This is a genomic window from Streptomyces sp. NPDC050423 (assembly GCF_040655445.1).
Taxonomy (GTDB): Bacteria; Actinomycetota; Actinomycetes; order Streptomycetales; family Streptomycetaceae; genus Streptomyces.
Genome location: NZ_JBFAJY010000029.1, coordinates 1 through 57,251, shown reverse-complemented (window position 1 = coordinate 57,251; position 57,251 = coordinate 1). Strand labels below are relative to the sequence as shown.

The 57,251-nt window shown below is 71.3% G+C and carries 52 protein-coding genes (1 of these 52 running past the window's edge); 16 read left to right on the top strand and 36 right to left on the bottom strand.

Annotation, left to right across the window (positions count from 1 at the left end):
• Positions 1–75, top strand: partial view of a hypothetical protein gene (locus AB0I52_RS21605; protein ID WP_363074892.1) — the final stretch only. It extends 327 nt beyond the left edge of the window; 75 of the gene's 402 nt are visible here — the last part of the coding sequence; its start codon lies off the left edge, out of view; the stop codon is at positions 73–75.
• Here the strand turns inward: AB0I52_RS21605 and AB0I52_RS21600 are convergent, their stop codons facing one another.
• The 4 genes from AB0I52_RS21600 to AB0I52_RS21585 all read right to left on the bottom strand — a co-directional run bounded on the left by AB0I52_RS21600 (position 76) and on the right by AB0I52_RS21585 (position 2,165).
• Positions 76–249 carry a helix-turn-helix transcriptional regulator gene (locus AB0I52_RS21600; protein ID WP_363074890.1) on the bottom strand — a complete coding sequence of 58 codons (174 nt, stop codon included), beginning with the start codon at positions 247–249 and terminating at the stop codon, positions 76–78.
• Between the two features lie 63 nt (positions 250–312).
• Positions 313–972, bottom strand: a complete 660-nt coding sequence (locus tag AB0I52_RS21595) for a DUF5063 domain-containing protein (RefSeq protein WP_362961248.1) — start codon at positions 970–972, stop codon at positions 313–315.
• 137 nt (positions 973–1,109) lie between these two features.
• Positions 1,110–1,709 (bottom strand): recombination mediator RecR, encoded by a 600-nt coding sequence (gene recR / locus AB0I52_RS21590; RefSeq protein ID WP_362961245.1) that lies wholly within the window; start codon positions 1,707–1,709, stop codon positions 1,110–1,112.
• A gap of 120 nt (positions 1,710–1,829) precedes the next feature.
• A complete protein-coding gene (locus AB0I52_RS21585; protein WP_363074963.1) occupies positions 1,830–2,165 on the bottom strand; it encodes a YbaB/EbfC family nucleoid-associated protein in 336 nt (111 codons plus the stop codon).
• A 370-nt stretch (positions 2,166–2,535) separates the two neighbouring features.
• Between AB0I52_RS21585 and AB0I52_RS21580 the strand changes: the two genes are divergently transcribed.
• Positions 2,536–3,324, top strand: a complete 789-nt coding sequence (locus tag AB0I52_RS21580) for an SLATT domain-containing protein (RefSeq protein WP_363074888.1) — start codon at positions 2,536–2,538, stop codon at positions 3,322–3,324.
• Between the two features lie 134 nt (positions 3,325–3,458).
• Here AB0I52_RS21580 and AB0I52_RS21575 read toward each other — a convergent pair whose 3' ends face one another.
• From AB0I52_RS21575 to AB0I52_RS21565, 3 genes are all read right to left on the bottom strand, one after another.
• On the bottom strand, positions 3,459–4,109 hold the full coding sequence (locus tag AB0I52_RS21575; protein WP_363074886.1) for a hypothetical protein: 651 nt from the start codon (positions 4,107–4,109) through the stop codon (positions 3,459–3,461).
• A 121-nt stretch (positions 4,110–4,230) separates the two neighbouring features.
• Entirely contained in the window at positions 4,231–4,995 is a 765-nt protein-coding gene (locus AB0I52_RS21570; RefSeq protein WP_363074884.1) for a GntR family transcriptional regulator, read from the bottom strand.
• 105 nt (positions 4,996–5,100) lie between these two features.
• Positions 5,101–6,474 (bottom strand): aspartate aminotransferase family protein, encoded by a 1,374-nt coding sequence (locus AB0I52_RS21565; RefSeq protein WP_363074882.1) that lies wholly within the window; start codon positions 6,472–6,474, stop codon positions 5,101–5,103.
• Positions 6,475–6,787: 313 nt separating this feature from the next.
• On the opposite strand from AB0I52_RS21565, the gene AB0I52_RS21560 reads away from it, so the two are divergent.
• Positions 6,788–8,773 (top strand): serine/threonine-protein kinase, encoded by a 1,986-nt coding sequence (locus AB0I52_RS21560; RefSeq protein WP_363074880.1) that lies wholly within the window; start codon positions 6,788–6,790, stop codon positions 8,771–8,773.
• Positions 8,774–8,884: 111 nt separating this feature from the next.
• Here AB0I52_RS21560 and AB0I52_RS21555 read toward each other — a convergent pair whose 3' ends face one another.
• Both AB0I52_RS21555 and dnaN read right to left on the bottom strand, forming a co-directional pair.
• Entirely contained in the window at positions 8,885–9,112 is a 228-nt protein-coding gene (locus tag AB0I52_RS21555; RefSeq protein WP_363074878.1) for a hypothetical protein, read from the bottom strand.
• A 164-nt stretch (positions 9,113–9,276) separates the two neighbouring features.
• Complete coding sequence (dnaN, locus tag AB0I52_RS21550) at positions 9,277–10,422, bottom strand: DNA polymerase III subunit beta (protein WP_363074876.1); 1,146 nt, start codon at positions 10,420–10,422, stop codon at positions 9,277–9,279.
• A gap of 342 nt (positions 10,423–10,764) precedes the next feature.
• On the opposite strand from dnaN, the gene AB0I52_RS21545 reads away from it, so the two are divergent.
• Positions 10,765–12,261: a helix-turn-helix domain-containing protein gene (locus AB0I52_RS21545; protein WP_363074961.1), complete on the top strand. Its 1,497-nt coding sequence runs from the start codon at positions 10,765–10,767 to the stop codon at positions 12,259–12,261.
• Between the two features lie 36 nt (positions 12,262–12,297).
• Here AB0I52_RS21545 and AB0I52_RS21540 read toward each other — a convergent pair whose 3' ends face one another.
• The 3 genes from AB0I52_RS21540 to AB0I52_RS21530 all read right to left on the bottom strand — a co-directional run bounded on the left by AB0I52_RS21540 (position 12,298) and on the right by AB0I52_RS21530 (position 15,867).
• Positions 12,298–13,194, bottom strand: a complete 897-nt coding sequence (locus AB0I52_RS21540) for a glycoside hydrolase family 19 protein (RefSeq protein ID WP_363074874.1) — start codon at positions 13,192–13,194, stop codon at positions 12,298–12,300.
• Between the two features lie 329 nt (positions 13,195–13,523).
• Positions 13,524–14,408 (bottom strand): glycoside hydrolase family 19 protein, encoded by an 885-nt coding sequence (locus AB0I52_RS21535; protein WP_363074959.1) that lies wholly within the window; start codon positions 14,406–14,408, stop codon positions 13,524–13,526.
• Positions 14,409–14,583: 175 nt separating this feature from the next.
• Positions 14,584–15,867, bottom strand: coding sequence for an adenylosuccinate synthase (locus tag AB0I52_RS21530; RefSeq protein ID WP_363074872.1), 1,284 nt, complete (start codon positions 15,865–15,867; stop codon positions 14,584–14,586).
• A gap of 186 nt (positions 15,868–16,053) precedes the next feature.
• Here AB0I52_RS21530 and AB0I52_RS21525 point away from each other — a divergent pair, with 186 nt between their 5' ends.
• Entirely contained in the window at positions 16,054–16,911 is an 858-nt protein-coding gene (locus AB0I52_RS21525; RefSeq protein ID WP_363074870.1) for a diacylglycerol kinase, read from the top strand.
• A 66-nt stretch (positions 16,912–16,977) separates the two neighbouring features.
• On the opposite strand, the gene AB0I52_RS21520 is transcribed toward AB0I52_RS21525, so the two are convergent.
• A complete protein-coding gene (locus AB0I52_RS21520) occupies positions 16,978–17,535 on the bottom strand; it encodes a MarR family transcriptional regulator (protein ID WP_363074868.1) in 558 nt (185 codons plus the stop codon).
• A 111-nt stretch (positions 17,536–17,646) separates the two neighbouring features.
• Here AB0I52_RS21520 and AB0I52_RS21515 point away from each other — a divergent pair, with 111 nt between their 5' ends.
• From AB0I52_RS21515 to AB0I52_RS21505, 3 genes are read left to right on the top strand one after another with little or no spacing between them, the layout of a single operon-like run.
• A complete protein-coding gene (locus AB0I52_RS21515; protein WP_363074866.1) occupies positions 17,647–18,561 on the top strand; it encodes an ABC transporter ATP-binding protein in 915 nt (304 codons plus the stop codon).
• Positions 18,562–18,572: 11 nt separating this feature from the next.
• Positions 18,573–20,195, top strand: coding sequence for an ABC transporter permease (locus AB0I52_RS21510; protein ID WP_363074957.1), 1,623 nt, complete (start codon positions 18,573–18,575; stop codon positions 20,193–20,195).
• Positions 20,196–20,244: 49 nt separating this feature from the next.
• Positions 20,245–20,634 carry a hypothetical protein gene (locus AB0I52_RS21505; protein WP_363074864.1) on the top strand — a complete coding sequence of 130 codons (390 nt, stop codon included), beginning with the start codon at positions 20,245–20,247 and terminating at the stop codon, positions 20,632–20,634.
• 57 nt (positions 20,635–20,691) lie between these two features.
• Here the strand turns inward: AB0I52_RS21505 and AB0I52_RS21500 are convergent, their stop codons facing one another.
• The 16 genes from AB0I52_RS21500 to AB0I52_RS21425 form a co-directional block, all read right to left on the bottom strand.
• A complete protein-coding gene (locus AB0I52_RS21500; protein WP_363074862.1) occupies positions 20,692–21,927 on the bottom strand; it encodes a cytochrome P450 in 1,236 nt (411 codons plus the stop codon).
• A 40-nt stretch (positions 21,928–21,967) separates the two neighbouring features.
• The gene (locus tag AB0I52_RS21495) at positions 21,968–22,648 is read right to left on the bottom strand and encodes a response regulator transcription factor (RefSeq protein WP_363074860.1); all 681 of its coding nucleotides are present in this window, start codon (positions 22,646–22,648) and stop codon (positions 21,968–21,970) included.
• Entirely contained in the window at positions 22,645–23,946 is a 1,302-nt protein-coding gene (locus AB0I52_RS21490) for a histidine kinase (protein ID WP_363074858.1), read from the bottom strand. The genes AB0I52_RS21495 and AB0I52_RS21490 overlap by 4 nt, the downstream gene beginning before the upstream one ends.
• A gap of 109 nt (positions 23,947–24,055) precedes the next feature.
• Complete coding sequence (locus AB0I52_RS21485) at positions 24,056–24,931, bottom strand: alpha/beta hydrolase (RefSeq protein ID WP_363074856.1); 876 nt, start codon at positions 24,929–24,931, stop codon at positions 24,056–24,058.
• Positions 24,932–25,224: 293 nt separating this feature from the next.
• Positions 25,225–25,872, bottom strand: a complete 648-nt coding sequence (locus tag AB0I52_RS21480) for an SUKH-4 family immunity protein (protein ID WP_363074854.1) — start codon at positions 25,870–25,872, stop codon at positions 25,225–25,227.
• Between the two features lie 75 nt (positions 25,873–25,947).
• Positions 25,948–27,144 (bottom strand): kynureninase, encoded by a 1,197-nt coding sequence (kynU, locus tag AB0I52_RS21475; RefSeq protein ID WP_363074852.1) that lies wholly within the window; start codon positions 27,142–27,144, stop codon positions 25,948–25,950.
• On the bottom strand, positions 27,137–27,985 hold the full coding sequence (locus AB0I52_RS21470; protein WP_363074850.1) for a tryptophan 2,3-dioxygenase family protein: 849 nt from the start codon (positions 27,983–27,985) through the stop codon (positions 27,137–27,139). The genes kynU and AB0I52_RS21470 overlap by 8 nt, the downstream gene beginning before the upstream one ends.
• Before the next feature lie 162 nt (positions 27,986–28,147).
• Positions 28,148–28,561: a DUF3151 domain-containing protein gene (locus AB0I52_RS21465; RefSeq protein ID WP_363074848.1), complete on the bottom strand. Its 414-nt coding sequence runs from the start codon at positions 28,559–28,561 to the stop codon at positions 28,148–28,150.
• A gap of 66 nt (positions 28,562–28,627) precedes the next feature.
• The gene (locus AB0I52_RS21460) at positions 28,628–30,151 is read right to left on the bottom strand and encodes an MFS transporter (protein WP_363074846.1); all 1,524 of its coding nucleotides are present in this window, start codon (positions 30,149–30,151) and stop codon (positions 28,628–28,630) included.
• Between the two features lie 120 nt (positions 30,152–30,271).
• Positions 30,272–31,438: a MalY/PatB family protein gene (locus AB0I52_RS21455; protein WP_363074844.1), complete on the bottom strand. Its 1,167-nt coding sequence runs from the start codon at positions 31,436–31,438 to the stop codon at positions 30,272–30,274.
• 110 nt (positions 31,439–31,548) lie between these two features.
• The gene (gene fbaA, locus AB0I52_RS21450) at positions 31,549–32,580 is read right to left on the bottom strand and encodes a class II fructose-bisphosphate aldolase (protein ID WP_362961162.1); all 1,032 of its coding nucleotides are present in this window, start codon (positions 32,578–32,580) and stop codon (positions 31,549–31,551) included.
• Positions 32,581–32,781: 201 nt separating this feature from the next.
• Positions 32,782–33,321 carry an orotate phosphoribosyltransferase gene (pyrE, locus tag AB0I52_RS21445; RefSeq protein WP_363074842.1) on the bottom strand — a complete coding sequence of 180 codons (540 nt, stop codon included), beginning with the start codon at positions 33,319–33,321 and terminating at the stop codon, positions 32,782–32,784.
• 109 nt (positions 33,322–33,430) lie between these two features.
• Positions 33,431–34,225, bottom strand: coding sequence for an aldose 1-epimerase (locus AB0I52_RS21440; RefSeq protein WP_363074840.1), 795 nt, complete (start codon positions 34,223–34,225; stop codon positions 33,431–33,433).
• 22 nt (positions 34,226–34,247) lie between these two features.
• Positions 34,248–35,288: an SRPBCC domain-containing protein gene (locus AB0I52_RS21435; RefSeq protein WP_363074838.1), complete on the bottom strand. Its 1,041-nt coding sequence runs from the start codon at positions 35,286–35,288 to the stop codon at positions 34,248–34,250.
• Positions 35,289–35,406: 118 nt separating this feature from the next.
• Positions 35,407–37,005, bottom strand: coding sequence for a polyamine aminopropyltransferase (locus tag AB0I52_RS21430; protein ID WP_363074836.1), 1,599 nt, complete (start codon positions 37,003–37,005; stop codon positions 35,407–35,409).
• Between the two features lie 84 nt (positions 37,006–37,089).
• On the bottom strand, positions 37,090–37,611 hold the full coding sequence (locus AB0I52_RS21425; RefSeq protein WP_362961153.1) for a DUF2617 family protein: 522 nt from the start codon (positions 37,609–37,611) through the stop codon (positions 37,090–37,092).
• 822 nt (positions 37,612–38,433) lie between these two features.
• Between AB0I52_RS21425 and AB0I52_RS21420 the strand changes: the two genes are divergently transcribed.
• Positions 38,434–39,612 (top strand): pyridoxal phosphate-dependent aminotransferase, encoded by a 1,179-nt coding sequence (locus AB0I52_RS21420; protein ID WP_363074834.1) that lies wholly within the window; start codon positions 38,434–38,436, stop codon positions 39,610–39,612.
• 72 nt (positions 39,613–39,684) lie between these two features.
• Here AB0I52_RS21420 and AB0I52_RS21415 read toward each other — a convergent pair whose 3' ends face one another.
• Together AB0I52_RS21415 and clpB are read right to left on the bottom strand one after the other, a co-directional pair.
• A complete protein-coding gene (locus tag AB0I52_RS21415; protein ID WP_362961142.1) occupies positions 39,685–40,245 on the bottom strand; it encodes a YbjN domain-containing protein in 561 nt (186 codons plus the stop codon).
• A 149-nt stretch (positions 40,246–40,394) separates the two neighbouring features.
• Positions 40,395–42,989, bottom strand: a complete 2,595-nt coding sequence (gene clpB, locus AB0I52_RS21410) for an ATP-dependent chaperone ClpB (RefSeq protein ID WP_363074831.1) — start codon at positions 42,987–42,989, stop codon at positions 40,395–40,397.
• 222 nt (positions 42,990–43,211) lie between these two features.
• Between clpB and AB0I52_RS21405 the strand changes: the two genes are divergently transcribed.
• Entirely contained in the window at positions 43,212–43,616 is a 405-nt protein-coding gene (locus AB0I52_RS21405; protein WP_363074829.1) for a TIGR03618 family F420-dependent PPOX class oxidoreductase, read from the top strand.
• A 97-nt stretch (positions 43,617–43,713) separates the two neighbouring features.
• Here AB0I52_RS21405 and AB0I52_RS21400 read toward each other — a convergent pair whose 3' ends face one another.
• Positions 43,714–44,034 (bottom strand): hypothetical protein, encoded by a 321-nt coding sequence (locus AB0I52_RS21400; RefSeq protein WP_018522262.1) that lies wholly within the window; start codon positions 44,032–44,034, stop codon positions 43,714–43,716.
• Between the two features lie 527 nt (positions 44,035–44,561).
• Between AB0I52_RS21400 and AB0I52_RS21395 the strand changes: the two genes are divergently transcribed.
• Positions 44,562–45,410, top strand: coding sequence for a helix-turn-helix transcriptional regulator (locus AB0I52_RS21395; protein ID WP_363074827.1), 849 nt, complete (start codon positions 44,562–44,564; stop codon positions 45,408–45,410).
• Between the two features lie 182 nt (positions 45,411–45,592).
• Positions 45,593–46,624 carry a helix-turn-helix transcriptional regulator gene (locus AB0I52_RS21390; protein WP_363074825.1) on the top strand — a complete coding sequence of 344 codons (1,032 nt, stop codon included), beginning with the start codon at positions 45,593–45,595 and terminating at the stop codon, positions 46,622–46,624.
• 9 nt (positions 46,625–46,633) lie between these two features.
• Here the strand turns inward: AB0I52_RS21390 and AB0I52_RS21385 are convergent, their stop codons facing one another.
• The 4 genes from AB0I52_RS21385 to dnaK form a co-directional block, all read right to left on the bottom strand.
• Complete coding sequence (locus AB0I52_RS21385) at positions 46,634–47,080, bottom strand: helix-turn-helix domain-containing protein (RefSeq protein ID WP_363074823.1); 447 nt, start codon at positions 47,078–47,080, stop codon at positions 46,634–46,636.
• A 1-nt stretch (position 47,081) separates the two neighbouring features.
• Complete coding sequence (gene dnaJ, locus AB0I52_RS21380) at positions 47,082–48,275, bottom strand: molecular chaperone DnaJ (protein ID WP_363074821.1); 1,194 nt, start codon at positions 48,273–48,275, stop codon at positions 47,082–47,084.
• Between the two features lie 132 nt (positions 48,276–48,407).
• Positions 48,408–49,067, bottom strand: coding sequence for a nucleotide exchange factor GrpE (grpE, locus tag AB0I52_RS21375; RefSeq protein WP_363074819.1), 660 nt, complete (start codon positions 49,065–49,067; stop codon positions 48,408–48,410).
• Positions 49,064–50,923, bottom strand: coding sequence for a molecular chaperone DnaK (gene dnaK / locus AB0I52_RS21370; RefSeq protein WP_363074817.1), 1,860 nt, complete (start codon positions 50,921–50,923; stop codon positions 49,064–49,066). The genes grpE and dnaK overlap by 4 nt, the downstream gene beginning before the upstream one ends.
• A 390-nt stretch (positions 50,924–51,313) precedes the next feature.
• On the opposite strand from dnaK, the gene AB0I52_RS21365 reads away from it, so the two are divergent.
• The 4 genes from AB0I52_RS21365 to AB0I52_RS21350 all read left to right on the top strand — a co-directional run bounded on the left by AB0I52_RS21365 (position 51,314) and on the right by AB0I52_RS21350 (position 56,878).
• Positions 51,314–52,039 (top strand): sugar transferase, encoded by a 726-nt coding sequence (locus AB0I52_RS21365; protein ID WP_363074815.1) that lies wholly within the window; start codon positions 51,314–51,316, stop codon positions 52,037–52,039.
• Between the two features lie 102 nt (positions 52,040–52,141).
• Positions 52,142–54,409, top strand: a complete 2,268-nt coding sequence (locus AB0I52_RS21360; protein ID WP_363074813.1) for a (Fe-S)-binding protein — start codon at positions 52,142–52,144, stop codon at positions 54,407–54,409.
• Between the two features lie 164 nt (positions 54,410–54,573).
• Positions 54,574–55,758: a VCBS repeat-containing protein gene (locus AB0I52_RS21355; protein ID WP_363074811.1), complete on the top strand. Its 1,185-nt coding sequence runs from the start codon at positions 54,574–54,576 to the stop codon at positions 55,756–55,758.
• Between the two features lie 163 nt (positions 55,759–55,921).
• Complete coding sequence (locus AB0I52_RS21350) at positions 55,922–56,878, top strand: Yip1 family protein (protein WP_363074809.1); 957 nt, start codon at positions 55,922–55,924, stop codon at positions 56,876–56,878.
• The last annotated feature ends 373 nt before the right edge of the window (positions 56,879–57,251 follow it).

The window sequence follows — 57,251 nt, the reverse complement described above, 5'->3', positions numbered from 1 at the left end:
TGGCCCACGCCGACGGCGCCCTTCGTGGACGCGGACCGGCTCTGGTCGGCCCTCGGCCGGGTCGATCGCCTGTGATCAGGCCGCGCCCACGATCCGATCGCCGTACTCGATGGAGACCGTGATCTTGGCTCCCAGCGCCGACGCGTAGGTGCGCATGGTCTCCAGATTGTGGATCTCACCGCGTTCGATCTGGGAGACCCGCGCCTGGGAAATCCCGACCGCATCGGCCCAGTTGTCGTACTGAGTCATCGAACGCCTCCGTCTTCCCGTGCCCCGTCGCACTGGCGCCGCACTCCGCTGCCGACCGGTCCGCTACGTGACCGGGCGCAGGCCCAGCGGGGCCGCGATCTCCTCGACCATCACGCGGCCGGCCTCCTCGGCCAGGTCGTCGTCGCCGGCGTCCTGGTCGGTGTCCAGGCCGTCGAGCGCCTGGAGGGGCTGGTTGAGGCGGATGTGGGCGATGAGCGACTGGAGGGCGCGCAGGGCGGCGGAGGCGGTGGAGCCCCAGTTGGAGAAGTAGGAGAACTGCCACCACCACAGCGCCTCGGTGGTGCGGTCCTCCTCGTAGTGGGCCAGGCCGTGGCGCAGGTCCGTGACGAGGTCGGCCAGGTCGTCGGAGATGCGGGCCGGGACCGGGGCCTTGCGGGGCTCGTACGGGTCGAAGACCTCGGAGTAGACGTCGATCGGCTCCAGGAGGGCGGCGAAGCGCTCGCGCAGGCCGTCCGCGTCCGGTTCGGCGCCGAGGTCCGGCTCGTAGCGCTCGTCCGGGAGGATGTCCTCGTACGCGCCCAGCCGGCCGCCCGCCAGCAGGAGCTGGGAGACCTGGAGCAGCAGCACCGGAACGGCTTCTTCCGGCTCCTCGACCCGCGACACCTCCGTGACCGCGACGATGAACGTCTTGATCTGGTCGGCGATCTGGACCGCGAAGTCGTCGGGGTCCTGGGTGACAGTGTTCAGCGTGGCGTCAGACATCGCAGAGACCTCCCGTGGGCACTGTCGGAGACGGTGAGTAGAAGATAACTGCGCCGAACCTAAAGCCGCCGTGAGGCCCCGGGCAAGAGGCCGGAGCCTGAGCCGGGAGGTTGGCCGGAAGGCGGGCCGGGAGCGGGTCAGACATCGAGCAGACGCCTCCCCTCGAAGGCGCGGCCGAGCGTGACCTCGTCCGCGTACTCGAGGTCGCCGCCCACCGGCAGACCGCTGGCCAGCCGGGTGACCCGCAGCCCCATCGGCTTGACCATCCGCGCCAGGTACGTCGCGGTGGCCTCGCCCTCCAGGTTGGGGTCGGTCGCCAGGATCAGTTCCGTGATGGAGCCGTCCGCCAGCCGGGCCAGCAGCTCGCGGATGCGCAGATCGTCCGGACCGACGCCCTCGATGGGGCTGATCGCCCCGCCCAGTACGTGGTAACGGCCCCGGAACTCGCGGGTCCGCTCGATCGCGACGACGTCCTTCGGCTCCTCGACGACACAGATGACCGTCAGATCGCGGCGCGGGTCGCGGCAGATCCCGCAGTGCTCCTGCTGTGCCACGTTGCCGCAGATCGCGCAGAAGCGGACCTTGTCCTTGACCTCAAGGAGGGCATGGGCGAGGCGGCGCACATCCGTGGGCTCCGCCTGGAGGATGTGGAAGGCGATCCGCTGCGCGCTCTTGGGACCGACGCCGGGCAGCCTGCCCAACTCGTCGATGAGGTCCTGAACCACGCCTTCGTACAACGGAAAGCCTTTCCTGGCGCCTGGTCGGCCGCGTAGTGGTACGTACCGTAGGGGGTGCGTACCGTCCTGGGTGTGTCCTCGGAGGCAGGACCTCGGTCAGGTCCTCGGACGGGTTCTTCGTCAGAAGGGGAGGCCGGGCATGCCGCCCAGGCCCTGGGCCAGCGGGCCCAGCTTCTGCTGCTGGAGCGCCTGGGCGTTCTCGTTCGCCGCCTGGACCGCCGCGACGACGAGGTCCGCGAGCGTCTCGGTGTCCTCCGGGTCCACCGCCTTCGGGTCGATCACCAGGGCGCGCAGCTCGCCGGAGCCGGTGACGGTGGCCTTGACGAGACCGCCGCCCGCCTGACCGTCGACCTCGGTCCTGGCCAGTTCCTCCTGGGCCTCCGCGAGGTCCTGCTGCATCTTCTGGGCCTGCTGCAGCAGCTGTTGCATATTGGGCTGACCACCACCGGGAATCACGGTCACTCCAGGCATTTCGACGACAAATGTTTCGGTACGCCGAGCCTACGTTGTCCCCGGGCGGCGCGCCCCACCCACTGACGAGCAACTCTTTCGGGTGAGATCGAGTCAGCGAAGGCAGGACTCCTATACCTGATCACAGGCTCCGCGCACCCGGGAATACCGCGATTTCGACCCCGCGGCCCACCATTCGGCGGTAGGAAGGGCATGCGTCCCGGTACGCGCACATGCACCAACCGTCACGCAAGGTTACGCATGGGGCACTGCCGGTCGCAGCGAGCGCCAGTGAGCAGAGGGCAGAGATCCCGCCCATCGTCGAGGACGCGGTCGACACCACGCGTCGCAATGCAGCATGCAGAGGAGTACCCCGGTGAGTCAGCCGGAGATGCAGCCCGAAGGGCCGCCCCGCAACGATTCCGGTGTGCCCGGTCCGGCCGGTTCCGCCGCTCCTTCCGGTCCGGGCTCCGGTGCGCCGGACCGGGATCTGACCGGAACGCCCTTCCCGCTCGGCGACTGGGGGGAACCGGCCCAGCGGCTCGACGAGCTCTACCGCTGGGTCGAGGCCGACGCGCTGCGCACCGCCGACTGGTATCTGGCCGACCGGGTGTGGAAGCGGCGCGGGGCCAGGGTCCTGCGGATGGGGACCGCGGCCGGGGCGGTGGCGGGCGCCGCGCTGCCGCTGCTCGATCTGACGGGGGCGCTGCACGGCGCGGCGGGCTGGGGCTATCTGTCGCTGCTGCTGGGTGCCGCGTGCATGGCGTGCGACCGGTACTTCGGCCTGACCTCGGGCTGGATAAGGAATCTCGCGACGGCACAGGCCGTACAGCGGCGGCTCCAGGTGCTCCAGTTCGACTGGGCCTCGGAGTGCGTGCGGGAGGTGCTCGGCCCGACCGAGGGGACGGCGAGCGAGGCGGCCGAGCGGTGCCTCGGTGTGCTGCGGCGGTTCTCGGAGGACATCACGGAGCTCGTGCGGTCGGAGACCGCGGACTGGATGGTGGAGTTCCGGGCCGGTCCCGCGCCGATGGGGATGCAGGCGCTGGTGTCCGGCGGCACGGGCGGCGGGCGGGCGGAGCAGGGTGCGCAGCCGGGGCGGTTCCCGCTGCAGTCGATGGGCCGGCCGAACATGCCGCGGCAGCGGCCGCCGGAGTCCCCGCGATGACCGTCGATGACCGGTTGCGATGACCGGTGATGGCTGCGGGGTTCCGGCGGGAGCTTTGGCCGACGGCTCGTTCGTCAGCTCGTTCGTCAGCTCGTTCGTCAGCTCGTTCGTCAGCTCGTTCGTCAGCTCGTTCGTCAGCTGAAAATGATCATTGAGCCCTGGGCGAGGCTGCGGGTGACCGCCGCGTGCAGACCGAGCCAGACGTGCCGCTCCCGGGCGAACGGGCTGTCGTCGTACGGAATCGGGACCGCCGGTTCCTCCAGGTCGGTGGGCGCGGCGGGCGGCAGCGGGGCGGCCGGCGGGTTGGCCGGATCGATACCGATGGACGGGGCGACGAACGCCAGCTCCCTCAGCAGCCCGTGCGCCGAGCCGAGCGGGCCGCCGCCCTCCAGCAGGTCGTCGGTGGAGATCGGGTACGCGAAGTCCAGCGGGACGTACGCCCCGGCGTGGTCGTAGTGCCACACCAGGTGCGACTGCTGGGCCGTCGACTCGAACATCTCCAGCAACTGCTCGTAGTCGCCGCCCAGTTCGTCCACGGGCGTGACGGCGAGGCCGCTGATCTGGAGCAGATAGGCGCGGCGCAGGAAGTGCAGGGCGTCGTAGTCGAAGCCCGCGACCGGGGCCACGTCTCCGGTCAGACCCGGCATGTAGGCGTAGACGGGTACGGGCGGCAGCCCTGCCTCACCCAGCGCCTTGTCGAAGACCGCTATCTCCTCGGCGAAGGGGTTGTCGGGGCTGTGGCACAGCACATCGACGAGGGGGACCAGCCACAGGTCACAGGCCACGAAGTCTCGCTCTCCAACTGGTGCGTGCGATGGTCAGGACAGCGTAATTCGGGACAGCGTAATGCGGTCGGCACGTCGCGGACAGTGGTCCCCCATGACCGAGTTCGGGGACCGGTGCCGGTCAGGCCTCCGGCCGCGCCGCCTGCGCGGATTCGTCCGCACCGGGCGGCTGCGGTGCGTGACCGAGGTGGTCCGGGTCTCCGGCCGCCAGCCGGTCCGCCCAGCTCAGCGCGTGGCCGTTGTACTCCTCGATCACCACGCGCAGCGCCTCGCGGTCCCGGAGCGTGACCGCGGCGACGAGGTCGGCGTGGCCCTGCCAGAGCCAGTCCCGTGCGTCCCCGTCGCCGCGCAGGTACGGCACGGCGAACACCCAGGCCTGGACGCGCAGCCGGTGCAGGAAGTCGCTGATGTACGTGTTGCCGGCGAGCGCGCCCAGCTCGCGCCAGAAGCGCAGGTCGTAGCCGATGAGGATGTCCAGGTCACCGCCGCGCGCCGCGCGGGTGGCCTCCTCGGCCCGGCGGCGTACGGAGACGAGCGCGTCCCGGTTCCTCAGCTGCCGTGCCGGGGACGGGCGAGGGTGGCGGAAGACGTCCCGGATCACCCCGTCCATGACCAGGGTGCGGGCCTCCACCAACGCCCGGTAGTCCGCGACGGTGAACTGGTGCACCCGGAATCCGCGGTGCTGATCGGATTCGAGCAGGCCCTGCGCGGAGAGATCGAACAGCGCTTCCCGGACAGGCGTCGCGGAGACGCCGTACTGCTCGGCGATCTGCTTGACGGTGAACTCCCGTCCCGGCTGGAGACGCCCCGCAAGCACCTCGTCACGCAGCGCGTCCGCGATCTGCTGCCGCAGCGTACTGCGCGTGACAGCCCCGCTCGCGCGCATGGGCGCCCCTCCCCTGTTTCGGTTTCGGCCACCTTAGACCGAGCCGGACCGCCGGGCCGGACGAGACGTCGGCCGGGAGGGGAGGGGCGCTGTGCGCGGACGGTGCTACACGGTGTGCTCGTCGGCCACCGACAGCGCGATGTCCAGTGCCGCCAGGCCTTCCTTGGCCTCGGCCTCGGTGACGTTGCAGGCCGGTACGGCGTGGGTGCGGTTCATGTTGATGAACGGCCACAGGCCGTTCTTCTTCGCCGCCGCTCCGAAGGCCGCCATCGGGGCGTTGGCCGCGCCCGTCGCGTTGTACGGGACCAGCGGCTCGCGGGTCTCCTTGTTCCGGACCAGCTCCAGCGCCCAGAACGCGCCGAGGCCGCGGACCTCGCCGACCGACGGGTGATTCTCGGCCAGCTCGCGCAGGCCGGGGCCGAGGACCGTCTCACCGATGTGGGCGGCGTTCTCGATGACCTTCTCGTCCTCCATCACGTGGATGGTGGCGACGGCCGCGGCGCAGGCCAGCGGGTGGCCGGAGTAGGTCAGCCCGCCCGGGTAGGGGCGGGTGTCGAAGGTGGCGGCGATCTCGGCGGAGATCGCGACGCCGCCGAGCGGTACGTAACCGGAGTTGACGCCCTTGGCGAAGGTCATCAGGTCGGGGGTGACGTCGAAGTGGTCGGCGGCGAACCACTTGCCGGTACGGCCGAATCCGGCCATCACCTCGTCGAGGACGAAGACGATCCCGTACCGGTCGCAGATCTCGCGGACACCGGCGAGGTAGCCGGGCGGCGGCGTCATGATGCCGGCCGTGCCCGGGATGGTCTCCAGGATGATCGCGGCGATGGTCGAGGGGCCCTCGTAGGCGAGGGTGTCCTCCAGGTGCTGGAGCGCGCGGGCGCACTCCTGCGCCTCGGTCTCGGCGTGGAACGGCGAGCGGTAGAGGAACGGGGCCCAGAACCGGACGACGCCCGCCGAGCCGTTGTCCGACGCCCAGCGGCGCGGGTCACCGGTCAGGTTGATCGCGGTGGAGGTGGCGCCGTGGTACGAGCGGTAGGCGGAGAGCACCTTCGTACGGCCGGTGTGCAGCCGGGCCATCCGGACGGCGTTCTCGACGGCCTCGGCGCCGCCGTTGGTGAAGAAGATCTTGTCCAGGTCGCCGGGGGTGCGCTCGGCGATGAGGCGGGCCGCCTCGGAGCGCGACTCGATCGCGAAGGCGGGCGCGAAGGTCGTCATCTTCCCCGCCTGCTCCTGGATCGCGGCGACGACGGTGGGGTGCTGATAGCCGATGTTGGTGTAGACGAGACCGCTGGTGAAGTCCAGGTAGCGGTTGCCGTCGTAGTCCCAGAAGTACGCCCCCTCGGCGCCGGCGACGGCGAGCGGGTCGATCAGGCCCTGGGCGGACCAGGAGTGGAACACGTGCGCACGGTCGGCGGCCTTCACGGCCGCGCCGGCGGCGGGGTCTGCGGCGTCGGCATGACGGGGATGAGGGGTCATACGGCGAGCGTAGGCCGCGGCGGGCTCGGCTCGGTATGGCCACCTTGTATGGAGTGGGGCGTGTGGTTCGGCAGGGTGTCGGGTCGGCGCGAGAGCCCGCCGCGTTGACAGCGTGTCGTCATCGGCATGACCCGGCAGGCAGCGCAGCGCAGCGGATCGCCGGACGCCCCGCATGCCTCCGACGCCCCGGCACGTCCGGCGGTCGAGGGCAAGCCCCGGCCACGGACCACGCACCGCACCCCGCCGGGGCACAACGGCGCCGCTATTCTCGACCCCGTCCGGCGTGTCGCCGTACGGGGGAGGACTGCACACGATGGAAAAGCTCGGCTCCGCAGATCCGCAACGCATCGGCGCCTACCGACTGCTGGGCAGACTCGGCGCGGGCGGCATGGGCCAGGTGTACCTGGCCCGCTCGGACCGCGGCCGCACCGTCGCGATCAAGCTCGTGCGCGAGGAGCTCGCCGAGCAGCAGGAGTTCCGCGACCGGTTCAGGCGGGAGGTGATGGCCGCACGCCGTCTCGGTTCCACCTGGACCGCCCCCGTACTGGACGCCGACACCGACGCCACCGTGCCCTGGGTCGCCACCGGTTACGTCGCGGGCCCGTCCCTCCAGGCGACCGTCTCGGGCCGCGCGTTCGCCTCGGCGGGACCCGCCCCCGGCGCGTACGGACCGCTGCCCGAGCGCTCGGTCCACATCCTGGGCAACGGTCTCGCGCACGCCCTGCGGGCCATCCACACCGCCGGGCTCATCCACCGCGACCTCAAGCCGTCCAACATCCTGCTGACGATCGACGGCCCCCGCGTCATCGACTTCGGTATCGCCCGCGCGTTCGACACCGTCACCGACGGGGGTCTCACCCGCACCGGGGCGCTGGTCGGCTCCCCCGGCTTCATGTCGCCCGAGCAGGTGCGGGGCGAGCGGGTGACCACGGCGTGCGACGTGTTCTGTCTGGGCTCGGTGCTGGCATACGCCTCGACCGGACGGCTCCCGTTCGGCGGGACGGTCAGCGGGGTGCACGCGCTGATGTTCCGGATCGCGCAGGAGGACCCGGACCTGACCGGGGTGCCGGTGGACCTCGTGGAGCTGGTCCAGCACTGCCTCCGCAAGGACCCGGGGGCCAGGCCGACGACCGAGGAGATCCTGGACCGGCTGGCCGAGGACCACACCTCGGAGCCCTGGCTCCCGGGGGCGCTCATCGCCCAACTCGGCCGCCACGCGGTGGAACTGCTCGACTCGGAGGACCCGGAGGACCCGGAGGACCCGAAAGACCCGAAGGACCCGAAGGACTCCAGGGAGAGGGCGGAGCCGAGGGACGCGGTGCCCCCTGAGCACGCGGCGGGCCCTGCGGACACGGTCCCGCAGCACACACCGTCCCCGCCCTCCGCCGGCCCGTCCCCCACTGTTCCGTCCCCCGCAGGCCCGCCGCCCGCCGAACCGTCCACGCCGCCGGAGCACCCCGCGCCGGGCAGCACCCTCCCCCTCCGCACCGTGGTCGGCCCCCAGCAGCAGCCCGGCGCCCCGGCGGCCGGATATCCGGCCGCGTACCCGGCCGCGGCCCCGGCCCCGGCCCCGGGGTACGGCTATCCGCAGCAGCAGAGCCCCAACCAGGGCTACGCGTACGGCTATCCGCAGCAGCCCGGTTTCGGCTCCGCGCCCGCGTACGACCCGCTGTATCCGACCGGAACGCAGCCGCCCGCCCCCGAGCCCGCCCGCCGGAGGACCGGCTCGACCGTCGCTCTCGTCGTGATCGCCGTGCTCGTCGCGATAGGCGCCGGCGGCTCCGTCTACGCGCTGATGAACGACAACGGCTCCCGCACCGCCTCCCCGACGCACTCCACCACCTCGTCGACGGACAGCGCCGGCGGCTCCGGCTCCCCGTCCCCCGACGGCGGCCAGGACCCGTCCCCGAGCGACGACGGGCAGGACGGCGACGAAGAGGGCGGCGTCCCCGCGTCCTACCTGGGCAACTGGTCAGGCAGCATCGACAACGCCATCGGCCACTCCACCCGCGAACTCGTCATCCGGCAGGGCCGGGCCGGCGAGGCCGTCCTCACCCTCACCGCACAGGGACCGACCGACAACGGCGGCACCTACCGCTGCGTCTTCGAGGCGGATCTGACGGACGACGTCACGGGCGACGACCCGCTCCGGGTCGGCCCCTCCACGGTGACGGTCGGCGAGCCCATGTCGTCCTGTACGCCGGGCAGCCCCACCACACTCACCCTGCTCCCGGACGGCACCCTGAGCCGCGAGAACACGGACACCGGCGAGAAGCTCACGTACACGAAGTCCGGATGAGCGGGACGGGTCCCGTCCCCGTCCCGTCCGCCTCATCGACTCGGTGACCCGGTCCCCCTCGGGTTCAGCAGCCGCCTGGCCAACGGGGCGTGGAAGGGGAGAAGTCCGGGTTCAGGGCGAGCGCCTCGCGCAGGTGCCGGTCGTCCCGGGCAGCCCGGGAGCGTGCTCGATCGCTCCCCGGTGGTACCGGAAGAGCGCATTGCCCCAGCCCGTCCTGGCGGCCTCGCGGGCGTATCCGACGGCGTCCGCGTCGTGCCCCGCGCGGTGCAGGGACCAGCCCGGCGCGTCCGCGACGATGACGCTCCGGGCACGCTTCCACTCGCCCCGCATGAGCTCCACCGCGACGTCCGGGTCCCCGTGGTCGGCGGACCTCGCCCACCGGCTTCCCGGGCTTCTGACCCTCCCCGGACACACCCCGAGGGCTGTCCCGCACCCTCCTTGCGGGACAGCCCTCACGACCTGGTGCGTGATGGTGAGCAGGCTCCCTGTCGCGCACCAGGTCGTCAGACCAGCGGCTTGACCGACATCAGCAGATGCTGGTGAGCCGGCTGCCCGGCCCCTTCCGCCGCGGTCGCCCGGCCCGTCGCCTCCTCGTGCGACGCATGCCCGGTGACCATGGCGCGCTGCCCCGGGCCCATCAGCCTGAACCGGAGGACCGGTGCGTCGAACGAGGCCAGCGCGTCCATCAGGTAGGAGGGCTTGAAGGCGACCGTCAGCTCCTCGGCGCCTGCCAGGGCGGCGGGCAGCCGCTGGGACGCCACGTCGTCCTCGTAGCCTGCCTGGAGCAGCACCGAGTCGGCACGGAAGGCGAGTTGCAGCGGGCTGTCGTTGTCCGCCACCACCGAGACCCGCTTCACCGCCTCCACCAGGGGCTCCCGGTCGGTGACCGCCGTGGCCGGGTCCGCCATCGTGAACAGCTTGTCGTGGCGCGGCAGTCGGCCGTCCAGGAGCCGGACCGTGGTGCGCATCCCGGCCAGTTCGAACCCGGCCGACCCGCTGTCCAGTGCGAGGCTGACCACGCCCGCGCGGCCGAAGGAGCGGGCGATCTCGGTGAGCCGGCGGGCCGAGACCACGACATCCGCCGAGACGTCCGCCGCCGCGGGCTTCCAGCCGAGCGTGCGGACCGCGAAGCGGTACCGGTCCGTCGCCGCCAGGGTCATCCGGTCGCCGTCGAGCCCCAGCCGGATGCCGGTGAGCGTCGGCAGCGTGTCGTCCCGGCCGGCCGCCACCGCCACATCCGCGACGGCCGCCGCGAACTCCTCGCAGTCCACCGCCCCGAGGACCTCCGGCAGCGGCGGCAGCGACGGATAGTCGTCGAGCGGCAGCACCGAGAGACCGAATCCGGCGCCGCTGCCCGTCACCGTGAAGCGGGAGCCCTCCACCGCGCACTCCACCACGCACTCGGGCAGCACCCGGCACACGTCGAGCAGCCGGCGGCCCATGACCAGCGCCTTGCCTGGCCGCAGGATCTCGGCGTCCACCTCGATACGGGCGGACGCCTCGTAGTCGAGGCCGGAGATGCACAGCCGGCCGTCCGCGGCTTCCAGCAGCAGACCGCCCAGTACGGGAACGGGTGACCTGGTGGGCAGCACCCGGGCCGCCCAGGTGACGGCGTCGGCCAGTGCGTCGCGCTCGATCCGGAACTCCATGGTGGTGATCTCTCCTCGTGCGAAGGCGACCGTCTCTCTGGTCTCCGACGCTACGGGTCACCACTGACAACGAAGCGAGAGCGCGGTTGCGCCGACGACAGCGGCCACCCCCGTGAGCCGCTGCCGTCGTCCCCCGTGCCTCTCCCCCGAAAGGCCCGCAACCGCGTTCGGACTTTAGGCCGCAGGGTAGGAGCCGGTAAAGATTCAGTTCGCACTGTGTGGCCGGTGAGGGGTATCAGTCCGCACAACCAGACCGGTAGCCTTCGCTCCGGTTTCTGGCGGGAGCAGGGCAGGAGCGTGGGAAGTGTGCACGCGCGCAGTCGCGCCGACGATGTCGTACGGATGCACGGGCTCGCCCGGTCCGGCGGCTCGCGCGAGCTGCTGCGCTGGGTGTCGGGCCGTGCCGAGGGCTGGGCGGGGCTGCTCGGCGGCGACGGCACCGTCCTGCACGGCGTCGCCCGGGACCCGGATGCCGCGAGCGCCGGATCGGCCGCACTCGCGGCCGAGGGCGCGCGGGAGTTGACGGCGCTCGGGGCCCGTTCCCTGTCGTTCGACAACGGGCCGCACACCGCGCTGCTGTTCGCCCTGGAGGGCCCGCCGGACACCGCCGCGCCGGTTCTCGCCGTGGTCGGCCGGCGCCCGCTGCCGGACCGGCTGGCCGTGCTCCTCGCCGACGTGGCCCTGCCGCTCGCCATGTGCTGGGCGGCCGAGACCGTCGAGCGCAAGCGCCGCCGCGTCGATCTGGCGGAGTCCCGCGGCCGCGAGGCGGTGCTGCACCTGCTCATGACCGGGCAGCTGTCGATCGCGCACCAGGTGGCCGGCGCGCTGAAGCCCGCGCTGCCCGACCCCGTCCGCGTCTGCGTCGTCGAGTGCTCGGGCGGCAGCAGGGACGAGGTGGCCCGGATCTGCACGGACCTCTCCGGCGGCCGGTCCTGGATCGTGCGGTGCCCGGTGTACGCGCGCCATCTGATCCTCGTCGTGCCGGCGGGACCGGAACCGGCGGACGGACGGCTCGGCCCGGAGGTCGCCGCGGTGGTGGACGACTGCGTCGTGGGCATCAGCGAGGACGTACCGCTGTCCGACACGGCGACCGCGTACCGCCAGGCCTTCCACGCGCTGGCCGTCGCCCGCGGGCTGCCCGGCCGGCACGCCGGCTTCGGCTCGGCGCCCGAGCCCGCGCTGATGGTCGGCGCCGAGGGGGCGCGGTGGGCCGACGCCCTGCTGGCCCCGCTGCTCGGGCACGTACCGCGGCGCGGCCAGGACCCGGGCAGTCAGGAACTCGCGGCGACCCTCGCGTCCTGGCTCGCGTTCTCCTCGCACGCGACCTCGCACCTGAAGATCCACCGCAACACCCTGGCGGCACGGCTGCGGCTGATCGGCGAGCTGCTCGACCTGGATCCGAACCGGGTGGCCGACCAGGCCGCACTGGACCTGGCCCTGGCCGTCCGCGCCACGCCCGCACTGCCCAGGGCCGCCCGCCCGGCCGGGGGCGCGGCGGCGCCCGTCCCCTCGCTGGACGAGATCCTGCGCACCCCGGCGGTCCGCTCCTGGGCGGCCCAGCAGGTGCGCCCGCTCGGCGCCCCCGGAGCGGCCGGCGGCAGCGCCGACCCGTACACCACACTGCGCACCTGGCTGGAGTGCGAGGCCCGGCTCGGTGCGACGGCGGAGGCGTTGTCCATCTCCGTACCCGGTGTGCGCAAGCGCCTCACCCGGCTGGAGACCGTACTGCGGCGCTCGCTCCTGCGGACGCCGAGCGCCCGTTACGACCTGTGGCTGGCGTTCCGGGCGCTGGACCTCGCCGACGACGGACAGCCGGACGGGGGGCGCCTCCGGCCGTGAGACCGGACGCACCCCCCGTCGCAGGGAGCTCGCGCGTCAGCAGCTCAGGTTCGACCCGGGCGTCGTGCCGAGGATCGACACGAAGGCCTGGTACTTGTCGATCCGGCTCTGCACCTGGGCGGGGTTGCCGCCGTTGCACTCGATGGAGCCGTTGATGGACCGGATCGTCTCACCGAATCCGGCGCCGTTCACCATGGCGTTGTGGGCGGTCATGGTGCCGGGGCCGTTCTGGGTGTTCCAGTACCAGAGGCCGGTCTTCCAGGCCACGGCCGCATCCTGCTCGACCAGGTAGGGGTTGCCCAGCAGGTCGATGCCGAGGGCGTCACCGGCGGCCTTGTAGTTGAAGTTCCAGCTGAGCTGGATCGGGCCGCGGCCGTAGTACGAGGCCTGGCCCGCGGGGCAGCCGTAGGGCTGGGTGCTGTCGCAGTAGTGGGGGTAGTTGGCCGTGTTCTGCTCCACCACGTACACCAGACCGCCGGTCTCGTGGCTGACGTTGGCGAGGAAGGCGGCCGCCTCCTGCTTCTTCACGTCGTCGCTGCCGGTGTTGGCGAAGCCCGGGTAGGCGTCCAGCGCGGCGGTCAGCCCGCTGTAGGTGTAGAAGGAGCTGCGGCCCGGGAACATCTGGTTGAACTGCGCCTCGCTGACGACGAAGCCCGACGACGAGCCCGGGTCACCGGGGTCCGTGCCGCCGCCGCTTCCGCAACTGCCTTGATCGGCCCAGACGTCGGAGCTGCCCGGCGTCTCGTTCTGGGTCCACCACTTGGCGCTCCAGTTGTGCCCGTTGTACGAGGCGGCGCCGCCTCCCGTGTAGACGGACGAGGAGTTCCAGGCAGCCGCGCAGTCGGCCGCCGATGCGGTGGTGGCGGGGAGGATTACCAGCGTCGCGACGACCGTGCCGAGCGCGGCGAGTACGCCCATGATGCGTCTGATCACGTGAACACTCCTTCGGCGCGGCGCACCGGGCTCATCGGTGCGCCGCCATGGTGGGGGTGCCGACACTCAAGCGCTGTTGGTCTGGACCTGTCAAGATCTAGACCAACATGAGGAAACCTTCCCCATCCGCCGCCCCGCCCGGACAGGCCACCGTCCGCTCGCCCCGCAGACACTCCCAACAGGGCTGATTCCGGAGGGAGTCACTCCGCGGCGGCACCCGGAACGGCGACGGGCCCGAGGGTAAAACCTTCGGGCCCGCCCAACATGCGGGACGCCATACTGTCCGGCCGGTCAGCCGCGCATCCCGCGCACGTGCACCTGCCGCACCGTCAGCAGGTGAGCCCGGAGCCCGGGTTCGTACCGACGATGCCGGTGATCCGCTCGTACGTGGCGACCCGCGCCGCCACCGATCCGGGGTTGCCGCCGTCGCACTCCAGCGCGCCGTTGAGCGAGCGGATCGTCTCACCGAACCCGGCGCCACCGACCATGGCCTCGTGCGAGGTCATGGTGCCGGGGCCGTTCTGGGTGTTCCAGTACCAGAGCGCGGTCTGCCAGGCGACCGACGGATCCCGCTCGACCAGCCACGGGTCGTTCAGCAGGTCGAGGCCGAGCGCGTCACCGGCGGCCTTGTAGTTGAAGTTCCAGCTGAACATGATCGGGCCGCGGCCGTAGTACGCGGACTGTCCGGCCGGGCAGCCGAAGGGCTGGCTGTAGTCGCACTTGATCCAGTAGTTGGCCTCGTTGATCTCCTTCACGTACTGGAGACCGACCGACTCGAAGTCGGCGTGCGTCAGGAACGCCGCCGCCTCCCGGCTCCGCATCGCCTCGGTCCCGGTGTTGGCGAAGCGCGGGTAGGCGTGCAGGGCGTCGATCAGCCCCTGGTACGTGTAGAAGGGGTCGCGGTCCGGGAAGATCCGGTCGAACTCCGCCTCGCTGATGACGAAGTCGGAGACCCCGCCCGTACAGGCCCCGCCGTCCTGCCAGACGGTGGTGGCGCCCGGGTTCTCGTTCCGCGTCCACCACTTGGCCGTCCAGTTGCGGCCGTGGTGCGAGACGGCGCCGCCGGCCGTATAGGCGGTCGAGGAACTCCAGAGCGGCGCACACGCGGCGGAGGGAGCGGGGGCCGGAGCCGCCGCGTGCGCCGTGGCGGGGAGGAAGGCCGCCGTCGCGACGACGGCACTCAGTGCGGTCAGAAGGCTCTTGATGCGGTTCAGTGCTGCTCACTCCTTCGACAGGGACACGCCGAAGGGCTCCGGCATGCGTCCGGGCATCCCGACACCCAACTCCCACTGGTCTGGACCTGTCAAGGTCTAGACCAGCAAGCGGGTACGCGAGAGGGCCGGGGCGAATCCGCCGCCCCGGCCCTCTCGCGTACCCGCTTGCGCGCGCCTACAGGAACGAGTTGATCTCGATCGTCTCGGTCCGGCCGGGACCGACCCCGATCGCGGAGATCGGGGCGCCGGACATCTCCTCCAGCGCCTTCACGTAACCCTGCGCGTTCTTCGGCAGGTCGGCGAAGGTCTTCGCCTTGGTGATGTCCTCGGACCAGCCCGGCAGCATCTCGTAGATCGGCTTCGCGTGGTGGAAGTCCGTCTGGTTGTACGGGAGCTCCTCGACGCGCTTGCCGTCGATCTCGTACGCCACGCACACCGGGATCCGCTCCCAGCCGGTGAGGACGTCGAGCTTGGTGAGGAAGAAGTCGGTCAGGCCGTTGACCCGGGTCGCGTACCGCGCGATCGGCGCGTCGAACCAGCCGCAGCGGCGGTCACGGCCGGTGGTGACACCCCGCTCGCCACCGATGCGGCGCAGCGCCTCGCCGTCCTCGTCGAGCAGCTCGGTCGGGAACGGACCGGCGCCGACGCGCGTCGTATAGGCCTTGAGGATGCCGATGACCCGGCTGATCTTCGTCGGGCCCACGCCGGAACCGGTGCAGGCGCCGCCCGCGGTCGGGTTCGACGAGGTGACGAAGGGGTACGTGCCGTGGTCGACGTCGAGCAGCGTGCCCTGACCGCCCTCGAAGAGGACGACCTTGCCCGCGTCGATGGCGTTGTTCAGGATCAGCGTAGTGTCGGCCACGAAGGGCTTGATCTGCTCCGCGTACTGGAGCATGTCCTCGATGACCTTGCCGGCCTCGATCGCGCGCCGGTTGAAGACCTTGGCCAGCAGTTGGTTCTTCTGCTCCAGGGCCGCCTCGACCTTCTGCTCCAGGATCGACTCGTCGTAGAGGTCCTGGACGCGGATGCCGACCCGGTTGATCTTGTCGGCGTACGTCGGGCCGATTCCGCGCCCGGTGGTGCCGATCTTCCGCTTGCCGAGGAACCGTTCCGTCACCTTGTCGACCGTGACGTTGTACGGGGTGATCAAATGGGCGTTACCGCTGATCAGCAGCTTGGACGTGTCCACGCCGCGGTCGTTCAGCCCACTCAGCTCGGAGAGCAGGACGGCCGGGTCGACCACGACACCGTTACCGATGACCGGGGTACAGCCCGGTGACAGGATTCCAGAGGGGAGGAGATGCAGTGCGTACTTCTGGTCGCCGACGACCACCGTGTGGCCGGCATTGTTGCCGCCTTGGTATCGCACCACATAGTCCACGGATCCACCGAGGAGGTCGGTGGCCTTCCCCTTGCCCTCGTCACCCCACTGAGCACCGAGCAGCACAAGTGCGGGCACAGGCGTACACCCCTTCCGGGCGGGGCATGTCCAAGGTCAGGGGGCGTACGTAAACGTCGTACATGCCGTACGACGTTGTACGACACGGCCTGAACCGTCGAACCGGGTGCCCCGGAATAGACCAAGCCCCTGGCGCAATAGCGCAAGGGGCTCTTGCACCAAGATGCTACCCGAGGAAGGACCGAGGTGTCGGCTGCCCAGCCCCCCGGTAACGGTGCGCCCCATCTGCTGGTGGTGATCGATCCGGTCGCCCGCCGGACGGACGGCGAGTCCGTCCGGATCGCGAAGGACGTGCTGAGCGCCGGCTCGCACGCCAAGATCTGCCTCCCCGACGGGCCCGAGGAGTTCGCTCGGGCCCTCTCCCGCAGGGGCGGCCGACGGCCGGTGGTGGTCGGGGACGACCGGGCGCTGAGGCGGGCGGTGACCCAGCTGCACCGGGAGCGGGAACCGGCCGGGAGCGCCCTTTCGCTGATCCCGGTCGGCGCCGCGGCGGCGCTGGAACTCGCCCATTCACTCGGCGTGCCGACAGGTGCGGTGGCGGCGGCCCGTACCGCGCTCGACGGCGCGGTGCGACGGCTGGACCTGCTGGTCGACGACAGCGACGGCGTGGTCCTGGGTGCGCTGCGCATCCCGGCCCTGAGCAGCGCACCGGGCACGGAGGCCGCCCACTCGGGCGTCACCGCGGTCTGGGACACCTGCCGCTCGCTGGTCCGGACCCTGGTGCACCCGGCGCCCTCGGCCCTGCCCGCCCCGCTGCGCACGCACCGGCTGCGGATCGAGGCGGACGGTGTCCTGCTGAACGATCTGGACCGGCCTGTCGAATCGGTGACGGTGACGTCGGGGCGCGGCGACGGCGGCCTCGCGGTGGTGACGATCCACCCGCCGGACGGCGACCCGGTCACCACGGAGGCCAAGGCCGTCACGGTCTCCGGCCCCGACTTCCGCTACCGCGCGGACATACAGGTCGGCGGGCCGGTGAGGACGCGCACCTGGACGGTGCGGGCGGGCGCGTGGGGCCTGATGCTGCCGATACCGGACGCGTAGCCGGCGGGCGGGGCCCGGTGGTGGCGAGGCGGTGGTGGCGGGCCCGGTGGTGGTGCCGCCGGGCCCTCAGGCGCCCGTGCGCCCGTCGGCCGTCGGCAGGTCGAGGGTCTTGCGGTGCTCCTCCCAGCGCTCCATCAGGCTCCCCAGCTCGGACTGCAGGAACTCGAAGAACGCCGCCGTCTCCGCGATCCGGGCACCGGCCGGCGTGTGCTCGCCGAGCGTGCGCGCACCGTCCTTGAGGGTCTGCTCCCACCGGGTGAGCACCCGGTCGCGGCTGGCGAAGGTGGTGTACCAGATCTCGTTGTGCAGGCGGTAGCGGTCGCGGCGGGAGCCCGGTTCGCGTTCACGGCCGATCATGCTGACCTGGGTGAGGTAGTTCACCGCGCCGGATACGGCGGCCGGGCTGATCTGGAGCGCCAGCGCGAGCTCCGCCGAGGTCATCGAGGCGTCGTCGTCGGCGAGCAGGGCGGCGAAGACGCGGGACGCCATCCGCTGCATCCCCGCCTCGGTCATCTCGGACGCGAACCGCTCGACGAAGCGCGAGACCGCCTCCGCGTCCCGCTTCTCCGGCGCCGCGCCCGTGTCCTGCCGCTCCAGTGCGTTCTCTCCGGATTCGCTGCTCATCGCCCCATCGTCTCCCCTGCGCCTCCGGCTGATCACCGGCCCGTCACCCTTTCGGAGTTTATACGTTTCCTTAACTTCACAAGTTTGTGAAAGTAGCGTACGTTCAAAATCATGACGACGGCAATCACCGTGGCCGGACTGCACAAGTCGTTCGGCCGGACGCACGCACTGGACGGGCTCGACCTGGCCGTCGAGTCCGGTGAGGTCCACGGCTTCCTCGGGCCCAACGGGTCGGGGAAGTCCACCACCATCCGGGTCCTGCTCGGCCTGCTGCGCGCCGACGCCGGCGCAGCCCAGCTGCTCGGCCGCGACCCCTGGCACGACGCGGTGGAACTGCACCGGCGCGTGGCGTACGTCCCCGGTGACGTCACGCTGTGGCGCAACCTCTCCGGCGGCGAGGTGATCGATCTGTACGGGCGGCTGCGCGGCGGCCTGGACGACGCCCGCCGCGCCGACCTGGTGGAGCGGTTCGAGCTCGACCCGACCAAGAAGGGTCGTACGTACTCCAAGGGCAACCGGCAGAAGGTGGCCCTCGTCGCCGCGTTCGCCTCCGATGTGGACCTGCTGATCCTGGACGAACCGACCAGCGGGCTCGACCCGTTGATGGAGGAGGTCTTCCAGCGCTGCGTCGCCGAGGAGCGCGACCGCGGGCGGACGATCCTGCTCTCCAGCCACATCCTCAGCGAGGTCGAGTCGCTCTGCGACCGGGTCAGCATCATCCGCCAGGGGCGGACGGTGGAGACCGGCTCACTGGCCGGCATGCGCCATCTGACACGCACCAACATCAGCGCCGAGCTGGCCGGCGAGCCCAGCGGGCTGGCGGGACTGCCCGGGGTGCACGATCTCGACATCCAGGGGCGCCGGGTCACGCTCCAGGTCGACACCGACAAGCTGGACGCCGTCCTCAGATCGCTCACCGCGTCCGGGGTCCGCTCACTGAGCAGCACCCCGCCCACGCTGGAGGAGCTCTTCCTGCGGCACTACGCGGCGGACAGCGGCCCGGTCGCGGAGGTGTCGGCGCGATGACTGCCGTGACCATGACCGCACCGGCCGGCACCGGACGCCGGACCGGGACCGGGACCGGGACCGGACAGCTCGCGGGGACCTGGACCCTGCTGAGACTCGCCCTGCGGCGCGACCGCATCATCATGCCGCTCTGGGTGATCGTGCTCGGCGGCTCGTTCTCCTCCGTCGCGAAGTCCATCTCCTCGCTCTACGGGACGGACGCCCAGCGCGCCGAGCTCGCCGCGTCGATGAACGGCAACAGCTCCCTGCGGGCGATGTACGGGCCGGTGTTCAGCGACTCCGTGGGCGGGCTCGTCAGCTGGCGCATGATCGCCTTCGGCTCCGCGCTGGCCGCGGTGATGAGCCTGGTCGTCGTCGTGCGGCACACCCGCGAGGAGGAGGAGACCGGCCGTCAGGAGATGCTCTCCTCGGCCATGGTCGGGCGGCGCGCCCCGCTGACCGCGGCGCTGCTCGCCGCGGTGATCGCCAATGCCGCGCTGGCCCTGGTGATCGTGGCCGGGATGGCCGGGTCGGGGGCGGGCAGCGCCGGGGCGGTGGCGATCGCTTCGGCCGTCGCCGGGGTCGGTGTGCTGTTCGCCTGCACCGCCGCGATCGCCGCCCAGTTCACCGAGAGCGCCCGGCTCGCGAAGGGGCTGACGGCCGCGGTGATCGGCGCCGCGTTCGTCCTGAAGGCGGCGGGCGACTCCGCGACGGGCGACGGCTCGTCCGTGCTCACCTGGCTCTCCCCCGTCGGCTGGGCAGAGAACGTCCGGCCGTACGCGGACGAGCGGTGGTGGGTGCTCCCGGTGATCGCCGGCGCCGTGGCGGTGCAGTGCGCCGCAGCGTACGCGCTGGCCGGGCGGCGCGATGTCGGCATGAGCTTCCTGGCGACCCGGCCGGGGCCCGCCCGGGGCCGGATCTCCACCGCGTTCGGGCTCGCCGTGCGGCTCCAGCGCGGTGCGCTGCTGGGCTGGACGGGGTCGTTCGCCGCGGTCGGTGTCGTCTTCGGCGGACTGACCAACGGAGCGGCCGACCTCGTCGGGGACAACGAGAAGACCAGGGAGATCTTCGAGCGGATGGGCGGACAGGCCGGTCTGACCGATGCGTTCCTCGCCTCGATGGTCTCCGTGCTGGGCACGGTGGCGGCGCTGTACATCGTCTCCTCGGTACTGCGGATGCACGGCGAGGAGACCGCCGGGCGGGCCGAACCGGTGCTGGCGGGCGGGGTCGGCCGGATCGGCTGGGCGGCCGGCCACCTGCTCATAGCCTTCGGCGGCGCGGCCCTGATCATGGTGGCCGGCGGCCTCGGCCTCGCCGCCGGATACGGGCACGAGCTGCCCGCCGTGCTCGGCGCCTCGGTGGTGCAGCTGCCCGCCGTCTGGCTGCTGGGCGGGGTGACGGTCCTGCTGTACGGGGCGCTGCCGAGGGCCGCCGCCGCGGCCTGGGGAGCGGTGGGGCTCTGCCTGGCGCTGGGCTGGATCGGCCCGGCCCTGAATCTGCCGCAGCCGGTGATGGACCTGTCGCCGTTCACGCACCTGCCGAAGCTGCCGGGGGCGGGGATGGAGTGGGGTCCGGTGGCGCTGCTCACCGCGCTCGCGGTAGCGCTGACGGCCGGCGGTCTGGCGGCGCTGCGGCGGCGGGACATGCTGAACTGAGCGGGGGCGGCCCGCAACCCGCGGGCCATCCGCGGGCGTCCTCGCCGGTATGGACATCGGTATGGACATCGGTACGGACATCGGCATGGACATCGGTACGGACACCACGGGGGACAGCCGGCGGGAAGCCCTCAACGGAATCGCCGGGTTCGCCGCGGCCGCGGCCGGGGCCACCGCCGGAATGCTCGTCTGGGCACCCTACGCACGGCGCGGGCTCTTCGGCGGCTTCGAGGGCCAGTCCGAGTGGGACGTGCTCTGGCACGGCCTGCCGGTCATGATCCTCGGCGGCGTCGCGGCCGCGCTGGGCGTCCTGTGCCTCGTACGGAAGAAGTGGTTGCGGGCCCTCGGGTTCGGGGCGCTCCTCGCGGCACTGGCCGTCCTCGGGGTGACGTTCCACGTACTCGAAGGGCCGCCGCCGCCCTGCGGGTCGGTCTGCTGAGGACTCGGCCGGGCACCCGGGCGACTGGACACCCGGGCGCCCCCGCACCCCGCCGCCTCACAGCTCGACGCGCAGCTCCTTCACTCCCCGGATCACGTACCCCGGATTCCACTCCGGCTCCGCGACCAGCCGCATGTCCGGCGCCCGGCGCAGCAGCTCGCCGAAGGAGGCCGCCAGTTCCACCCGGGCCAGCGGGGCGCCCAGACAGAAGTGAATGCCCGCGCCGAAGGTGATGTGCGGGTTCTCCTGCCGGGCGAGGTCCAGCGTGTCCGGGTCGGGGAAGCGGGCCGGGTCGCGGTTGGCCGAGCCGAAGAGCAGGGCCACCTCGGAACCGCGCGGAATGACCGTGCCGCCGATCTCGATGTCGTCGAGCACCCAGCGCTCGAACATCTGGAGCGGGGTGTCGTACCGCATCAGCTCCTCGATCGCGGACGGCAGCAGCCCGTGGTCGGCCCGCAGCTCGGCCAGCTGCTCGGGGTGGCGCAGCAGGGTCCACCAGCCGTTCACGGTGGTGTTGACAGTCGCCTCGTGCCCCGCGTTCAGCAGCAGCACACAGGTGGAGATCATTTCCTGCTCGGTGAGCCGCTCACCCTCGTCGTGGGCGGCGATGAGCGCGGAGATCAGATCCGTGCCGGGGTTCCCGCGCCGCTCGGCGATCAGCTCGCGCAGATACCCGGAGAAGTCGACCGAGGCGCGGACGGCGGCGCGGGCGGTCTCCTCGGACGGGTTCAGCTCGAACATTCCGCAGATCGCCGCCGACCAGGGCCGCAGCGGGGCACGGTCGGACTCGGGGATGCCGAGCATCTCGGCGATCACCGCGACGGGCAGCGGTTCGGCCACCGCCGTGAGCAGATCGCCCCCGCCCTGCGCGACGAAGTCGTCGACGAGCCCGGCGGCCAGCCGGTGCACGGTCGGGGCGAGCCGCTCGACGGTACGCGGGGTGAACGCCTTGGAGACCAGCCGCCTGATCCGGGTGTGGTCCGGCGGCTCCAGGTCCAGCATCCCCTGCCCGTTGAGCGTCTCGAACGGCTCGTGCTCGGCGGGCGGGGCGGTCCGGCCGAACTCCTCGTGCGTGAACCGGTGCAGATACGTCCGGCCCAGCCGGCGGTCACGCAGCAGCGCGGACACATCGGCGTGGTGCGGGACGAGCCACTGATCGGTGCGCTCGAAGTAGTGCGCCCGGCCGGTGGCCCGCAGCTCGGCATAGGCGGGATACGGATCGGCGACGAACGCCGCCGACCACGGGTCGAAGAGGGCGGCGGAGCCGGAGGCGGCAGGCGTGGGCTGGTTCATGAACCGACGCTAACCGGCCGCCCGCCACCCGGCCAGCCCCTCAGGACGGCGTGACCAGCCGGGCCTCGTACGCGAAGACGGCCGCCTGGGTACGGTCGCGCAGGCCCAGCTTGACCAGGACGCGGCTCACATGGGTCTTGATGGTGGACTCGGCGACCACCAGGTGCGAGGCGATCTCCGCGTTCGACAGGCCCTGGGCGATGAGGACCAGCACCTCCGTCTCGCGCTCGGTGAGGTCGCCGATCCGGGCCAGTGCGGGCGGGCGCGGGGCCGCCGCGAGCTTGGAGAACTCGTTGATCAGCCGCTTGGTGACGGTGGGGGCGAGCAGCGCCTCGCCGGAGGCCACCACCCGTACACCGTCCGCGAGTTGCCGGGCCGAGGCGTCCTTGAGGAGGAAGCCGGAGGCACCGGCGCGCAGCGCCTGGTAGACGTACTCGTCGAGGTCGAAGGTGGTCAGCACCAGCACCTTGGCGTCGGCGTCGGCCGCGACGATCTCGCGGGTCGCCTCGATGCCGTTGAGCTCCGGCATCCGGATGTCCATCAGCACCACGTCGGGGCGGAGCGCCGCGACCTGCGAGACGGCCTCGCGGCCGTTCACCGCCTCGCCGGCGACCTCGATGCCCGGCATCGCGTTGAGCAGCACCGAGAATCCCTCGCGGACCATCATCTGGTCGTCGACGATCAGTACCCGGATCGGCGCGTCCGTCCCGGCGGTCGTCATGCCTGCTCCACGGGGGCGTCGGAGGGGGCCTGCTGGACGGGGATGAACGCGGTGACCTCGTATCCGCCGTCCGCGGTCGTCTCGGCGGTCATCTCACCGTTCAGCATCCCGACCCGCTCCCGCATCCCGGTTATTCCGTGCCCGGCCCCCGGCGAGGGTTTCACCGGGCCGGTCGGCGGGCCGTTGACCACGCGCAGTCCGAGCCCGCCCAGCACATAGCCGATCTCGACCTTCGCGGTGGCACCCGGCGCGTGCCGCAGGGTGTTGCTGAGGGCCTCCTGGATGATCCGGTACGCCGACAGCTCGACGCCCTGCGGCAGTTCACGCACCGCACCGGTCACCGCCTTCTCCGCCGTCAGGCCCGCCTCGCCGACATTGGCGAGGAGGCCGTCCAGCTCCGCGAGGGTGGGCTGCGGCGCGTCCGGCACCTCGTAGCCCTCGGTCCGTACGACGCCGAGCACCCGGCGCAGTTCGGTGAGCGCCGCGACGGCGTTCTCCCGGATCGTGAGGAAGGCCTGCTCCAGCTCGGGCGGCGGATTCTGCACCCGGTACGGGGCGGCCTCGGCCTGGATCGCGACGACCGACATGTGGTGGGCGACCACGTCGTGCAGTTCGCGGGCGATGGTGGTGCGCTCCTCCAGCAGCGTGCGACGGTCGCGCTCGACGGCGGTGACGGTACGCTGCACGGTGACCTCGCGCTCCGCCTCCCGGCGGATCTGCACCAGACTCACCAGGAGCAGGGCGAACGCGGAGGACACGGCCATGGCGGCGGTGTTCGATCCGGCGTCCCAGCCGACGACGTTCTCCACGAGCGTGCCGAGCAGCAGGGTCAGTGCCCACATCCAGGCGGCGGTCCGCGGCCTCGTCCGGACCGCGACGACGTTCAGCACGACCAGGTGGGCGAAGAAGGTGCTCGGCCCCCACGGCCCGTCCGCGCCGCCGAAGAGCACGGACACCGGGACCATCGCCATCGACATCCAGAACGCCCCCACCGGCCTGATCAGCGTCATCGCGATGCAGGCGGCCGGCAGCAGCCCGGACAGCAGGACGCCTGCGTTGCCGGTGCTCGCGAAACCCTGCATGAACGCGATCAGCGCGGCCCCCAGCACCATCGCGTGCGGGGTCCACCCGGCACGGGCCCGGAGCCGCTCCGGCAGCCGCCGGGTCACCGGTCCGTCGGTCCGCATGGGCGGCAGCGGGCAGTAGGCGAACGCGTCACGGATCAGGTCCTGCCGCAGGCCTGCCATCGCTCCTGCTGCGGCCCGGAGCTCAGGGCTTCTGGTCTTGGTCTCGGTCACGCCTCCACGGTAGGCGGCGCGGCGACCGGGGTCGTCAGCACGGATACGGATCCTGGACCGTCCGTCGCAAGTACTACCCGGGTCCGTCCCCGTCCCCGTACCGCGGGTCTCACCAGGCCAGCTGGGCGATCTCCTCGGCCACCACCGCGCACGCGTCGGCCGCCGGATCGATCAGCGGGAAGTGCCCGACGCCGGGCAGCAGGGTCAGGCCCACGGTCTCCCCCTCCTTCGCCGCCGCGTCGACGAACGCCTCCACGACGGCCTGCGGCACCGTGAGGTCCGTGGTGCCCTGCACCACGGCGGTCGCGATGCCGGTGGGCAGCAGCAGCGCCGGGTCGGCGTGCGCCCTGCGTGCGGCGAAGTCCTCGTCGGTCCCCAGGAACTGCCCGATCGCGCCGGAGCACACATCCAGCTCGACCGCGGCGGTGAAGTCCGCGATCGGCGCGAGGGCCACCACGCCGCGCAGCGCGGGCGGGCGCGGCAGCCGCCACGGCGAGCCCTCCGGCAGTACGTGCCGGGCGGCGGCCCACAGGGCGAGCTGTCCGCCCGCCGAGTGCCCGGTGACGACGATCCGCCGGGAGTCCGCCGCGGGCAACTCCCGCGCGAGGAGCTCCGGCAGCGCGTCCATCGCCGCGGCGACGTCGTCGAAGGTCTCCGGCCAGCGGCCGGCGACCGGGCCCGAGCCGCGCTGCTGCGGGATCTCGCTGCCCCGCCGGTACTCGACACTGGCGACGGCGAACCCGCGCCGGGCCAGGAATCCCGCGAACGGGGACATGTGGAGCCGGTCGTACGGGGCCCGCCACGCCCCGCCGTGCAGGACGACCACGACGGGCGCGCCGGTGCGTCCGTCGTACGGGGCGTAGAAGTCGATCGTCTGGTCCGGGTGGCTGCCGTAGGCGGCGGAGGCATCGGGGGCGACCACCGGATGCGAGAACGCGGACTCGGTCTCGGCTGCGTCCTGATCACGCGCGGCAGAATCCGACATGCTGCTCCAACCGTCCCTGACAATGCCCAACTGGGCTGACCTGCGGGGACGGTATCAGTATGGAGGCGTTCCCTGCCCCGGCGGCGGCCGCCTGGGCCTCCCGCCCGGCGGGGCCGCCGGGACGGTCCCTAGGGCCTGTATTGGGTTGTCCCGCGGCGTCACGGGGCTGGGCACGCACGCTCGCAGCGTTGCCGAAACGCCCTGGTAGCTCCGCTACAAGGGCGCTCCGGCAACCTTGCGATCGCACGCACCCAGCCCCGCTCCTTCTTCCGCGTGACAACCCAATACAGGCCCTAGTACACCGGGTCGTACATGCCGATCTGGAGGTCGGCGAAGAAGAAGATCCAGGGGCTTTCCTGATCGCTCTCCAGGGAGAAGACCAGCGGGTCGACGCCGTCGAACTCGTCCTTCACCCCGTCGGCGAAGCACTTGAGTTCGGCGAACGGCCGGCTCTGGATGACGGGGCCGGCCGGCTCACGTCTCATCAGCAGCTTCCGCCGGTGCAGCAGTTCCAGCATGTGCCGGAACGAGGAGAGGTCCGTGTGTACCGGCCGGAAGTCCCCCTCGAAGAGGGCCATCTCGTCGGGGAAGGCGTGCACCGTGCCGTCATCGAGGTGGAGGAAGAGGTACCAGCCCTGGACCGAGCCGAAGAGCAGCAGATCGCCGGAGTCCAGCCGGGCGACCTCCACCTCGGAACCGAGGTCCACCACGGTGGTCGTCTCGACCTCGCAGTCGTCCGCGGCGATGGCCGGGGCCATCCGGAAGGGGCTCTGCGGAAAGCCGGCATCGCACAGCGCGCGGAGATCCTCCGGGCGCCGCACCACATCGGCGAGGACCGCGCGCGAGGCCCGTACGTAGCCGGAACGGCCGCTGCCGGCCGCACCGTCGATGTCGAAGATCATGCGGTGCGACCCCTCGCCGTCGACTGTCGTCGCACTCATTCTGCCCGCCGTCGCGAGCGGCCCGGAAGCCATCCGGCGACCGGGGCGAGCCGGTCGCCGGACTGACCCGGGAGCCTACGCCGCCGAACCGCCCAACACGTCCGCGAGCGCCCGCGCCGCACGTTCGGCGTCGGCGAATCCCACGTACAGCGGTGTGAATCCGAACCGGAGTACGTCCGGACGGCGCAGATCCCCGACGACTCCGCGTGCGATGAGCGCGGCCATCACCGGTTCGGCGTCCGCGCAGCGCAGCGCGACCTGGCTGCCGCGTTCCGCGTGGGCGGCCGGGGTGACCGAGGTGACGCGCCCTTCGGGGACGTACGCCGCGACGCACTCCAGGAAGAAGTCCGTCAGCGCCAGGGACTTGGCCCGCACCGCCTCGACCCCGACCCCGTCCCACACGTCGAGGGACGCTTCCAGGGCCAGCATGGACAGGATGTCGGGGGTCCCGACCCGGCCCCGTACGGCGCCGTCGGCGGGCGTGTACCCGGGGGTCATCGCGAACGGGTCGGCGTGCGACGTCCACCCCGGCAGGGGCGAGTCGAAGGCCGCCTGGTGCCGCGCGGCGACGTACAGGTACGCGGGCGAACCGGGCCCGCCGTTGAGGTACTTGTACGTGCAGCCGACCGCCAGGTCCACTCCGTGCGCGTCCAGTCCGACGGGCAGCGCGCCCGCGCTGTGGCACAGGTCCCAGACCGCGATCCCGCCCGCCGCGTGCACGGCGGCGGTGAGTCCGGGCAGGTCGTGGAGCCTGCCGGAGCGGTAGTCGACGTGGTTGAGCAGGACGGCCGCGGTACGCGGACCGAGGGCGTCCGGCACGTCGGCGGGGGAGACCTGGACGATCCGGTGACCGGTCATCCGGGCGGCCGACTCCGCGATGTAGCCGTCCGTGGGGAAGGTGGCCGCGTCTACCAGGATCTCGTCGCGGCCCTCCGGCGCCAGCCGGGTCGCGGCGACGACGGCCTTGAAGACGTTCACGCTCGTCGAGTCACCGACGACGATCTGTCCCGCGGCGGCCCCGACGACCGGGGCGATCCGGTCCCCGATCCGCTCCGGCGCGGTCCACCAGCCGCTCTCGTCCCAGGACCGGATGCGCAGCTCGCCCCACTCGCGGGTGAGGACCTCCTGGAGCCGGGCGGGCACGTGGCGGGGCAGTGCGCCCAGCGAGTTGCCGTCCAGGTAGACGGTGTCGTCGAGCGTGAACAGCTCGCGCAGCGGCGCCAGTTCGTCGGCGGTGTCGAGCGCCTGGGCGCGCTCCTGAAGGTCAGACATGGCTGCGGGCCGTCCAGAGCTCGGGGAACACGTTCTTGGTGGCGCGCTTCTCCAGCCAGGCGACCCCGGCCGAACCGCCGGTACCGGTCTTGGAGCCCATGGCTCGCCGGGTGGCGACGAGGTGGTCGTTGCGCCATCGCCACACCAGTTCGCCGACATCGGTGAGCGCCTCGCCCAGCCGGACCAGCTCGTCGTGCTGGTCGGGGTTGGCGTAGATCTCCGCCCAGACGGCCTCGACCTCGTGCGACGGCTCGTACTTCTGGGACAGGTCCCGGCCGAGCACGGCCTCCGGGACGGCGTGGCCGCGCCGGGCCAGGAGCGCGAGGGCCTCGTCGTACAGACCCGGCTCCCCGAGCGCCTTCTCCAGCTCGGCGTGCACGCGGGGTGCGCCCCGGTGCGGCACGAGCATGGACGCGGACTTGTCCCCGAGCAGGAACTCCATCCGCCGGTACATCGCCGACTGGAAGCCGGAGCCCTCGCCGAGCGCGGACCGGTAGGAGTTGAACTGGGCGGGGGTGAGCTGGGCGAGCGGCGTCCAGGAGGCGTTCAGCGCCTCCAGCTCCCGCACCGACCGCTTCAGCGCGTCGCGCGCCACCGGCAGCCGGTCCTCGCGCAGGGCGTGCGCGGCGGTCTCCCACTCATGGACGATGACGGTGAACCACAGCTCCATGACCTGGGTGGTGACCAGGAAGACCATCTCGCCCGGGTCGTCGGAGCGCAGGTGCTGGAGGTGGGTGAGGACGTCCGCCTGGACGTAGTCCTCGTACGGAGTCGTTCCCGCGAAGTCGAGGTGCGGGGTCTGCGCACCGGTGGCTTCGGGGTCGGGGTGAATCGTCGACATTGCTGTCTCCTCGACACGAGCTTCCGGGTAGCGGTCCGCCCCTTCCGTGAGGTGGTGGAGCTCCGGTCCCCTGCTCGCATCCTAAACGCCACTCCGGGGGACGCGCAGGCCCCGCAGGCGGTGGTGCCTGCGGGGCCGCGGGTCAGGTACGACAGGTGCTGCCTAGCCGAGCGTCTCGGCGGCGGTCGGCGAGGAGTCGCGGAGGAACGACGAGCAGCGCTCGTACTCCTCCTGCTCACCGATCGAGTGCGCGGCGCGCGCCAGCGCGTGCAGGGCGCGCAGGAAGCCGCGGTTCGGCTCGTGCTCGAACGGCACGGGGCCGTGGCCCTTCCAGCCGGCCCGGCGCAGTGCGTCCAGGCCGCGGTGGTAGCCGGTGCGGGCGTACGCGTAGGACTCGATGACACGGCCGCCCTCGAACGCCTCGTCGGCGAGCTGCGCCCAGGCCAGGGAGGAGGTCGGGTACTTCGCGGCGACATCGGCGGGCGCGACGTCCGCCGCGAGCAGTTCGCGCGGTCCCGGGTCGTCGGGCAGGTGGGTCGGGGCAGGGCCCCCGAGCAGGTTCTCGTGGATCGACATGGGTCCAAGTGTGCCTGGCACCGGCGCCGCCGGGGCACCAAGGGCGCACAATGCCCGTCGGGACGCTCAGGGGCCGTCCGCCCGGCGTGCCGTTTCCGGGGCCGGCTCCAGTGGCGGGGCGGCGACGCCGCAGTGCACCGTGCACTCGGGGCGTGCCGTGTCCCGTACGGCCGCGTGGGGCGTGCGCACGGTCGACCAGGCGATCAGGGCGCCCACCACCAGCAGCCCGGCGCACATCGGCATGGCGCGCCGGAAGGTCGCGGCGAACTCCCCGGCGTCCCGGTAGGCCTCCGGCCCCATTCCGGCGAGCAGCGGCAGCGCGGCCACCGCGATCAGCCCGGCGGCGCGGGCCGCGGCGTTGTTGATCCCGCTGGCGAGGCCGGCCCGGCCGGTGTCCACGGAGGCCAGGACGGTCGCGGTGAGCGGGGCCACCAGGGTGACCAGGCCGACGCCGAGGACGGCGACGGCCGGGAGCACATCGGTCAGGTACCCGCGGACGGAATTCGATCCCGGCCCCACGCGCAGCATCAGCAGCATGCCGGTGGCGGCGATCAGCGGGCCCGCGGTGAGCGGGATACGGGGGCCGATGCGCTGGCCGAGCTCGCCGGACCTGGCCGAGAACAGCAGCATCAGGACCGTCGTCGGCAGCAGCGCGGTGCCCGCGCCGAGCGCCGAGTACCCCGCGACGACCTGGAGCTGGATCGCGGAGAGGAAGAAGTAGCCGCCGAGCGCCGCGTAGACGCAGAGGGTGACGATGTTGACGGTGGTGAACTGCCGGGAGGCGAACACCGACGGCGGCAGCATGGGGTACGTCCGCCGCCGCTCGACCTGGACGAACGCGGCGCCGAGCAGTACCCCGCCCACCGCCGCCCCGATCACGGCCGGGGACGCGCCAAGACCCGGCGCCTCGATCAGCGCGAACGTCACCAGCGCGAGGGCGAGCGCGCCGAGCGCCGCCCCGAGCACGTCGAAGCGGCCGTGCGCGTACGGGTCCCGGGACTCCGGTACGTGGCGCAGGGCGACGGGCACGCAGACGGCGGCGAGCGGCAGGTTGAGCAGGAACACCCACCGCCAGCCGGGCCCGTCGACGAGCCACCCGCCCACGAACGGCCCGACGGCGGCCCCGATCCCGCCGAACCCGGACCACAGCCCGACCGCGCGGGCCCGGTCGTCCGGGTGGAAGCTCGCCTGGATCAGGGCCAGTGACCCGGGGGTGAGGAGCGCCCCGCCGACGCCCTGGAGGGCGCGGGCGGCGATGAGCACGAAGGCGTTGGGCGCGATGCCGCAGAGCAGCGAGGCGAGGGCGAACCACACGACCCCGATGACGAAGACCCTCCGCCGCCCGTACCGGTCACCGAGCGCCCCGCCGAGCAGGATCAGCCCGGCGAGCGTCAGCATGTAGGCGTTGACGGTCCACTGGAGTGCGGCCAGGTCGGTGCCGAGGTCCTTGCCGATACGGGGCAGGGCGACGTTGATGACGGTGGAGTCGAGCATGGCCATGCTGGACCCGAGCACGGTCGTGAGGACGACCCAGCGCCCGGCGGCGGAGGAGACCCGGATCCCGGGCCCGTCCGCCTCACTCTTCTCCATGCCCCCAGCATCGACGCCGCCCGCCCCGGCGGCCAGTTGAAGCCCCTCCGGCGATTGAGGAGCGGGGGCCCGGGGGCAGCGCCCCCGAAACGGCCCGCGCCAAACGCCCCCGCCCCGCCGCTACGCGGCGCCCCGTACCGCCTCCACCCCCCGGATCAACGCCTCCACCCCGGCCACCACCTTGCTCCGCGCGCACCCCACATTCAGCCGCACGAAGCCCTCCGCCCCGTACACGCTCCCCGGCATCACCGCGACCCGCTCCCGCTCGATCAGCACCCGCTGGAGCGCCTCGTCGTCCTCGACGCCCGCCCCGCGCAGGTCGATCCAGGCCAGGTAGCCGGCCTGCGGCGGCTCCCACCCCAGCTCGGGGAAGGCCTCGTTCAGCCGTTCCGCGACCAGCTCCAGGTTCCCGGTGACATACGCGCGGACCGCGTCCAGCCACGCGCCGCCCTCCCGGTACGCGGCGATGTGCGCGGTCAGCGAGAGCACCGCCGGTGAGGCGAGCCCCTCCGCGGTCTGCATCCGGCGCAGGAACTCCGTCCGGTCGTCCGCCCGGCCGATGATCCCGTACGAACCCGTCAGCGCCGGGAAGTTGAACGCCTTCGACGCCGAGGTGATGAGCGCCCAGCGCCCGTCGCCCGCCACCCGCGTCCACGGCACGTGCCGGCGTCCACCGTGCACGAAGTCCGCGTGGATCTCGTCGCTGATCACCGCGACCCCGTGCCGCGCGGCGAGCAGGGCCAGCTCCGCGAGCTCCGCCTCCGTCCACACCCGCCCCGTGGGGTTGTGGGGCGAGCACACCAGCAGGACCTTGCTGTCCGCGCGTGCGAGCTCCCGCTCCAGCGCGGCCGTGTCCCCGAGCGGCACCCCGCGCAGCTCCCGCCCGAGCCCGGTGATCGCCTTGCGGAAACCGTCGTACGTGGGGGTGTGAACGACGACGCCGTCCCCCTCCGACGTCCACATCTGGAGCAGTTGCGACAGCTGGCTCAGCACGGAGGGCGCGTACACCAGCCGTCCGGTGTCGATCGTGGTGCCGTACCGGGTGGCGTACCAGTGGGCGATCGCCGACGTGAAGTCGTCCTGCTGCCAGTCGGTGTAGCCGAACACGCCGTGGTCGAGACGGGCCCGCAGGGCCGCCAGCACCTCGGGGGCGGTCTCGAAGTCCATGTCCGAGATGGTGAACGGCAGCAGCCCGTCCACCCCGAACCGGTCCGCGACCCCGTCCCACTGGACGCACCAGGTGCCGCGGCGGTCGATGACGGTGTCGAAGTCGTAGGACGTGCTCACAGCTGTTCCCTCATATCGTTCCTGCCGGTCTGCCGGGCCTGCCGGGTACGGACATGCCGTGGGCCCGGCACCCCAAGGGATACCGGGCCCACGCACACATCCGTACGGGACTACTTCAGCTTGGTGCCGGTGGACCGCAGGTTGGCGCAGGCCTCCGTGACGCGCTTGGCCATGCCCGCCTCGGCGGCCTTGCCCCAGGTCCGCGGGTCGTAGACCTTCTTGTTGCCGACCTCGCCGTCGACCTTCAGCACGCCGTCGTAGTTGCGGAACATGTGGTCCGCGACCGGGCGGGTGAAGGCGTACTGGGTGTCGGTGTCGAGGTTCATCTTCACGACGCCGTTCTCCAGCGCAGTGGCGATCTCCTCGGCGGTGGAGCCGGAGCCGCCGTGGAAGACGAAGTCGAACGGCTGGCTGCCGGCCGGCTTGCCGTACTTGGCGGAGACGCCCACCTGGAGGTCCTTCAGGAGCTCGGGGCGGAGCACGACGTTGCCCGGCTTGTAGACACCGTGCACGTTGCCGAAGGAGGCGGCCAGCAGGTAGCGGCCCTTCTCGCCCAGACCGAGCGCCTCGGCAGTACGCAGCGCGTCGTCGACGGTCGTGTACAGCTCGTCGTTGATCTCGTGCGTGACGCCGTCCTCCTCACCGCCGGTCGGAGTGATCTCGACCTCAAGGATGATCTTGGCGGCGGCGGCCTTGGCCAGCAGCTCCTGGCCGATGGAGAGGTTGTCGGCCAGCGTCTCGGCCGAACCGTCCCACATGTGCGACTGGAACAGCGGGTTCAGGCCCTTGGCGACGCGCTCCGCGGAGACCTCGATCAGCGGACGGACGTACGTGTCCAGCTTGTCCTTGGGGCAGTGGTCGGTGTGCAGCGCGACCGTGATGTCGTACTTGGCGGCGACGATGTGCGCGAACTCGGCCAGGGCGACAGCGCCCGTGACCATGTCCTTGTTGTACTGGCCACCCAGGAACTCCGCCCCACCGGTGGACATCTGGATGATGCCGTCGCTCTCGGCCTCCGCGAAACCGCGCAGCGCAGCGTGCAGGGTCTGGGTCGAGGTCACGTTGATGGCCGGGTAGGCGAACTTGCCTGCCTTCGCCCGGTCGAGCATCTCGGCGTAGACCTCGGGGGTTGCGATGGGCATCTGTCCGCTCCTTGGGATGTGCGGGTGTGCGTTGCTGGTTCCCTGACCTGGGGGCGACGTCATCGTCGCCCCCATCTTCCCAGACTCTGGCTTCGGCTCCACCCGGCGCACTCCTCCGGCATTCGGGGCCACCGGCTGCGGACATACGACGAGGGTGGCCGGTTTCACGTGAAACCGGCCACCCTCGAAGAAAACCGCAGGTCAGGACAGGTCGAGGTCCGCGACCGAGTACACATGGACATACGGGAGTCCCGCCTCGGCGATGGCCGGAGCCGCGCCCCGCTCCACGATCACGGCGACGGCGACGACCTCGCCACCCGCCTCACGCACCGCCTCGACGGCAGTCAGCGGCGAACCGCCCGTCGTCGAGGTGTCCTCGACGACCAGGCAGCGGCGGCCCTTGACCTCGGCGCCCTCGATCCGGCGCTGCATCCCGTGGGCCTTCTGCGCCTTGCGGACGACGAACGCGTCCAGCTCCTGACCGCGAGCGGCGGCGGCGTGCAGCATCGAGGTGGCGACCGGGTCGGCGCCCAGCGTCAGCCCGCCCACGCAGTCGTAGTCCAGCTCGGCGGTCGCGTCGAGCATGACCTGACCGACCATCGGAGCAGCCTTGCCGTCCAGCGTGATGCGACGCAGGTCGATGTACCAGTCGGCCTCCAGGCCGGAGGAGAGCGTCACCTTGCCGTGTACAACGGCCTTGTCCTTGATCTGCTGCAGCAGCTCAGCGCGTACGTCTGTCATGGCTACGAGGATAAGGCGCCCGGCAGCGGCCCGTTCGCCCGGCAGCGGCGCGTACGCAGCGCCCGCTCCCGCTCCGGGCCCGTCCTCGGAGCCTGCGGCCGGGCCGGCCTCAGAGCCGGAGCCAGCTCCAGGTCGCCGCGATCTCCAGGGGCTCGATCGGAGTGACGTAGCGGGGCTCGGTGTTCAGCCCGTTCGGCGGACCCGACTGCGGCTCCACACAGACCGCCTCGGCCTGCTCGTCGTAGACCACGACCCACTCGGCCCGGCTCTTCACCGTCAGCTCCAGCTGCTCCGGCCAGGTGAGGGTCACGTCGACACCGTCGGGCATCCCGAAGGCGTCGTCCCACGGTCCGTCCAGGGGCGGGATCCGGCGGCCGGTCGGCAGATGGTCCTCGCCCCGCTCCTCCTGCCAGGCGGCGTCGAAGTCGATCCGGACGTCCTGGCCGCCGAGGTTGCGCCGGAACCAGGGGTGCCAGCCGGCCTGCGCCGGGAAGGAGTCCCCGTACGTCTCGATGCCGAACGCCAACGTCAGGGAGTCCTCGGCCAGTTCGAAGGTCTGCGTCACCCGGCCCGGGTACGGCCAGGGCTCGGCCAGGTCGTAGTAGAACGAGGCCTCCGTCCCGGTCTCGCGGGCGGTCCGCCAGGCCGTGTCACGGCCCGTGCCGTGAATGGCGTGCGGCGGGGCGGTCAGCGGCATCCGGTGCAGCACGCCGCCGTTGCGGAACTGGCCGTTCTCCATGCGCCCGCACCACGGCACCATCGGGAAGCAGCCGTACCGCTCCCCCTGCCGCAACAGTTCGGTACCACCGATCCGCAGGCTGCTGATACGGCAGCCATGGGCGGGGCTCACGGTCAACTCTGTGTCGCCGACGGACAGCCGGACGTCCTTCTCGCTGCTGCTCACCCGCCCGACCCTACTGGCGCGGCTACCTCCGGCGCCGCAGCGCCCGGCCCACCACCACGGCGGAGGCGATGGCGAGGGCGGCCGCCGGGGCCACCCAGCGGAGCGTGGCGCCCGCACCGGTCGAGTCGGGCGACGGCACGGGGGCGTAACGGCCGCGCGGCGGGGCGTGGTCGACCTCTTCGGCACTGCGCCCGATCATGGTGCGCCGGGCATGCGCGGCCTCGGCCGGCGGCCCGTCCGGGACGGTGAACTCGATCCCGGCCACCGGGTCCATCGACGACGGCGGCACGGGGGTGTCGAAGACCGAGGCCCTGTCCGGCGGCTGCTCCCCGGCCGGGGCCTCGTCGGCGGCGGCGTCATGCGTGGTCGGGGCCTCCTCGGCACCGGTGTCGTCCGCCTCCTCGGCGGCCTCCTCGATGGCCTTCTCCACCGCGTCCCCGACGGACCGCTCCTCGGACCCGGCCACGGACGCGGCGCCGGCCGCGTCCGACGCGGCGCCTTCGGAACCGTCCACGGAGCCGTCCGACGCGGCGCCCGCGGAACCGTCCACGGCATCGTCAGCCCCGTCGCCCGCGGAACCGTCCACGGAGCCGTCCGCTCCCTCGTGCGCGGCGAGCGCCTCCGTCACCAGTTGCTGTGCGAAGCGGTCCAGCAGGCGGTGGGCCGCCGCGAGCGCCGCCGCCGGGTCCAGCTCCACCAGGCGGCCGTCACCGCCGACCGTGCCGTCGAACGCGATCGCGGTACCGCCGTCCCGTTCCGCCAGGCGGACGGTCAGGGCCAGCTTCGCCGAGCCGGTACCGCGCGCCTCCACCCCCTCGCCCGCCACGGAGAGGCCGTACGCGGTGTCCCCCGCTGGGCCGCCCGTCAGTGCGGTGAGCCGCAGCGCGCCGCGGTAGGTGATGGTGTGGCCGCCGACCCGCACCTTGAGCCGGCCGGCCAGCGGGCCCGCGGCGGCGTCGGCGTCCTGCTGAAGCCCCGGCACACAGCGCGCGACCCGGGCAGGATCGCCCAGCGTCCGCCGAAGGACAGGGACCGGAACCGGAACGAACACCTCATGCTCCATGGAAACCGAGCCTACTCAGCCCCGGCCCTCACGTCAGCGCTTCCGCCCCTCCGGAGCCGGCACCACCGCCCCGCCCCGTACGGCTCAGGCCGCTCACGTCCCACTGGCGGCACCGCGCTCACGACTCGCCCCAGTACCTCGGGTGCACCAGCGTCGAGGGCGCCAGCCCCGGCAGCCGGTGGGCCTCCGTCCGCCGCCCCGCCTCCCGGAGCGCCGGGTCCGTCAGGTCTTTCAGCTCCGGCGCCTCCGGGTCCAGACCGAGCGCCGGGGCCCGGCCGAGTCCGGCCAGCACGAACCCCCAGCCGTGCACCTGTGCGGCCCCGCCCGACGCACGGTCCGGGCCCGCCTCGAAACCCGCGTACCGGCCGCCGACCCGGTAGGGGCGGGTGCGCAGTCCGGCCGCCCTCATCGACGCCTCGACCGTCCAGTACGTGCGCGGCCGGCCGACCGGCGGCCCCCCGTGCACCACCAGCCGGCCGCCCGGCGCGAGGGCCTCGGCGACCAGACCGTAGAACTCCGCCGAGTAGAGCTTCGTACTGGCCGAGATCCCCGGATCCGGCAGGTCCGAGATCACCGCGTCGTAGCGGCCGTGCGGCACCCGCAGCCAGGTGAACGCGTCCCCGGTCACGGCCGTCAGCCGCGGGTCCCGGTACGCGTGCGCGTTCAGCGCGGAAAGCGCCTCGTCCGTACGGGCCAACCGGGTGACGGCCGGGTCCAGCTCCACCAGCGTGACGCTCCGCACGCCGGGGTAGCGCAGCACCTCGCGGGCCGCCAGACCGTCGCCGCCGCCCAGGATCAGCACCCGCGCGTGCGGCCCGTTCATCACCGGGTGCACCAGCGCCTCGTGGTACCGGTACTCGTCGCGCGAGCTGACCCGCAGCCGCCCGTCCAGATAGAGGTCCAGGGAGCTGCGGCCCGCCCCGGTCAGCACCACCTCCTGGACGTCGGTCTGCATCGCGACCCGCACCCGGTCCCCGTACACCGCGCGCCTCGCCGCCCGCTCGAAGTCGTCGGCCAGCACCGCGGCCGTGGCCAGCAGGGCGATCACCGCCACGTTGACGGCGATGAGGAGCCACCGGGACCGGCCGGTGACATCCCGCCGGAACACCCACATCACCAGCGCCCCGCCCGCCGCCGCGTTGACCGCACCGGTGAACAGCGCCCCGGTGAGCTGTCCGAGCAACGGCAGCAGCAGGAACGGGAACGCCAGGCCGCCGACCAGCGCCCCCACGTAGTCCGCGGCGAACAGATCGGCGACGGCCCCGCCCGCGTCCTGCCGGTCGACGCGCTGGATCAGCGTCATCAGCAGCGGGATCTCCGCACCGATCAGGACGCCGATCGCCAGCGAGAAGCCGACCAGGGCGTACCGCGACTCCCCGATCCAGGCGAACGTCGCGTAGAGCACCAGCGCGGAGGAGCCGCCGACCAGTGCGAGCGCGGCCTCGATCAGTCCGAAGCCGACCGCGGCCCGGCTGCATAAACGTTTCGCGAGCAACGAGCCGATACCCATCGCGAACACCATCACGGAAAGCACGACGGACGCCTGGGTGACGGAGTCACCGATCAGATAGGAGGCGAGCGCGACCAGTTCGAGCTCGTACACCAGACCGCATGCGGCGCAGACGAAGACCGCGGCGAGCACGAGGTACCGGCCGGTCCTGGGCCGTACGGGAAGCCGCGCCGCGCCCCCTCGCAGCGACACCTGCTGGTCGATCATGCCGCGAACGCTACGTCACTGGAACGTCGCCGCTTGTCACCCACAAGGGTGTAAGTGGCTCAACCGCAACGGAGTTGGTCCCCTTCACAGCACGGCCGCCGGCATCCGCACACCCACCCGGGTGCGCGTCACCACCAGCTGCCCCTCCTGCGGGTAGGCGTGCCAGGTACGCCACCGCACCTGCCCTTCGGTCCGCTGGGCGAGCATGGCGGTGAAGGCGTGCGGGCTGCCCGGGAACGTCCCGGCCAGGCCGTGGGGATGGTCGGCGACGAGCGCCAGGAGCTCCTGCGCGCGCCCCGCGAACGAGCCCGCGCCGAGCGTCTCGACGCGGGCCGCGAACTCGTACTCCCAGTCCCCGAGCCGCTTGGAGACCCCGAGAGGCAGTGGTGTGCTGCTGCCCGGCATGCAGGCGACGGTTTCGGAACAGCTGCCGCGGTCCTCCTCCAGGAGGACCTGGTGGGAGGCGCCGAGCAGGCGCAACTGGAGTTGGGCACCGGCGAGATGGAGATCGAGCACGGCGAGCGCCGGGAGCGGTTCACGCCCCAGCGCCCAGGCCAGATCGGCGGCACGGGTGTCGGAATAGGCCGTATGGAGGGTCGTGAGCATGGGTTCGGCTCCGCAAAACACACATGGACACATGGACAGGGGGACGCCCCCGAGCGTGATGCACGTGGGAGGTGGAAAGCGCCCGATCAGGTCCAACTGGGGTCCGAGGGCTGAATGTTCTCTCCACCGAGGGAATCACGAACTAAGCCGCACTCGCAGTGTTTTTACCCAACTTGACGTGGTTTCCATCCCCTCGGGGGCCTTCCGGTTCACCTGTTCACCGGTGACTCGCCGCAGGGCCCAACAAAAAGGTGTCCGGCGGGACTTAGAACGGTTCCGAAGCCCCGCCCCGACTCCCGCCGGACACCATTTCCCTTCCGGCACCGGGCCGTCGTGAACCTGCCCGGCCGCGGACCAGCTGCCCCGTGTCAGCTGCCTCCGCCGCATCCGCCCCCGCCGCCGCACGACGAACCCCCGCCGCACGAATGGCCACCACCGCAGGAGTGACCGCCCGAATGGCCCCCCGAATGACCTCCCGAGTGACCGCTGCCGCCGCTGCTGCCGCACGACGAGCCGCCCCCGCCACCGCCCGCCCACCAGCTGCCGCCGGCCGCACCGCCACCGGCCGCACCGCGCCGGCGCTTGCTCCGGGCCAGTGGCCTGCCGCGGCTTCCCGCGCTCGCCATCGACGAAACGAGCACCCCCACCGCCACGATCACGAGCACCGCGATGATGACCACCTTCACGGACCTCACGTCCTTCCGTCCCCCGAAGCGAGTCCCCCGCTTCTCACCGGTTCCTGCGTGCAGGGGGGATTCCCCCGCCCCCGTCCGGCCAAAGCGGACTTGAGCAACTCCAGAGCTTCCGCGCAGGATGGCGGTCATGACACAGGGACGACCGCTGCTCAACCGCCGCCTCGCCGAGTTCGGCACGACGATCTTCGCGGAGATGTCCGCGCTGGCCGTCCGCACCGGCGCCATCAACCTCGGCCAGGGGTTCCCGGACACCGACGGCCCGGAGGAGGTCCGCGAGGCCGCCGTCCGTGCCCTGCGCGCCGGGCACGGCAACCAGTACCCGCCGGGGCCGGGGGTCCCCGAGCTCCGCACCGCGATCGCCGGTCACCAGCAGCGGCGCTACGCCCTGACGTACGACCCCGACACCGAGGTCCTCGTCACCGCGGGCGCCACCGAGGCCATCGCGGCCTCGATGCTGGCCCTCCTGGAGCCCGGCGACGAGGTCATCGCACTGGAGCCGTACTACGACTCGTACGCCGCCTGCATCGCCATGGCGGGCGCCTCCCGCGTCCCCGTCACCCTGCACCCCGATCCCTCGGCCGGCACCTACCGGCTGGACCTCGACGAGCTGCGCGCCGCCGTCACCCCCCGCACCCGGCTGCTGCTGCTCAACACCCCGCACAACCCCACCGGCACCGTCCTGACCCGGGAGGAACTCGCCGCGATCGCCGAACTGGCCTGCGAGCGCGATCTCCTCGTCGTCACCGACGAGGTCTACGAGCACCTGGTGTTCGAGGGCGAGCACCTGCCGCTCGCCTCGTTCCCGGGCATGCGGGAGCGGACGGTCACCATCAGCTCGGCCGGCAAGACGTTCTCGTTCACGGGCTGGAAGGTCGGCTGGATCACCGCGAGCCCCGAGCTGGTGACGGCGGTCCGCGCCGCGAAACAGTTCCTGACGTACGTCTCCGCCGGACCGTTCCAGTACGCGGTCGCCGAGGCGCTGCGGCTGCCCGACAGCTACTTCGACACGCTGCGCGCGGATCTGCGCGCCAAGCGGGACCTGCTGAGCGGCGGACTCGCCGACGCCGGGTTCGAGGTCTACCGCCCGGCCGGCACGTACTTCGTCACCACCGACATCCGCCCGCTGGACAGCAGCGGCGACGGCTTCGCGTTCTGCCGCTCGCTGCCGGAGCGGTGCGGGGTGGTGGCCGTGCCGAACGCGGTCTTCTACGACCACCGGGAACAGGGCGCACCCTTCGTCCGCTTCGCGTTCTGCAAGCGCACGGAGGTGCTGGCGGAGGCGGTGACCCGGCTGAAGAGCCTATGAGAAAGCCCGGCGCGACGAGCGCGGTCCGGTGGGATCCGCTCGCCGCGCCGGGCTGTCACTGCGCGCGGTGGCTCAGGCCTCCGGAGCGTCCTGCTCCGCGCCTTCCGCCTTGTCCTCGGCCGGGGCCAGGCCGAGGCGCTCCAGCAGCCACTTGTCGAACTCGATCGAGGCCCGCACCCAGCTGACCGTCGAGGAGACGAAGTGCTCCAGGGCGACGCCGGTGCCGATGAGCATCTGCGCCTCACCGATCAGCCGGACCGAGGTACTGGTGTCCTCGGCGCCTTCCTCGGGCTCGTGCGTGTGCGTGTAGACCTTGGGCCACAGGGTGCGGCGGTTCCAGTCGTCGATCGCGTCGAGCAGGACCGGGCGCTGGTCCGTGTCGTGCGGGCGGTCGTAGAACGTACGAACCGAGAAGACCTGCTGCTCGCCCTCGCCACGGAACATGAAGTACGTGCGGAAGTCTTCCCACGGCGCCGCGAGGTCGCCCTCGTCGTCGACGACGTACTTCAGCTCCATCTGCTCCAGGAGCTGCTTGACGAGGTCCTGGTCAGGGACGACGGGGCCCTCCGGTCCTGCCGCCTGCGGTTCGGGCTGGCCCCCGAAGTTAGGAATCGAGGACGGATCGATGCTCACCGTAATTTCCCTTCGTGCGGTTGGCTGCCATCCTCTCCCATGGCGGGCGGGGCATGGCAAGCGGGAACGGCCCCGATCCGCCACAAGCTGATATCCAGCCGGTGGGGACCGGGGCCGCCACACGTTCCGGTTACGGGTGCGCGCCGCCGTTACGACGCCGCGCCGACGACCAGGCCGTCGCCTTCCCGGTCCACCCGGACCGTGTCGCCGTCCGTGATCTCGCCCGAGAGGATCTCCTTCGCGAGCCGGTCGCCGATCGCCGTCTGGATGAGCCGGCGCAGCGGCCGGGCGCCGTACGCCGGGTCGTTGCCCTCCTCGGCCAGCCAGGACAGGGCGGCCGGGGTGACGTCGAGGGTGAGGCGGCGGTCGGCCAGCCGCTTGGCGAGGCGGTCGATCTGGAGGCCCGCGATATGGGCGAGCTCGTCGCCGGACAGCGCGGAGAAGACCACCAGGTCGTCCAGCCGGTTGAGGAACTCCGGCTTGAACGAGGCCCGCACCACGTCCATGACCTGCTTCTTCTTCTCCTCGGGCTTGGTCAGGGGGTCGACCAGGTACTGGCTGCCGAGGTTGGAGGTCAGGATCAGGATGGTGTTGCGGAAGTCCACCGTCCGGCCCTGTCCGTCGGTGAGCCGGCCGTCGTCGAGGACCTGGAGCAGGATGTCGAAGACCTCGGGGTGGGCCTTCTCGACCTCGTCCAGCAGGACGACGCTGTACGGGCGGCGGCGGACCGCCTCGGTGAGCTGGCCGCCCTCCTCGTAGCCGACGTAGCCGGGCGGGGCGCCGACCAGCCGGGCCACGCTGTGCTTCTCGCTGTACTCGCTCATGTCGATGCGGACCATGGCCCGCTCGTCGTCGAAGAGGAAGTCCGCGAGAGCCTTGGCCAGTTCGGTCTTGCCGACGCCGGTCGGGCCGAGGAAGAGGAACGATCCGGTGGGCCGGTCGGGGTCGGCGATTCCGGCCCGGGTGCGGCGCACCGCGTCCGAGACGGCCTGCACGGCCTGCGTCTGGCCGATGAGGCGCCTGCCCAGCTCCTCCTCCATGCGCAGCAGCTTCTGGGTCTCGCCCTCCAGCAGCCGCCCGGCCGGAATGCCGGTCCAGGCGCCGACGACGTCGGCGATGTCGTCCGGGCCGACCTCCTCCTTGACCAGTGTCTCCTTGGGCTCCTTCGCCGCTTCCTGCTCGGCCTCGTCGGCCTCGGCCAGCTCCCGCTCCAGGCCCGGGATCTCCCCGTACAGCAGCTTGGAGGCACTGTCGAAGTCACCGTCGCGCTGGGCGCGTTCGGCCTGTCCGCGCAGCTCGTCGAGGCGCTCCTTCAGCTCACCGACCCGGTTGAGGCCCTGCTTCTCCTTCTCCCAGCGGGCGTTGAGGCCGCGCAGCTCCTCCTCCTTGTCGGCGAGGTCGCGGCGGAGCTTCTCCAGCCGCTGCTTGGAGGCGGCGTCGGACTCGTTCTTGAGGGCCAGCTCCTCCATGTGCAACCGGTCGACGGCGCGCTGGAGTTCGTCGATCTCGACGGGCGAGGAGTCGATCTCCATGCGCAGCCTGGAGGCCGCCTCGTCGACGAGGTCGATGGCCTTGTCGGGAAGGAAGCGCGAGGTGATGTAGCGGTCCGAGAGGGTCGCGGCGGCGACCAGCGAGGAGTCCGCGATCTGCACCTTGTGGTGGGCCTCGTAGCGGCCCTTGAGCCCGCGCAGGATCGCGATGGTGTCCTCGACGGACGGCTCCGCCACCAGCACCTGCTGGAAGCGGCGCTCCAGGGCGGGGTCCTTCTCGATCCGCTCGCGGTACTCGTCCAGCGTGGTGGCACCGACCATCCGCAGCTCGCCGCGGGCCAGCATGGGCTTGAGCATGTTGCCCGCGTCCATGGCGGAGTCGCCGCCCGCGCCGGCGCCGACGACGGTGTGGAGCTCGTCGATGAACGTGATGATCTGGCCGCCGCTCTCCTTGATCTCGGAGAGGACGGTCTTCAGCCGCTCCTCGAACTCGCCGCGGTACTTCGCACCCGCGACCATCGCGCCGAGGTCCAGCGAGACGAGCCGCTTGTTCTTGAGGGACTCCGGGACGTCGCCCTTGACGATGCGCTGGGCGAGCCCTTCGACGACGGCCGTCTTGCCGACGCCGGGCTCCCCGATGAGCACGGGGTTGTTCTTGGTGCGGCGCGAGAGCACCTGGACGACGCGGCGGATCTCCTGGTCACGGCCGATGACCGGGTCGAGCTTCCCCTCGCGTGCCGCCGCGGTGAAGTCCGTACCGAATTTCTCCAGGGCCTTGTACTGGCCCTCCGGGTCGGGTGTGGTCACCCGGCGCCCTCCCCTGCTCTTCTCGAACGCGTCCAGCAGCTTCTTCGCACTGGCCCCCTGACCGTCGAGGATCTCACCGGCGCGGCCGCCCGCGGCCGCGACCCCGATCAGCAGGTGCTCGGTGGAGATGTAGTCGTCGCCGAGCTCCTTCGCCCGCTGCGCCGCGTCGGAGATCACGGCGAGCAGCTCGCGGTTGGGCTGCGGCGGTGCGACGGTCGCCCCGGTCACGCTGGGCTGCGCGGCCAGCAGCCGCTCGGTCTCGGCGCGAACGGCGATCTGGTCCGCCTCGACGGCGGCGAGCAGATCGACGATGTTCTCGTTGTCCTCGCCCGCGAGCAGCGCAAGCAGCAGATGCCCCGGGGTCAGATCGGGGTGCCCGTCCTTCACGGCCCTGCTGGTGGCCGCGTTGATGGCGTCCCGGCTCCTGTTGGTCAGCTCGGCGTCCACGTGCGCTCTCTCCTCCTTGCGACGACTGGCCCGTACTCATTTCTGACACGCTGAACGTGCACAAAGTTGAGTCTATTCCACTCAAGGCAAAAACGGCCCGCTCCCGCGCCATCCACACCGTTCCGTACCGTTCCGCGCCATTGCGCGCCTCCTGTCCGAGTGAACCGGCCGGACCGCCCGCCCGCCACCGCAGAGCGGTACGGGGCTGCCTACCCTGACCCCATGGCAGTCGACGTACGCGATCCCGGGCCCGAATACCTCGCCTTCTGGCGCGAGCCCCACCTGTGCACCCTCACGACACTCCGCCCCGACGGCACCCCGCACGTGGTCCCGGTGTGCGTGACGTACGACCCCGAGGCCGGCCTCGCCCGCATCATCACCGGCAGGCACAGCCGCAAGGTCGCCAACATCCTGGCCGCGGGCCCGGACGGCGCACGGGTCGCGGTCTGCCAGGCGGAAGGGCGCCGCTGGGCGACCCTGGAGGGCGTCGCCAGGGTCCGTACGGAGCAGGACAGGGTCGACGACGCGGTACGCCGCAAGACGGCCCGCTACGGGCGCGCACCGAGGCCCAACCCGGACCGCGTCGCCATCGAGATCACCCTGGACCGGGCGCTCGGCCGCGGCTGACCGGGAGCGGACAGCACAACGGCGTCACCGTGTTCAGGTCACGGTGACGCCGTTGTGTGGGGGAGTGTCTGAGCGACGTGGAACGACGGGGGATCGCTCAGGCACTGCGGGGGGTGGCGGAGATGGCTTCAGGTTCGAACAGCTGATGGTCACGCTGTGCGAGGTTCACGAAAATCATGTCGTACCGAATGGCACAGCGCACGGGCTGCGGCGCTCCACGCGGCTTGCGGAGGCACCGGTAGGCACGGACTTCCCCGTCGTCCTCACGGGCGACGACGACCGGGTCACCGAACAGAGTGACCATCAACGAATCACCACGGTGGGGGAGTGCCGTGACGAGGTCGATGAAATGCCACCCTGAGCGGTAGGCGGTTGCCATCTCACGCCGGAAGGTCCGGTCGTCCGGCGGGGTGGTCATGTCACGCGCCCACGACAGTCGTCGTCCCGGCACCCCACGTGATGTCGCCCTGGGCGCTCGCGACGGAACCCCACGTGATGTCGCCCTGGGCGCCCTTCGCGAAGGAACCCCATGTGATGTCACCGGAAGCGGTGGCGCTTGCGGCGCGACTCGTCGTCGGCGTCGGCGCATTGCCCCAGGTAATGTCTGTAGCGCCCAGCACGCCGTAGGCCAAGGCCCCCGCAAACGCAGCGGCAAGCACCGAGCGAAGCATTCTCTTATACATTTCGGCTTCGTCCTCACTTGATGGGTCATCTCCCCCGCACATAAGACGATGTCTTACCCAAGGACGCGAACACCACTGGGTCGATGCATCATGTTCCTGCTGGTTCAAGAACATGGGGGGTGGAGATATGGTCGCAAATGGATCGAATCCGGGACATCCTCATGGGATCACCGAACTGTGCGACGCAGGGCAACGCCTTTATGCCAGCGCGCTGAGAACCGGCCGGATACCTCGCTCAGAGGTCGTGACCGCACCGTGCCTGATGGACTTCGCTCTCCTGCACCCGGACCCCGACGACCCCGAGTGGCTCCGCCCCATACCTCCGTCGGCCGCCCTCGCGCAGCGGCTCCACCCGATCGAGCGGGAAATCCAGGAGCGGCGACGCCACTCGCTCGAACTGGCCGAATCCTTCGAACCATTCATGGCCATCAGCGCCCAGGACGCTCCGACCACGCACGCCATCACCGTGCTGGAGGGCACGGCCAGAATCAATGACGCCATTGACGTCGCGACGGCCGAGTGCACCACCGAGGTACTCACCATCCAGCCGGGCGGCGGGCGGAGCGAGCTCACACTCAGCAAGGGTGTCGAACGCGGCCAGGCCGTGATCGACCGCGGCGTCAGCATCCGCACGCTGTATCAGCACACGGTTCGCCACCATCACGGTACGTACGCCTACGCCGAACGTCTGGCAGAGGGCAAGGTCGAGATCCGCACCCTTGAGGAACTCGTCGAGCGCATGCTCGTGTTCGACCACACCGTGGCCTTCATCCCGGCCCAGGAGGACGCGGAAGTCGCACTGGAGCTGCGCCACCCCGGCCTGGTCGCCTACCTCACCAGGGTCTTCGAGCAACTCTGGCAGCGCGCCACTCCCTTGCTCGAGGACGTCCGGTACGACCCCACACCAGAAGGCATCAGCGGTGTCCAACGCTCCATCGCCCAACTCCTCGTAGAGGGACACGTCGACGACTCGATAGCCCGCCGCCTCGGCATGAACGTGCGCACCTGCCGGACCCATATCGCCAAACTGAACGCCGCTCTCGGCAGCAAGAGCCGGACTCAGCTCGGCTTTCTGATTGCCCGGTCAGGAATCCTGGAACAGGATTCCTGACCGGAGCCCGCAAAGATCCCCACCCCCCGGGCTGAGACGTGACCACGCAACGGGGGAGAGGCACGGCCGCGCCCTGGATCAGCCGGGGGAGTTCCCGGCTCCCCCGACATCCCCACACTGCCCCGGCGGCTACGCTGCCACCACCGTCATCTTGTTGCACTGCAAAGAATGAGGGGGTCCAGATGGGAACGGAACCGGGCATAACAAGCCACTCGCACAGCAGCACCGAACTGTGCGAGCCCGCGGTCCGGCTCTACTCCGAGGCCCTCAGCCACGGGCGCGTCCCACGAGCCGACATCGCACCGGCCCCCTGCCTCATCGAGATGGCGCTGATCCACCCCGACCCGCGCGATCCAGCGGTGATGCGCCCCGTCCCCCCGTCCGCCGCCCTGGCGCATCTGCTGCAACCCATCACCCGCGACATCCACGAACAGGTGCGCCGCAGCGCGGCGCTGGTCGAGACCCTGGCGCCCCTGGCGGCCATCGCGAGCGAGGACCCCAACCTCTCCATCACGGTGCTGGAGGGCAAGGGCCTGATCGACTCCGCCCTCCAGGAGGCCGCCGCCGTCGCCGACACAGAGGTTCTGACGGCTCAGCCGGGCGGTCACCGGTCGCCGGAACAGATCCAGCAGGGTCTGACCAACGGCCTGTCAGCTGTGGGCCGAGGAGCCCGGCTCCGCCACATCTACCAGCACCCGGCCCGCTACAGCTCCCCCGTCAGGAACTACCTGGAACAGATGCCACCGGGCCAGGTGCAGGTCAGAACGATGGAACAGACCATCGACCGGCTCATCATCTTCGACCACGCCGTGGCCTTCATTCCGGCGGCGGCCGACCGCGGTGTGGCCCTGCAGATCCGGCATCCGGCGCTGGTCCGCTACCTGGTGCAGGTGTACGAGGTGCTGTGGGCGCAGGCCACCCCGATCACCGAGCAGTTGCAGACGGCAGCCCCTGGCGCTCCGGTCACCGCCGTGCAGCTCAGCATCGCCAGGCTCCTGGTCGAGGGGCACCACGACGAGGCTGTGGCACGGAAGCTGGGCGTCAGCGTCCGCACCTGCCGCACGCACATCGCCAAGCTCATGCAGACCCTCGACGCCACGAGCCGCACCCACCTCGGCGCCCTCCTCGTCCGCTCCGGCATCGCGGCGTCCCGGCCGGGACAACGCGAAGACCCGCCGCCCCGCGCGAGCGGGACGACGGGCCTCGGGAAATGACAACACGCCCTAGTCCTTGGGCCGCTTGGGCCGCCAGACCACCAGTGCGCCGGCGTGCTGCACATCCTGGTACGGCACCAGATCGCGCCGGTACGAGGCGTGCACCTGCGCCTCGCGCTGCTGCAACGTCGCCGCCGCCCCGTCCACGGCCGCCGAGAGCTCGGCGACGCGCTGCTGGAGGGCGGCTACCTGGTTCTCCAGCTCGATGATGCGCTTGATACCGGCGAGGTTGATGCCCTCGTCCTGCGACAGCTGCTGCACGGTGCGCAGCAGCTCGATGTCACGGGCCGAGTAGCGCCTGCCGCGCCCGGCCGTGCGGTCGGGCGAGACCAGGCCGAGGCGGTCGTACTGGCGCAGCGTCTGGGGATGCAGGCCCGAGAGCTGGGCCGCGATCGAGATCACGTACACCGGGGATTCCTCGGTCAGCTCGTACGGATTACGCCGCCGGCCGTCCATCTCAAGCTCCCTTCGCTGCCTGGAACAGCTCCGCCCGCGGGTCCTGGCCCGCGGTCGCCTTGCGATAGGTCTCCAGGGCGTCCCGGGCGTCCGCGCCCAGGTCCTTGGGAACCACCACCTCCACGGTGACCAGCAGGTCGCCGCGGCTGCCGTCCTTGCGGACCGCGCCCTTGCCGCGGGCGCGCATGGTGCGCCCGTTGGGCGTGCCGGCCGGAAGCTTCAGGGTGACCGGCGGTCCGCCGAGCGTGGGCACCTTCACCTCGCCGCCGAGCGCCGCCTCCGTGAAGGTGACGGGCACGGTGACCGTGAGGTTGTCGCCCTTGCGGCCGAAGACCGGGTGGGCGTCGACGTGGACGACGACGTAGAGGTCGCCGGCCGGTCCGCCGCGCTCGCCGGGACCGCCCTTGCCGCGCAGCCGGATCCGCTGGCCGTTGGAGACGCCCGCCGGAATCCTGACCTGCATGGTGCGGGACGACTTCGCCCGGCCGCTGCCCTTGCAGACGTCACAGGGGTCCTGGGCGATGAGGCCCCGGCCCTTGCAGTCCACGCAGGGGTCGGTGAGCGAGAACCCGCCGCCGGTGCCGCGCGAGACCTGGCCGGTGCCGACGCAGGTCGGGCAGACCCTGGGGGTGCCGTTCTTGTCGCCGGTGCCGGAGCACGCCTTGCAGGGCGCCTGGCTGGACATCCGCAGCGGGACCGTGGCCCCGTCGACCGCCTCGGTGAAGCTGAGCGTCACCTCGGACTCGATGTCCTGACCGCGGCGCGGCTGCACCCGGGTGCCGGTGCCGCCGCCCCGGTTGAAGAGGCCGCCGAAGACGTCGCCCAGGCCGCCGCCACCGCCGCCGAAGCCGCCGGCTCCGCCGCCCTGGCCACCGCCCGGGGCGCCTCCGAAGAGGTCCCCCAGGTCGAAGTTGAAGTTGCCGCCACCGCTGCCGGGTCCGGGGCGGAAGCCGCCGTTGCCGAAGAGGGCGCGGGCCTCGTCGTACTCCTTGCGCTTCTTGGTGTCACCGAGGATGTCATTGGCCTCGGAGATCTCCTTGAAGCGCTCCTCCGCCTTGTTGTCACCCTTGTTGGCGTCCGGGTGGAACTCGCGGGCGAGCTTCCGGTACGCCTTCTTGATCTCGGCGTCCGTGGCGTCCTTCGGGACGCCGAGAACCTTGTAGTAGTCCTTCTCGACGAAGTCCTTCGTACTCATCGACGTCCCTCCTTCCGGACGACCGGCCCAGGGCCTTCGGTCCGGATCCTGCCGGGCTCATGGAGCCCCGCCTGATCCGGACCGAAGGCCCCGAGGGCCGGGCGGTGTACAGCCAAGTGGTCGGACGGAATGTCAGACCTCCTCGCCGCCACCGCTCTCCTCGTCGGCTGCCTGCTCTTCTTTCGCGTCCTTCGCGGCCGCGGGCGTCGCCCCCGGCTGGGGTTCGGCCACCGCCACCCGTGCGGGACGGATGGTGCGCTCGCCGATCCGGTACCCGGGCTGCAGGACCGCCACGCAGGTCGTCTCCGTGACGTCCGGCGCGTACGAGTGCATCAGGGCCTCGTGGATCGTCGGGTCGAAGGGCTCGCCCTCCTTGCCGAACTGCTGGAGGCCGAGCTTGGCGACGACCGTCTCCAGCGATTCGGCCACCGACTTGAACCCGCCCACGAGCTCACCGTGCTCCCGGGCCCGGCCGACGTCGTCGAGCACGGGCAGGAGCTCGGACAGAAGACCCGCGACCGCGATCTCCTTGACCGCGACCCGGTCCCGCTCCACGCGGCGGCGGTAGTTCTGGTATTCGGCCTGGAGCCGCTGGAGGTCTGCCGTGCGCTCGGAGAGCGCGGTGCGGACCTGGTCCAGCTGTGCCGTCAGACCGGCTGTCTGGTTCGCTTCCCCGGCGGGGGCCGCCGCCTCCTCCGAAGAGGGGGTGTCGGCCTCCGTCCCGGCGTCGTCAGAGGTGGCGCCGGAGGGGACGTCGGGCTTCTCCTCGAAGCCCGGGGTCTCCTCGGTCACGCCGCACCGCCCTTGTTGTCCTTCTCGTCGTCGACGATCTCGGCGTCGACGACATCGTCCTGACCGTCGCCCTGGGCCTGCTCGGCACCCGGCTGCGCGTCACCCTGCGGGCCGCCCTCGGCCTGGGCGTTGGCGTACATCGCCTGACCCAGCTTCTGGGAGACGGCCGCGACCTTCTCGGTGGCGGTACGGATCTCGGCGGTGTCCTCGCCCTTGAGCTTCTCCTTCAGCTCGGTGAGCGCGGCCTCCACCTCCGTCTTCACGTCGCCGGGGACCTTGTCCTCGTTGTCCTTGAGGAACTTCTCCGTCTGGTAGACGAGCTGCTCGCCCTGGTTGCGCGACTCGGCGGCCTCGCGGCGGCGGTGGTCCTCGTCCGCGTACTGCTCGGCCTCTTCGCGCATCCGGTTGACCTCGTCCTTCGGCAGCGAGGAGCCACCGGTGACGGTCATCTTCTGCTCCTTGCCGGTGCCGAGGTCCTTGGCAGCGACGTGCATGATGCCGTTGGCGTCGATGTCGAACGCGACCTCGATCTGCGGCACGCCACGCGGGGCCGGCGGCAGACCGGTCAGCTCGAACATTCCGAGCTTCTTGTTGTACGCCGCGATCTCGCGCTCGCCCTGGTAGACCTGGATCTGCACGGACGGCTGGTTGTCCTCGGCCGTCGTGAAGATCTCGGAGCGCTTGGTCGGGATCGTGGTGTTGCGCTCGATGAGCTTCGTCATGATGCCGCCCTTGGTCTCGATACCGAGAGACAGCGGGGTGACATCGAGCAGCAGGACGTCCTTGACCTCGCCCTTGAGGACACCGGCCTGGAGCGAGGCGCCGATGGCGACGACCTCGTCCGGGTTCACGCTCTTGTTGGCTTCCTGGCCGCCCGTGAGCTCCTTGACGAGCTCGGCGACGGCCGGCATACGGGTCGAGCCACCGACGAGAACGACGTGGTCGATCTCGGAGAGCTGGATGCCCGCGTCCTTGATGACGTTGTGGAACGGGGTCTTGCAGCGGTCCAGGAGGTCAGCGGTGAGCTGCTGGAACTGCGAGCGCGTGAGCTTCTCGTCCAGGTGCAGCGGGCCCTCGGCCGACGCCGTGATGTACGGCAGGTTGATCGTGGTCTCCGTCGAGGACGACAGCTCGATCTTCGCCTTCTCCGCGGCCTCGCGGAGACGCTGGAGAGCCATCTTGTCCTTGGACAGGTCCACGCCGTGCCCGTTGGCGAACTGCTTCACCAGGTAGTCGACGACGCGCTGGTCCCAGTCGTCACCACCGAGCTGGTTGTCGCCGTTGGTGGCCTTCACCTCGACGACGCCGTCACCGATCTCCAGGAGGGACACGTCGAAGGTGCCGCCACCGAGGTCGAAGACGAGGATCGTCTGGTCGTCCTTGTCGAGCCCGTACGCCAGCGCGGCGGCCGTCGGCTCGTTGACGATACGCAGGACGTTCAGGCCCGCGATCTCGCCGGCCTCCTTCGTCGCCTGACGCTCGGAGTCGTTGAAGTACGCCGGGACGGTGATCACCGCGTCGGTGACCTTCTCGCCCAGGTACGACTCGGCGTCACGCTTCAGCTTCTGCAGGATGAAGGCGCTCATCTGCTGCGGGTTGAAGCTCTTGCCGTCCAGGTCGATCTTCCAGTCAGTGCCCATGTGGCGCTTGACGGAGCGGATGGTCCTGTCGACGTTCGTCACTGCCTGGCGCTTGGCCACCTCGCCGACCAGCACCTCGCCGTTCTTCGCGAAGGCGACGACGGACGGCGTGGTCCTGGCGCCTTCGGCGTTGGTGATGACGGTGGGCTCGCCGCCTTCGAGAACGCTGACGACGGAGTTAGTCGTGCCCAGGTCGATGCCGACCGCACGTGCCATTTCAATTCCTCCAACTGACTACTTGAGTGGATCTGGCTCAAGGATGCATGACATCGCCCCCGGAGTCAACAGACCTGAGTCGAGGCGACTCAACTATCGTGCACACACTCCGCGCCACCAGCGAATTGTTCACCTTTGTGACGGCGGACACGCGCCGCATACGACTCAGACGGGGACGGATTCGAGCCGACTCCGGACGACACCTGCCCGCCCTGCGGGCCACACGGCCCTCACCATCATCGCGCCATGGGATCGTTCTGTCACAAAATGCCGCGATGCGCACAAAACAGACGACCAACCGGCAGACAACCGACCCGCTCGGCAGCCGGCCGGCAGTCCGGGATCCGCCGGCAGCCGACCCCCGCGGCCGATTCCAGGCAGGTGCGAACGATGCAGACGCAGAGGCCGAGACAGAGGCAGACGCCGCGGCGGGCGCCGCGGCGGAGACCGGCGCGCCGTCCGCAGCGGACGGCGCCGCGTCCCTGGCAGCCGCCGAGGCCGCCCCGCACGGCGAGCGCCCTCGCGGCCCTGCGGGCGCTGACCCCGGCCGCCCCGCCGCGCCCCACCGCCAAGCGCACCCTGGACCTGCTCCTCGGCTCGGCCGTCCTGCTCCTGGCCGCCCCCGCCCTCGCGGCGGCTGCCCTCACCCTCGCCGTACTGCGGCGCCCCGGCGGCGTACTGACCCGCTCCCCGCGCACCGGACTGACCGGCAGGCCCTTCGTACTGCTGTCCCTGAACACCCGGCGGCTGCGGCTGGACGCGCTCTCCCGGCTGCCCCACGTCGTACGGGGCGAGCTCTCCCTGGTCGGCCCCGAACCGCTCGCACCGGGCGACGAACGGGGCACGGCCGCCGGTGCGCGAGACTGGCGGCGGGAACTGAGGCCCGGACTGACCGGCCTGGCCCAGGTGCGCCGCCGCTCCACGATGCCGTGGGACGAGGCGGACCTCCTCGACCAGCACTACGCCGAGCACCACGGGCTCGCGCTGGACCTGGCGATCCTGACGGAGGCCGCGTGCACCCCCCTGCGCGAGGCCGCCCGCACCCTGTCCCGGCGCGGCCGGGCGAGCCCGAGCGACACAGATCACCGCCTGCCCAACTACAGCGCGGCGGAATAAGTGGATAGTGTCAGCACAGACTGATTAAGTTACTGCTTAGTAATCCCCAGTACGTGCCAGTAGGTACTGGAACCCACCCTCGCAGGCCCGAGGAGCCCCCAAATGCAACTCGCCGCGATCATCGTGTCGCTGGTGCTGACCGTGGTCGGCGTTGCGCTCATCGCCCGAGCCGTCGCGCAGATCTACCGGTCCGTCACGCTCGGACAGCCGGTCCCGGCCGGCAGTCGCACGGACAACCCGAAACAGCGCACGATCACCCTGGTCAAGGAGTTCCTCGGCCACACCCGGATGAACCGGTGGGGGATCGTCGGCTTCGCGCACTGGTTCGTCGCCATCGGCTTCCTGACGCTGCCGCCGACGCTGCTCCAGGCGTACGGACAGCTCTTCAAGGCCGACTGGGTCCTCCCGATCATCGGTGAATGGCTGCCGTTCGAGCTGTACATCGAGTTCATCGGCCTGATGACGACGGTCGGCATTCTCGTGCTGATCGCCATCCGGCTGCTGAACCTGCCCTCCCGGGCCGGCCGCAAGTCGCGGTTCGCGGGCTCGAAGGCCTGGCAGGCGTACTTCGTCGAGTACGTCATCCTCGTCATCGGCCTGGCGATCCTGACCCTGCGCGGTCTTGAGGGCGCGATCCACCACGTCGGGGGCTACGAGGCCGCGTACTTCGTCTCGTACCCGCTGGTCCTCGCCTTCAAGGGACTCGCGCTCGGCACGCTGCAGAACCTCATCTACCTCACTGCGATGATCAAGATCGGCGTCTCGCTGATCTGGATGATCACGGTCGCGCTCAACACCAACATGGGTGTCGCCTGGCACCGCTTCCTCGCCTTCCCGAACATCTGGTTCAAGCGGAACGCCGACGGCGAGGTCGCGCTCGGCGCGCTGCAGCCGATGACCTCGGGCGGCAAGCCGATCGACTGGGAGGACCCGGGCGAGGACGACACCTTCGGTGTCTCCCAGGTCGAGCAGTTCTCCTGGAAGGGCATCCTCGACTTCTCCACGTGCACGGAGTGCGGTCGCTGCCAGTCGCAGTGCCCCGCCTGGAACACCGGCAAGCCGCTCTCCCCGAAGCTCCTGATCATGTCCCTGCGCGACCACGCCCACGCCAAGGCCCCGTACCTGCTGGCCGGCGGCGGCAAGGACATGGAGGGCAACGAGAAGGCGACCGAGGAGCAGCTCAAGGACGTCCCCGCGGCCGCCCTCGCGGAGGCCGAGCGCCCCCTCGTCGGAACCGCCGAGGAGAACGGCGTCATCGACCCGGACGTGCTCTGGTCCTGCACCACCTGCGGTGCGTGCGTGGAGCAGTGCCCGGTCGACATCGAGCACATCGACCACATCGTCGACATGCGCCGCTACCAGGTGATGATCGAGTCCGCGTTCCCGTCCGAGGCGGGCACGATGCTCAAGAACCTGGAGAAGAAGGGCAACCCCTGGGGGCTCGCCAAGAAGCAGCGCGTCGAGTGGACCAAGGAGGTCGACTTCGAGGTCCCGATCGTCGGCAAGGACGTCGAGGACCTCTCCGAGATCGACTACCTGTACTGGGTCGGCTGCGCCGGCGCCCTGGAGGACCGCGCCAAGAAGACCACGAAGGCCTTCGCGGAGCTGCTCCACATCGCGGGCGTCAAGTTCGCGATCATGGGCGGTGACGAGAAGTGCACGGGCGACTCGGCCCGCCGCCTGGGCAACGAGCCGCTGTTCCAGCAGCTCGGCCAGGAGAACGTCGCGATGCTGAACATGGCTTTTGGCGAGGATGACGACGACGACTCCACCAAGAAGGCGAAGGCGACGAAGAAGATCGTCGCGACCTGCCCGCACTGCTTCAACACCATCGCGAACGAGTACCCGCAGCTCGGCGGCGAGTACGAGGTCATCCACCACACGCAGCTGCTCCAGCACCTCATCGACGAGGGCAGGCTGGTCCCGGTGACGCCGGTCGAGGGTCTGATCACGTACCACGACCCCTGCTACCTGGGCCGTCACAACAAGATCTACACGCCCCCGCGCGAGATCATCGCGAAGGTCCCGGGTCTGCGGAACGAGGAGATGCACCGCCACAAGGAGCGCGGCTTCTGCTGCGGCGCCGGCGGTGCCCGGATGTGGATGGAGGAGCGGATCGGCAAGCGCATCAACAACGAGCGCGTCGACGAGGCTCTCTCCCTCAACCCCGACATCGTCTCCACTGCCTGCCCGTTCTGCCTCGTCATGCTGACCGACTCGGTCAACGGCAAGAAGAACGACGGCCAGGCGAAGGAGTCGATCCAGGTGGTCGACGTCTCGCAGCTGCTGCTCGACTCCGTGAGGACCCCGGCCGATCCGGCGGGCGAGCCGGAAACGGCGGACGCGCCGGAGCCGGAACCGGTGAAGTAACCGGTACCGCGCCACCGCGGTGCACAAGCGGCCGGACCTGCCTCGGGGGCAGGACCGGCCGCTTCTGCTTTCCCGCCCGGTGACGCATCATGTGGGACGGCCGCTGGGTACGCGCCGCAGAGGGACGAGGCGCATGAATCGGACGGAACGGACGAGGTGCTCCAGTGCGGATACGTAACGCGAGGGCGACGGCCACCACCGCGGCCGGCTGCGCCTGCGCCCTCCTGCTGACGGCCTGCACAGGCTCCCCGGCCTCCGGACCGGGCAAGAACGGCGACGCCCCGCCCACCGCCCTGTCCGGCCTCGCGGGCGCCGAGCGCCACCCCGTACCGCGCGGCAGCGGCAGCCACACCCCCGACGACTTCAACGGCGACGGCCACCGCGACCTCGTCCTGAACAACCTGGTGAAGCCCGCGGCCGACAGCCACGGCGACGACGCGGGCATCGGCATCGTGTACGGCTCCGCCTCCCGGGGCCTCGACCCGTCCGTACGCCAGCTGCTGAGCGCGCACGCGAACGCCGCCAGGACCGGCGACACCCTCCCCTCAGCGTTCGACGCCGAGGCCTCGTGCGATCTGGACCAGGACGGCTTCACCGATCTGATCGTGGCCACCGACCCCCCGTACAACGGCATCGGCCGCCCGCCCGTACCGCTCCAGATCCTCTTCGGCTCCCCCGCGGGCCTCACCGGCAAGGCGGTCACGCTCCGCATCCCGGACCGGGCCCGCTTCGGCAACGAGTGGCCCGACCACCCCGTCTGCGGCGACTTCGACGGTGACCGGAAGCCGGATCTGGCCGTGACGGCGAGCGCGGGCCGGCTCAGCTTCCTGCGCGGCCCCTTCACCCGCGACGGCCGCCCGCACGCCGCCGGGGGCACCATCCCGGGCGCCGGCCCCGCGCTGTCGGCCCCCGAGCCCCGGGCGGACACGAACGGCGACGGGTACGACGACCTGGTGTACGCCGCCCGCCCCCACGAGCCCGGCACGGCCGCCAAGGGCACGCTGCTGCTGGGCAGCCCCGACGGACCGGGCCGGCCGGGCGGCACGTACCGCTTCAGGGCCCCGGCCGGCGAACTCCCGGCAGCGCCACTGCGCCGGAAGACGCCCCCCGCGAACGCCACCACCACGGCCACCGGCTCCCCCGCCACCACCACTGACCCCGCCGGTTCCCCGGCCCCCGCGGAAACGACCCTCCTCATCCGCTACGCGGACTTCGACGGCGACAAGAAGCCGGACACGGTGGTGCGCACCCACCGCGGCGAGACGGCGGACCTGATCGCGCTGTACCCGGCGGCCACCCCGGACCGCCCGCTGATCACGTTCACCAGCGCCCTGTTCAACACCCTCTGACCCACCCGCCCCACGCACCCGTCCGAGCCCTCTCGCGTACCGGTCCCGTCCCTCCGGACAACCCCCAGGGTTCCCTTAGGGGATGTCACAGCTAGGCCGCAAAGGCGGGCCAGTTCCCCCGCCCCTCACACCCACCCCGGACGGACCAGGTACGTTCGATTACGTGGCTGGATTCAGGATCGGACGCGGCCGGGACAACCGCACCCCGCAGCAAGCGCAGCAGCAACCGCGGCAGCAGCCGTACGGCAATCAGGCACCACCGCCGTACGGACAGCAGCAATGGCCGCCGATGGGAGGGAACGGCACCCCGCACAACGGCGGCGGCTACAACGGCGGCGGGGGCCCGAACAACGGCGGCTACCCCCCGGCCGGCGGCTACCAGGGCGGCGGAGCGGACGAGCCGGAGTACTTCGCCGACCCGTACCCCCAGCCCCACCAACCACAACACCCCCAGCAACCGCACCAGGGCGACCCGTACGCCAACAACCCGGGCCACACACAGGCCTTCAGCATCAGCGAGGACCCCTACGGCGGCGGGAACACCTACCGCGCCGGCCAGGCCCCCGTCCAGCCCGCAGGCCCGCGCCTGCACTGGAAGCAGCTGCTGAGGGGCATCGTGACGCGCCCCGCCCCGACGTTCTGGCAGATGCGCGACTACCCCGTCTGGGGCCCGGCGCTCATCGTCACCTTCCTCTACGGTCTGCTGGCGCTCTTCGGCTTCGACGAGGCCCGCGACGACGCGATCCACGCCCCGGTCAACAACGTCATCCCCTACGTCATCATCACGGGCATCGGCTTCGTGATCGGCGGCCTGGTGCTCGGCGCGGTCACCCACACACTCGCCCGCCAGCTGGGCGGCGACGGCGCCTGGCAGCCGACGGTGGGCCTCTCCATGCTGATCATGTCCATCACGGACTCCCCCCGCCTGATCTTCGCGCTGTTCCTGGGCGGCGAGAACTCCCTGGTCCAGATCCTCGGCTGGGCGACCTGGCTGGCCGCGGCGGCCCTGCTCACGTCGATGGTGAGCAAGTCCCACGACCTGCCGTGGCCGAAGGCGCTGGGCGCGAGCGCGATCCAGCTGATCGCGCTGGTATCGATCCTCAAACTGGGCACGATCTGACCCTGCCCCCGGCCTGACCCGAAAAGACCCCCGGCACCAAAAGGCTCCGGGGGTCCTTCACGTCCACACCCACGTCCGCACGCGCGTCGGACCAACGACTCAGGCGTCCAGCACCTGCCCGCTGCGGCGCACGACGGGCTTCTCCACACTCCAGGCTGACTTGACTCTATGACGGTAGTAGTCTGGCCGTGCTCTGAGAAGCAGGGGGAGGCCCGTCCATAGTGGCTCGCAAGGTGGGGATTTACACCCGAATCTCTCGGGACGACGAGGGCGACGCACTAGCCTCGAAGTTTCGTGACGGTCCGCCGATGGAGTCGGTGGACCGTTTTCGTGCCGTGGGCTGAGGTTGTGCAGGTTGAGGGCCCGAGTGTCG

Coding starts and splice junctions, on each gene's coding strand:
- AB0I52_RS21600 (WP_363074890.1), bottom strand. CDS start 249: ATGACTCAGTACGACAACTGGGCCGATGCGGTCGGGATTTCCCAGGCG.
- AB0I52_RS21595 (WP_362961248.1), bottom strand. CDS start 972: ATGTCTGACGCCACGCTGAACACTGTCACCCAGGACCCCGACGACTTC.
- AB0I52_RS21570 (WP_363074884.1), bottom strand. CDS start 4,995: ATGCGCGCGAGCGGGGCTGTCACGCGCAGTACGCTGCGGCAGCAGATC.
- AB0I52_RS21565 (WP_363074882.1), bottom strand. CDS start 6,474: ATGACCCCTCATCCCCGTCATGCCGACGCCGCAGACCCCGCCGCCGGC.
- AB0I52_RS21560 (WP_363074880.1), top strand. CDS start 6,788: ATGGAAAAGCTCGGCTCCGCAGATCCGCAACGCATCGGCGCCTACCGA.
- dnaN (WP_363074876.1), bottom strand. CDS start 10,422: ATGGAGTTCCGGATCGAGCGCGACGCACTGGCCGACGCCGTCACCTGG.
- AB0I52_RS21545 (WP_363074961.1), top strand. CDS start 10,765: ATGCACGGGCTCGCCCGGTCCGGCGGCTCGCGCGAGCTGCTGCGCTGG.
- AB0I52_RS21520 (WP_363074868.1), bottom strand. CDS start 17,535: ATGAGCAGCGAATCCGGAGAGAACGCACTGGAGCGGCAGGACACGGGC.
- AB0I52_RS21515 (WP_363074866.1), top strand. CDS start 17,647: ATGACGACGGCAATCACCGTGGCCGGACTGCACAAGTCGTTCGGCCGG.
- AB0I52_RS21510 (WP_363074957.1), top strand. CDS start 18,573: ATGACCGCACCGGCCGGCACCGGACGCCGGACCGGGACCGGGACCGGG.
- AB0I52_RS21505 (WP_363074864.1), top strand. CDS start 20,245: ATGGACATCGGTATGGACATCGGTACGGACATCGGCATGGACATCGGT.
- AB0I52_RS21500 (WP_363074862.1), bottom strand. CDS start 21,927: ATGAACCAGCCCACGCCTGCCGCCTCCGGCTCCGCCGCCCTCTTCGAC.
- AB0I52_RS21495 (WP_363074860.1), bottom strand. CDS start 22,648: ATGACGACCGCCGGGACGGACGCGCCGATCCGGGTACTGATCGTCGAC.
- AB0I52_RS21485 (WP_363074856.1), bottom strand. CDS start 24,931: ATGTCGGATTCTGCCGCGCGTGATCAGGACGCAGCCGAGACCGAGTCC.
- AB0I52_RS21480 (WP_363074854.1), bottom strand. CDS start 25,872: ATGAGTGCGACGACAGTCGACGGCGAGGGGTCGCACCGCATGATCTTC.
- kynU (WP_363074852.1), bottom strand. CDS start 27,144: ATGTCTGACCTTCAGGAGCGCGCCCAGGCGCTCGACACCGCCGACGAA.
- AB0I52_RS21470 (WP_363074850.1), bottom strand. CDS start 27,985: ATGTCGACGATTCACCCCGACCCCGAAGCCACCGGTGCGCAGACCCCG.
- AB0I52_RS21465 (WP_363074848.1), bottom strand. CDS start 28,561: ATGTCGATCCACGAGAACCTGCTCGGGGGCCCTGCCCCGACCCACCTG.
- AB0I52_RS21460 (WP_363074846.1), bottom strand. CDS start 30,151: ATGGAGAAGAGTGAGGCGGACGGGCCCGGGATCCGGGTCTCCTCCGCC.
- fbaA (WP_362961162.1), bottom strand. CDS start 32,580: ATGCCCATCGCAACCCCCGAGGTCTACGCCGAGATGCTCGACCGGGCG.
- pyrE (WP_363074842.1), bottom strand. CDS start 33,321: ATGACAGACGTACGCGCTGAGCTGCTGCAGCAGATCAAGGACAAGGCC.
- AB0I52_RS21435 (WP_363074838.1), bottom strand. CDS start 35,288: ATGGAGCATGAGGTGTTCGTTCCGGTTCCGGTCCCTGTCCTTCGGCGG.
- AB0I52_RS21430 (WP_363074836.1), bottom strand. CDS start 37,005: ATGATCGACCAGCAGGTGTCGCTGCGAGGGGGCGCGGCGCGGCTTCCC.
- AB0I52_RS21425 (WP_362961153.1), bottom strand. CDS start 37,611: ATGCTCACGACCCTCCATACGGCCTATTCCGACACCCGTGCCGCCGAT.
- AB0I52_RS21420 (WP_363074834.1), top strand. CDS start 38,434: ATGACACAGGGACGACCGCTGCTCAACCGCCGCCTCGCCGAGTTCGGC.
- AB0I52_RS21405 (WP_363074829.1), top strand. CDS start 43,212: ATGGCAGTCGACGTACGCGATCCCGGGCCCGAATACCTCGCCTTCTGG.
- AB0I52_RS21400 (WP_018522262.1), bottom strand. CDS start 44,034: ATGACCACCCCGCCGGACGACCGGACCTTCCGGCGTGAGATGGCAACC.
- AB0I52_RS21395 (WP_363074827.1), top strand. CDS start 44,562: ATGGACTTCGCTCTCCTGCACCCGGACCCCGACGACCCCGAGTGGCTC.
- AB0I52_RS21390 (WP_363074825.1), top strand. CDS start 45,593: ATGGGAACGGAACCGGGCATAACAAGCCACTCGCACAGCAGCACCGAA.
- AB0I52_RS21385 (WP_363074823.1), bottom strand. CDS start 47,080: ATGGACGGCCGGCGGCGTAATCCGTACGAGCTGACCGAGGAATCCCCG.
- dnaJ (WP_363074821.1), bottom strand. CDS start 48,275: ATGAGTACGAAGGACTTCGTCGAGAAGGACTACTACAAGGTTCTCGGC.
- dnaK (WP_363074817.1), bottom strand. CDS start 50,923: ATGGCACGTGCGGTCGGCATCGACCTGGGCACGACTAACTCCGTCGTC.
- AB0I52_RS21365 (WP_363074815.1), top strand. CDS start 51,314: ATGCAGACGCAGAGGCCGAGACAGAGGCAGACGCCGCGGCGGGCGCCG.
- AB0I52_RS21360 (WP_363074813.1), top strand. CDS start 52,142: ATGCAACTCGCCGCGATCATCGTGTCGCTGGTGCTGACCGTGGTCGGC.